This is a genomic window from Chryseobacterium sp. OV279, assembly GCF_900128945.1.
In the GTDB taxonomy this organism is placed as follows: Bacteria; Bacteroidota; Bacteroidia; order Flavobacteriales; family Weeksellaceae; genus Chryseobacterium.
The window spans coordinates 519043-576713 of the sequence record NZ_FQUD01000001.1 but is presented as its reverse complement, the minus strand read 5'-3'; the positions used below and the strand labels follow the sequence as shown (position 1 = coordinate 576713).

Sequence of the window (57671 nt, the reverse complement as noted above, 5' to 3'; positions counted from 1 at the left end):
TATCTTTAAGATAATCCCTTGAATTTTTTTATACTTTTCATATGTTATTCTCTTCTGATCATAGTATTCTCCTTTTCTGAAGATTTTTAAGATGACAGGCCTATTTATATTTTTTTTTGTAGGAATTAATACAACCGTTAATCTATCACCTCCTATTACAACAGCATTCAAATGATCTAATTGAATAAATTCATCATTATTTTTTTGTGACGTACAAGAAATTAAACAAAAAAGAAATAATAATATTATATTTTTCATAATCTGTGTTAGATAATAAAACCTCCAAGCGTGGAGGTTTTACTTTTACTGCTTAGTTAATACTATATCTTTTGGAAAGTTAATGGGAAAATCATCATTTTGAGCTACATAACTATTATGAACACAATCTTCTTTATAAATACTTGGCATATACTCAAAGTGGAGCGTCATTTGATTTCCAGAGAAATTTGTAATATCTAAAGCTGCCGATTTTCCACACATATTTTGAGGATAAAAATAAAGTCTTTTCCAATTTCCATTTCGTAAACTACCAGAAATACCAGTAAACTCAGGATCTATATTGTTAAAATTTGTAATCTTATCAATTTCTATTATTCCGTTTGATGCAATTACTTTCCTTGCACCTAATATTCTATCTTTATAATAGGGATGTGTATCACCGGGAATAGAAGAAGAGGTTTTCACTTTGTTGAATTGAAGATAAAGTGTCTTTCCGTCCCAACTACCTTTCCAAAGCCCAACATATTTATCCAATTCATTATTCGTATCTTTCAAATAAGCATTGTTTGGTATCTCACTCGGATCAGTATTAAGAGGATACTCTTGTGCTTTACATAAAAATGAAAGCATTGTTACTATAATTAAAAATAGATTTTTCATATTTTTTTTGTTTTTATTATTAAGGACAATTAGTCTCTGTTAATTTTCCGTTTACAAGGCTTAGCTGAGTATTTCCACTTGAGGTATTTCTGAAAAGTTTTGCACCAGGTATATTCATTTTTTCGTTCATAAATTTAAGAAATCCTTTTTCTAATTTTTGTGAATCAAAACTTACATTACCACTAACATTGCCAACACTTTTTGCTGCGTCTAAAAGGTCAATATACCTATTATTAAAGTCTATCAATTCTTGTGTAGTAAAATTAGGAAAAGGGTTTGGTACAGAACCGTCAAAAGTGAAAGAATAATTCCCCCAACTGCTGACTATTGTAAACACGATTTGATCAAGAGGAATTTTAGGAAAGTTAGCTGGATTACTATTATAATTTTGAGCCCAGTTAACCCATTGATTAAAAAACAAGATATCACCAGGAGAAAATATAGGATACAGTTGATCATAGTGAGAGTGCATTATTACAACAGTATTAGGAAATACAGTTAAGTTTACCTCATTAGTTCCTGGCTTATTTTGTAATATTTGATTTTGAATACCCCCAGCAGAATTGCCTATTCTAAAGCCACTTTCAAAACCATCTCCCGTTTTCCCTTCTAAGTTTGTTATATTTCCTTTAAAAGTTGGAGTGTCAGTCATTGCCCTTAATCTTGAACAAGGATTTGCTGGAGGTGTACCGCCGCCGCCGCTACCTCCTGCATCAGGATTATGAACACAGTCTTCATAAGGTCCACATCCTCCAGAAGGCCCTCCTCCTCCTCCTGGAGGTGTTCCACCTCCAGTTCCGGGACCAGGTACGGTAATAATAATAACTTCTATATCACAGGGTGGCTGTCCTTCAAAACCGCACGGTCCTCCTGGTGATTTAGCAACAGATTTAATTTTCATGTTACTTTTTATATATTGAGTTCGAAATAATCCAAGTATTTCACTGTAATTTTCTACTTGAGCAGACATTTTATTAAACTCAACGATAGTTTCATCATCTTTCAGAATTGCAATAACAATGCCCTCCACCTGGTAGCTTTTAATCAGTGGAAAAAGAATATATTTTTCATTATTTTTTGTGGTAAAGTCTTGAGATCTGATATTAAATTCTATGTATTCATCTGCCATAGTAGATGAATCTTCAAATGCATTTTTAAGTGCCTTAGCAGTGTGCTGTACATTGTTAATTTCATCGTACCGTTCCAATAAAGTTTTGAAGCCATTTCCATAATTTACTGTTCCATTTTTCTGAGCAGACTGAGCAGAAAACACTATAAACTTAGAAGGGGGTGATTCTTCATTGCTGTTTAGAAGATCTTCTGAGCGACAAGAGGTTATGGAAATAGCCAGTGAATAAGCCATCATCAGACGAAGCGCTAATTTTTTCATCATAATTTGTTGTTTTTTTAGTTGATAAATATATAATAATTTTCCATATCACACCGAAGTGACATGTGATCTGATAAAAATATTCCCAATTCTCTATTATTAAATAAGCTTGCAAAAGAATCAGATATAAATATGAACGAACTTTTTGATGATATAGTTACAAATATTAATCAGATAGAAAAAATTGAAGGAATTGTTAATTTAGGAAACGGAACTATAAATATTCAGTCTCCCGAGCTTATAGAAAGTATCTTAAAAAATCAGGAACAAATTACAAAACTGATAGAGTTGCAACGCAAGCTTATAGGAAACTTACTTAAAAAGTAAATTAGAACAGGATGATGAAGATTTTATCAAAAAAGCCTTGTCGCAAGACGAAAGAATTTGAAAGTACTTTGTATTCCCATAAAAAAAGCGTTCAAAGTAATTTTTGAACGCTTTTTGTTTTTTCAGAATGGATGGCTACCAGCCACCGCCTCCACCACCTCCGCCTCCACCGCCGGAGAATCCACCGCCACCGGATCCGCTGCCGGAACTGGATGGTTTGGTAGATGCAGACTGTATGGACTGCGTAAGGCTAGAGTTCAGTGTATTCCCGAAAGCATAATGATTCATTACGCCTCCATAATACCATGAATTGTTATATTCGGTTGAAGTTCTTTTCAACAGGTCATCAAATTTCTGTCCCCAGATCTGGTCCACTCCCATCACCATGGCAAAAGGAAGCAGGGTTTCGAAAACCTGTGGGGTCATCTGAGGAGGATTATGGAATTTGAGCTGCTCGTTTTCTGCGGCACCCATATACATTTTGAAACCGTCTATCAGAGATTTCTTTCTGAGCTTTTCTTTTGAAGGCTGCTTGATCAGATACTGATACATCACCATGATAAAAAATGCCAGGACATAGAAAATATAGCACACATTGAAGTTGATATAATCCTCTCCGCCTCCTACTGAAGAAATAATTCCTCCGACTCCCAGAAGAATACATATGGGAAGCAGGATCAGAATTTTCCATGAAACATTCTTTAATAAAGATGTGATCAGAGCAAATGCAACAAAAAGAATAATATATAAAAGTATTCCGGCAAAAACTCTTTCGAATTCAGGAAGTAGGTTATAACTTATGAATAATCCGAGTGCATATATTACAGTGATAACAAGCCACGGAAGCACCAGTTTCTTTGTATTATTTCCTTCATTTAAAAAGTTGTCATGCTGGAAACTCAGAGTTCCTTTGAAATTATTAACAGCCTTTTCAATTTTCGAATCATATTTTCCATCAAACTTAATGGAATCTTCATCAGGTGAAAAGAGGCTGTTCATCAGATTGATCTCTTCTTTAGAAAGGGATTCATCAGCTGGTTTTAGTCTTTGCAGCGTAAATGTTTTGGTATTAAAAAATCCAAGCACACCTGAATTTTCGCCTTCCATAATTTTCACGTAGCCTTTTACAGCAAGATTGACGACCGCAGCGGTCAGGTATTTATTTTTAAAACTTTCAGAATTGATATAGCCCATAGAAGCCGGCGAAAGATTTTCAGGAACGTTGAACTGTGGATAAACCGTCGGGGATTCAGGATCTACCCCGTATTTTCTCCATGTTGAATAGAGATACAGCATTAATCCAAAGAATACGATACATGCGCCTATCAGAATTCCATACTTTTCATAGAAAGTTGGCGGCGGCGGCGGTACCATGATTCCTTTTTTAAAACCTACCGCTACAGTAAGTCCTTCATTCGCTTTAAGACCTGATGCGTTCCACTCTATGGACTGATCTGATAATACTTTAACCGTACAGTTCTGGCTGTTACTGCCATATTCTCCGGTATAACAGGAATTCTGAATGATTCCGGCGCCTTCCGGTAACGTCACTTTCGCAGAAATAGAATCTACGTCAAAGTCCCAATATGTTCCATTGACATTCCAGTAGAATTCATCGTACTTCGGGAAAAATCCAATCTGATTCTGTGCTTTATATTTTATTTCGTAGTCGTAAGTTCCGGGATCGAGGATGATATCTTTGTTTCCGGCGTATATTTTCAAATAGCCGTCTCCTGTCTCTTCATGGTAGTTTTCATCAATTCCGTTTTTTTTCACAGAAACGATATCATATTGTACCCTCTGTGTTTTATTGTTCAGATTTCTGGATAAAGGAAGAGCCCGGAAAATTCCTCTTTTGATGCTATTCCCAAGGCTGTATACTTTAATGTTTTCCGTAACGGTAATTCCCGAATTTTTATCCACCTCAATATCCGAATGGAAAGAAATAATTTTTTCCGGCCCGATAACAGACAGCTGATCTACCCTCGACAATTCATTTTGAGCAAAGGCGATGAGAAAGAACTGAAGAAAGAAAAGCAGTAACCACTTTTTCATTTCCTAGAATTTTACAGTTGGAACTTCTCTTTCTGCAATATTGTCCAGCTCGAAGAATGGCGATTTTTCAAATTTGTACATATTCGCGATGATATTGCTCGGGAAAGATTCTACCAACGTATTGTTTTCACGGACGGTTCCGTTGTAGTATCTTCTTGATTTTTCAATATCATTTTCTATAGAAGTAAGTTCGCTCTGCAGTTGTTGAAAATTGGTATTAGCCTTCAAATCGGGATACTGTTCAGCTACCGCAAATAAATTCATCATCGCCTGATTCAGGTTTTTCTCTGCAGCTTCTTTAGACTGAACAGAATCTGCACCTACAGCCTGAGTTCTTGCTCTGATTACACTGTCAAGGGTCTCACGCTCATGAGTAGCGTAGCCTTTCACCGTTTCCACAAGATTGGGAATAAGGTCATGACGCTTTTTAAGCATTACATCTATGCTACTCCACGCTTCGTGAACGAGATTTCTCAGTTTGACAAGACGGTTGTAGATGGATACTGCGTAAAGCGCAAACACAACAGCTAAAGCAATAATAATAACTATGGTCATAATTTTTTATTTTGTATGCTTTAAAAGTAGTGTTTTTTTAAATCTGAATCAGAAATTAAAAAGTTTGATAAAATATTTAGCAGATTTTCAATAAATTTTATTGTTTGAAACAAAAAAAGTACCCGGAAAACCGGATACTTTCTGTAATTAAAACTATATGAATCTCCCCTAAAAATACTTACGGCAGTGGTATTCCACCATGGTATTTAAAAGTTTATTTTTATTCAGATAAAACTCCAGCTTCTGATAGTCCTCTGAATTAACATTAATATATAACTGTACCGAACCAAAACTGTTTCCATTCACATATTCTACATTGGCAGACAACACCCTGTGGCATATCCCAAACTGATTATAAATGGTATTCATCAAATGCTCAAATTTCATTTTGCCATTCAATTCTATTTCCAGTATCAGTTCTTTTTTAGGCAGTCCAATGGTAGTATTGGGTATTATCTGCAGCGTAGGATTAGGTGTAATCATCACTAAACAATTTTTTGGTTAAACATTTTCTAGATCATGGTTGCTTTCTTGCGTTAAATCTTTGACAAAAATATAAAAAATTATTAGTCCACCAAATTAGTAGACTAATAATTTTAAATTTTAACATATTTATTTTTCAATCCGGGAAAAAATGAGAATATATACTGAACAATCTTTGTGCTTAATCTCACGCAGATTGAACAGATCATGCAGATTTTTTAAAACAAAAGATATTTCCCACGGATGACACAGATTTTCTTTTACTCATCATACATCAGCAAGTCCGCTTCATCGAATCAACGGAGTTGATTCTCTCTTTGCCATCTTAAAGTCTTCATGATTATTATAGAACTTTGCGTTTGAAAAATTTCACACAGATTCAAGCATCTTTTTTTTACACATCAAAAAAATACCCTCAAAGATTATTCAAATCTTTAAGGGTAATAGTATTGATGGGATTTTATTTACAACTCTCCTACTCTTTCCAGTTTATCGGAAGCTGCCAATCCATTGGGGTTGCATCCCGGTTTTCCTTCCGGTACTTCCAAATTTTTCTTTTTATAAAATTCAGTCCAGAATTCATTCATCTTTCCTGTCTTTGGATCGATGAATGTCATGGGTTCCAACTTGAAGATATTATGTTCACGAAACGCTCTCTCAATATAATCTGAGCAGTAGTAAGAATTTTCGTCTAGAATATAATTGAAGTTATAAGGTTTCCCAAGCATGGTTTCTGCATTTTTAAGCGCTGCCGGAACAGATTTCTGATATTCAGATTTCAGACGGTAGATTACGACTTTCTGCCCGTCATCGGACTGATCTTTAAGAAAAGAAGCTAGATCCTGTTTTTGAGAACCTCCTTTTGGAGCGGCATGAAGCACATACCAATGATTATTTTCTTTTTCTGCTATTCCGATATGATCAAAGGATGCTTCTTTTTGTGTTTGAGTGACATTATTGATTGCTCCGGAAAGTCCGGTTTCTTTCGCCGTTACAAAAAGCAGGTCTCCATTTTTCAAAGGCCCAGCTTTGGGATGTGGCGCACAATACTGTAGCAGAAGCGTTACAGCAAAGAAAAGAACATAGGTAAATATTTGTACCGTTTTCTTCTGCGGGGGTTTATTAACTTTAATCATAGTACATTATCATTGAGCGCTCAAATTTACAAATTGTATTCATAACAGGTATGTGAAAATACTTAATTACCTTTGCAGGACAGCAATAAAACCAGATTTCTATGCCTCATATCCTACTCGTTGAAGATGACAAAAGACTTTCGCAGCTGATTGCGAGAGGACTGATGGAACATGATACGGAAGTCAATACCGCTGCTGACGGTGAAACAGCCTTAAAGCTTACTGAGTTGCTGAACTTTGACCTCATCATTACAGATATTATTCTTCCTGTGAAAAACGGTCTGGAATTTTGCAAAGAAATCAAGGCTTTGAAACCTGAAATCCCCGTTATTATGCTAACCGCGCTGGGAACTACGGATGACAAACTGGAAGGTTTTGATTCAGGGGCAGATGATTATCTGACCAAGCCTTTTGAAATGCGTGAACTTATAGCCAGAATCAAGGTTTTACTTAAAAGATATTCCACTTACCGTCCGGAAACCTCAACCTTACTGCAATATGAAGATATTGTAATGGATCTGAAACTGAAAACCGTTACCCGTTCCGGAAACCTGATCAAACTGACTCCCAAAGAATTTAATCTGATGAAATTTCTGCTTGAAAATCCTGAAAGGGTGCTTTCCCGCCATGAGATCGCAGAGAATGTTTGGGATACGCATTTTGATACAGGCACGAATTTCATTGATGTCTACATTAATTATATCAGAAAAAAAATAGACCGTAGCTTTGAAACCAAACTTATCCATACCAAGGCGGGCATGGGATTTATTTTAAAAAAGGGCTACGAAGACAGTTCCAATATTTAAAAATTACGGAATGAAAGTTAGAACCAGGCTTACTTTACTGTTTACACTAGTGACTGCAATGCTCATCAGCTTTTATGGGGTTGCCATTTACTATTCGTCAAAGGAAGCCAGGGAAACTTCGTTTTATACAGAACTTAAAAGTGAAGCTGTAGCCAAAGCCAATCTTTTTTTCCAGGGTGATTTGAGTGAAAAGGAAATGCATCAGCTGTATAAAAATAATACGCAGACTTTAAGCGAGGTTCAGGTAGCCATTTATGATTCCGGGTTCAATCTTGTGTATCATGATGATTCGAAAGTGGATTATGTGAAGGAAAATGCTGAAATGCTTTCCAAAATTTTCAAAAGTAAGCAGCTTTTCTTTTTTCTGGATGATTTTCAGGTGGCGGGAATTGTTTATTCTCACAAAGGAAAACAGTATGCCATCACTGCGGCGGCTTATGATCAGTACGGTTATAATTCTATTAATCATTTGCTGACGATCAGTATTATTTCATTCATTATTATTCTCGTGCTTATTTATCTGGCGGGTCTTTTTCTCTCGAAAAAAGCACTCAGTCCGGCGGTGAAAATGGTGGAACAGATCAAAAGGATCAATGCCGGAAAACTACAGCTGAGGCTGGATGAATCTGAAGAGAAAGGAGAATTTCACGAGCTTGAAAAAAGTTTCAATCAAATGCTGGAAAGACTGGATCATTCCTTCAGTACACAAAAACATTTTGTTTCCAATATTTCCCACGAACTGAATACTCCGCTTGCTACTATGACCGCCGAGCTGGAACTGGCTCTACAAAAAAATTATACTCAGGAAGAATATCAGAAAATTATTCTGAATGCCTTAACGGATGTAAAAAATATGAGCAAACTTTCAGGAAGCTTAATGGATCTTGCCAAAGCGAGCTATGATCCTGCAGAAATAAGTTTTTCCGAAATTAGGATTGATGAAATCCTGATGGATTCTTATGCTAAAATCAGAAAAGAAAATCCGCAGTATACCATCCATCTGACTATTGATCCCGAGATAGACGAGCAGAAACTGATTCACAGAGGAAATCCTTATCTTCTGCTGGTGGCCTTCAACAATCTTATTGATAATGCCTGTAAATATGCTTCAGATGACACTTGTCTCATTGATGTTGCATTGGCCGCCGATCATCTTTCCATTAAATTTACAAATAACGGACTGCCCATTTCTGAAAAAGATCAGCAGAACATCTTCAAACCGTTCTACAGAGCCGAAAATTCCTTCGATAAAAAAGGATACGGAATCGGTCTCTACCTTACCCAAAAGATCATCGATCTTCATCATGCCCGGATTCAGGTTTCTTCGGAGGAAAATACGACTGGTTTTCAGATTGTTTTTTGAGATATCAGATGCCAGACATCAGATTTCAGACAGAATCGTGGTAAACTAGAAATTCAGATTAACTTATAAAGGTTTCGGGATGCGGGATACGAGTTCCGAACCACCAACTAAATTCCGCACTCATATACTCTAAAACTCTCCCAGCTCAAAACTCTCCAACTTCTAACACCTGAAGGAATTCTTTTGAGACATCAGATGCCAGATTTCAGATATCAGATTTCAGACAGAATTGTGGGAAACCAGAAATTTAGATTTATTTTAACCGTTAATAAAGTTTCGAGATACGCGTTCCGGGTTTCCGAAGTTTGAACCAGCAACTTGTCAACTCGCAACCACCAACTAAATTCCGCACTCATATACTCTCCGACTCTCAAACTCTCAAACACTCCAACTCTAAAACCCTCAAACCCTAATACTCTCTAACTTCTAACTTCTCTAATAGAATTCTAATAACATTCTAAAACATCTCTAACGGCCTGCCACAGCCGCTATATCTACTTTTGCAGCAAAATAATTCAAACTATGGACACAGATCCTGCCAGTTATTATCAACCTTAAGGCTTTTCTGAGCATACTTTTTCCGTGTGCCTGAAAAAAGGCCTGCAAAAAAGAAAAAGTTATGAATACATTAGAATTTGGTACACGCTTACTGACCGCTCTTATTTTGGGTGCTTCCATTGGTTTTGAAAGACAGTGGCATCAGAAAAGTGCGGGTCTCAGAACCAATACACTGGTTTGTCTGGGATCAGCGGCATTTGTTTTACTATCCCTCAGAATCGGGGGTGATGCTACGGGAAGAATCGCTTCCTATATTGTGAGCGGCATTGGCTTTCTCGGTGGTGGTGTCATCATGAAGGACGGACTTACCGTACGCGGATTGAATACCGCTGCTACCATCTGGTGTTCCGCCTCTGTAGGCTCACTGGCTGCTTTGGGATTTGTTACCGAAGCAGGAATGACAGCCGGACTTATTATTTTAACGCATACTATATTACGTCCGCTGGGGAAAACATTAGGTTCCAAAACCATTCGCACCAGCACTTCCGAATACCTTATCACGATTAAATGCAGAACGGAAATTGAAAACCATGCTAGAGTTTTACTGATGCAGTCATTCAATTCCACCGATCAGATCTTACTCAAATCCCTTACCAGCGACGATACAGACACCCCTGAAAACATTATTATTTCCGCCGAAGTATATTCCGCTTCCCCACAGGATAATATTATAGAAAAGGCAGTGAGCAGACTCACCTTAGAAGATAAAATCACAAGGGTAAGCTGGGAAATCATCGGAACCGAAAGCGATTTATAAACCTAAAAAATCAATGTAAAATGATCTATCTAAACAAAGAACAACGACCTCTAAATATAGGCTCTATGAAAATACTGATCTTCACTCCTGTTCTTGCTCTTATCATTTCCTGCAGTGGTAAAAAAGAAGAACCTCAACCAAAAGAAGCGTTCCACATTCAGGGAAACCGTGTTACCATAATGAACAACGATCCTGTCTTGAAGAAAATTACTACAGAAACGGTGACTGAACAGGAATCCGGCAACAGCATTACCTCAGCCGGAACCATAGAAACCATTCCTAATAATTATGCGGAAATAGCGAGTCCGTTTTCGGGAAGGGTCATTAGATCCTTTGTCAGTATCGGACAACACGTCAATGCAGGAAGTCCGGTTTTTGAAATCCTTGCGCCCGGATATTCTTCGGTTCAGAAAGATTATTCCGATGCGTTGAATGATCTGAGACTGGCAGAAAAAAATTACAAACGTCAACAGGATCTTGTTAAGCACGGTGTTGGTATCCAAAAAGAGCTGGAAGAGGCAGAAACCGAATATAAAAATAAAAAAACCTCACTATCCAACGCTTCATCAACATTGAATGCATACAACAGCAAGGGTTCGGGAGGAACCTACATTATCAAAGCCCCGATTAGTGGAGAAATTATTTCCAATAAGATCGTCACCGGACAGTATTTAAAAGAAGACTCGGAACCGGTGGTGATTATCGCTGAACTTTCAAAAGTATGGATTAGCGGTGCTGTGAAAGAGAAAGACATCCGTTTTATCAGTCCGGGAGATCCTGTATCCGTGAAAGTCAATACCTATCCGGATATGGAAATTACCGGAAAAGTGTATCATATCAGTGAACTGGTAGATGAAGATACCCGAAGTATTAAGGTCCTGATTCAATGTGACAATCCACAGAGAAAATTAAAACCCGGAATGTACGCAGCCGTTACCTATTCTGCAGGAACAGAAAAAGCGGTGGTGATTCCTTCCGGTGCTCTGATGCAGCAGGGAGATCGTCAGTATGTCTGGATACAATCCGGCAAGCAGGAATTTATAAAACGTATCGTTATTCCCGGTAATACTTCTGAAAAAACAGTAAGAATTAATTCAGGACTTAAACCGGGAGATATCATTATGACTCAGGGTGGAATTTATATGCCGGATACCCAATAATAACCTTTAAAAGTCAGAAAACTCTCGCATAGCAAACGGTTTCCTGACATTCAATTATTCTTATGAAAAAATTACTCACACTCTCCATACAGAAGAGATGGCTGATGCTTGCCCTTTTCTTACTATTAGGAATTTTCGGATATTATTCATGGACTAAACTCTCCGTGGAAGCCTATCCGGATATTGCAGACACCACATCACAGGTAGTAACCCAGGTTCCTGGATTGGCTGCGGAAGAAATTGAACAACAAATCACCATTCCGCTGGAAAGATCTCTGAATGGTCTTCCGGGAATGCACATTATGAGAAGCAAAAGCACCTTCGGCCTTTCAATCATCACGATGGTTTTTGATGATGGTGTAGATGATTACTGGGCAAGACAGCGTATTCAGGAAAGATTATCCGAAGCAGAACTTCCTTACAATGCTCAGCCAGGTTTGGATCCATTAACCTCTCCTGTGGGCGAAATTTACCGCTACATCATTGAAGGTAATGGACAAAGCCTGAGAGAGTTGACCGATCTGCAGAATTTTGTCATTATCCCAAGAATCAAACAGGTGACGGGGATTGCGGATGTGACGAATTTTGGCGGAATTACCACCCAGTTTCAGATCGAATTGAATCCTCAAAAACTGGATCAGTATGGATTATCCCTATCTGAAGTCACAGAAACCATAACGAAAAACAACAGCAACGCCGGAGGAAGTATGCTTCCGAGAGGTGACCTGGCTTATGTCGTACGTGGAATCGGGCTCATCAAAGATTTAGATGATCTTGGAAAAATTGTCATTAAAACGGAAAAAGGTGTCCCTGTATTTCTGAATGATGTCGGAACTCTGAAATATGGCAATCTTGAACGAAAAGGAATTCTAGGGTATACAGACAGAAACCGTAATTATAACGAAAGTACGGGAGGAATTGTATTGCTGTTAAAAGGGCAGAATCCTTCTGTAGTTTTAAAGGATGTTCATCAGGCTATTGAAGAACTGAATACCCATACTCTTCCGGCAGGCGTTAAAATTCATGCTTATCTGGACCGAACCGATCTCGTGAATACAACGCTGACTACAGTTACCCATACTTTAACGGAGGGAATTGTTCTGGTCATTATTATCCTGATTGTATTTCTGGGAAGCTGGAGAGGCGCATTGCTTGTGGCTATTACGATTCCGCTGTCGTTACTGATTGCATTTATTCTGATGTATTTTACTCATATTCCGGCTAATCTTTTGTCATTAGGTGCGATAGATTTCGGAATTATTGTAGACGGATCCATTGTGATGCTGGAAGTGATTTTAAAAAAGAGAGAAGACCATCCCGAACAGGAACTGGAAGAAAAAACCATCATCCAGAGAGCTACAGAAATTGCAAAACCTATTTTCTTTTCGACTGTTATTATCATCACCGCTTATCTTCCGCTGTTTGCTTTTGAACGCGTCGAGAAGAAACTCTTCACTCCTATGGCTTTTACCATCGGGTACGCATTGCTGGGAGCATTGACGGCGGCTTTAATCTTAATTCCCGGGCTGGCTTACGTCATTTATAAAAAGCCACAGAAAATTTTTCATAACCGATGGCTTGAAAAAATAAGCAGTCTGTATGGTCAAAGAATCGAAAGAATCATCAAAGCTCCTAAAAAAATGCTGATTCCCGCAGGTTTCATATTGTTTTCCGCAGGTCTCCTTTCTTTTATGGTGGGTAAAGATTTCCTGCCAGAGCTGGATGAAGGATCTATCTGGCTTCAGGTGCAGCTTCCACCCGGAATTTCATTAGACAAAGCGAAAGAAATGAGTGATTCTTTACGCACTCAGACCATGAAACATTCCGAAGTGACTTATGTGATGGTACAGGCCGGAAGAAATGATGACGGAACTGACCCTTGGACCGCTTCCCATTTTGAAGTTTCTGTCGGAATAAAGCCTTACAAAGAATGGGCATCAGGAAAAACCAAAGCAGATCTTATCAAAGAACTGGCGGATGATTATAAAAATATGCCGGGATTTTCCGTTGGATTTTCCCAGCCTATGATCGACGGAGTGATGGATAAAATTTCCGGTGCACACAGTGAACTGGTCGTGAAAGTATACGGTGATGATTTTGGCGGAACCAGAAAAATTGCCGAACAGATCCTTGCGACTTTAAAAAAGATTCCGGGTTCTGCTGATCTTGCTATCGATCAGGAACCACCGCTTCCTCAGCTGCAAATCATTGCAGACCGGGATAAAATTGCACAATATGGTCTGAATGTTTCCGATGTAGCCGACCTCATCGAAACCGCTCTGGGCGGAAAAGCCATTTCACAAATATTTATCGGCAATAAAGTCTATGATATTTCATGCCGGTATGCAGAAGACAGCCGGAATACTCCGGATAAGGTCGGAAATCTTATGCTGACTTCAGCTTCAGGAGCCAAAATACCGCTTTCCCAAGTGGCTGAAATCAAACTGAGCACCGGGGAAAGTACGATCACCAGAGAAATGAATAAGAGACATCTTACCGTTAAACTGAATTTAAGAGACCGTGATTTATCTTCTTTTTTGAAGGAAGCACAGGATACCATTGAAAAAGACATCCGTTATGATCATCAGAAGTACCAGATCAAATGGGGCGGACAGTTTGAAAATAAAAACAGAGCCTACTCCCGTCTGGCCTTCATCGTTCCGCTGGCATTGGCTGTCATGTTTTTACTGCTTTACGGAGCATTCGGAAGTTTCAGACAGGCACTTGTTCTGATGAGTATTATTCCACTGGCACTATTCGGAGGTATGCTGGCATTGAATGTACGCGGAATGACTTTAAATGTTTCTTCGGCGGTAGGTTTTATTGCATTGTTTGGTGTGGCGGTACAGAATGGAGTGATCATGGTCTCGCATATCAATACGCTCAGAAAACAGGGATTGAAGTTAAAAACATCCGTAATCAAAGGAGCAGAAGACCGTTTCAGACCTGTACTAATAACTGCTTCTGTGGCTGTTATAGGATTATTCCCGGCTTCAATAGCTACCGGAATTGGCTCCGATGTGCAGAGACCTTTAGCCACAGTGATCGTGTACGGTCTTATGTTCTCAACACTTCTTACTTTATTTATCCTGCCGGCGATCTATTATCTCGCAGAATACCGTTTTGACCAACCTAAATTAACATCAGATGAAAGCTAAAATCACTTTAATTATATCAATAGGGCTATTATTTCCAATTGCACTGAAAGCTCAGGAAAAGGAAACTTTAAATTTCTCCACTTATCTGAATGAAGTCAGGGAAAAAAATTTAAGCTACGCCGCTCAGAAATACAATGTGAGCATGGCTGAAGCTTCCATCCTGACAGCAAGCATTTTTCCTGATCCTCAGCTTGAAATGGAAACCTCGGATAACGGGGTTTCCAAAAAGATGGGCTACACCATCGGAACTTCATTAAGTTGGACGCTCGAACTTGGCAGAAAAAGAAAAGCCAGGATAGAAACGGCAAAAAATCAGGCTGAATACACCAAGCTCCTGCTTCAGGACTTTTTGAGAAACCTCGTAGCCGATGCTTCTCTCGGATATATTGAGGCTTTAAAAACAAAAGCTTTGGTGGACGTTCAGAAAGATTCTTATCTCAGTATGCAGCAGCTTGCCCAATCCGACAGTATCCGGTACAAACTGGGAGCTATTTCTCAAGTCACATCCAAACAAAGCAGACTGGAAGCTTCTTCTTTACTTAATGATCTCTATATGGCGGAAAGTGCCAGAAGACAGGCTTTCTCTGCACTTTCCGTATTTTTAGGAACGGGTTTGGAAGAAAAGAATATCCGTGGAGATTTCAAAGCTTTTAGCAGAGATTTCAATCCTGATGATCTGATTCTCGAGGCGGTTAATAACAGAACTGATCTTCTGGCTTCCAAACAGAACATCAATACGGCGGCGAGTCTCGTTCAGCTTGAAAAATCTAAACGGGTCATAGACCTCGGACTTAGTGTAGATGCAGAGCATAATACGTGGGCAACGAATGAAATTGCTCCTTCACCTGCTGTGAATGCTGTAAAACTGGGAGCGAGTATTCCTCTGAAATTTTCGAACCGTAGAAATGCGGATCTGAAAATAGCGGAAATGGGACGTATGCAGGCGGAAACAGAATACAAACAGATTGAAAACAGTGTCCGAACAGAGGTTATGCAGGCTTATCAGCAGTATCTTGCAACACAGAAGCAGCTGAAACAGTTTGATAATGGAATGCTTTCAGAGGCGAAAAATATTCTGGATGGCATCAGTTACAGCTATCAGCGAGGTGAAAGTTCTATTCTGGAAGTTCTGAATGCGCAGAGAACCTATAATGATATCAGGCTGCGTTATATTGAAACGTTAGCTGAGAACGCGGTTGCGCTTATAGAACTGGAAAGGAAAACTGGAATTTGGGATATTGATTTTTGAGGTTAACCTTTTTGCTCACGCAGATTTTCCGGATGACGCGGATGATTATGTTTCTAAGTGGATTATTTATGTTTTTCAAGATTACTGCTTAACCACCCTGTCAAAAATTCTTTGAATTTTTGTAAACTTATGTGATCTTCCTATTCGAAAAGTATATAAACTTCAAACAACTTAAGTGTTTAAAAACTTTTGTGCCTTTTGTGGTCAATTAAATATTCTTTTTTTAACCACAGATTTCGCAGATTTACACAGATGATTGTGGATATTTGTGTAGGAAAAATTTAAGGGAAAGGGGGCTTCGAGAGCCTCAGCCCCCAGAAATATTTGTCTTCAGAAATGATAGTCGTCATGAAGTAAGTGAAGGGTCTGTTTCTTTTGTGAAACGGACTCTTTTACTTTTTAAGCTGGCTTTCATAAATACTGATCCAGTCTTCCACTGTCATTTTTTTGCTTACCTCAGCGATGAGCTCAAAAGGAATATCTTCCGGTTTTTTGAAACGGACACATGACTTCCCCATATCCAGTTTTCGTTTGGAATGTTTGGGATATTCTGCAACAAACCAGTCCAGCAGTTCAGGATGGGCGTACATTCCCATATGATAAAAGGCGATGAAATTCTTTTGTGAAGCTAACCCCATAAAAGGCAGTGCTGAGCCCGGCGTACAGTGATAACCCGCAGGATACGTTTCCAGAGGAACATTCCATCCTATCATGCCATAACTGACACCTTCCTGAAAGCCTTTTGGCAGATTGTCATTTACAGTATCAAACAATTTTTTGAACACTTCCTGTCTTTCTTCAGGAATTTTTGAGATATAATCGGCTACGGAGTCGGCTGGAATTTGCATGTTCGGTTAAGTTTTTATGATCTTCCAAATTAATAAAATTTATCAATATCCTGATTGAAATTGAATCAAAAAAAGCGGCAGTACATAAATGCACTGCCGCTCAATTTTATTGACATTAAAAATTTATTTTTTGATCGCTTTCACAGTAGACTGCGAACCGTCTTTGAAGTAAATCGTTACGAAATATAAGCCTGTATTCAGCGTGCTCAGATCAAGCTCTTTCACAGCGCCTGTAAAGCTTTTCACTGTTCTGCCGGAAGCGTCTCCTACGGTTACAGATTTCACTTCTCTGGTATCTGAAATGTGCAGAATATCTTTGAACGGATTCGGGTGAACCGATGCTTTCTTTACGCCATCTTTTACTTCTGAAGTACTCAACTGAGCATTTTCAACCGTAAAGTTGTCAACATAAAAATTGTAATCCGGATTATCATTTACAGTTCCAGCTGTTGCGTAAAAAGCAAATACAGTATTCGCACTGTTGTATCCAGTTAAGGTATAAGAATATGGCGTTGATGTATTGGTAGGTGCATTGGCTGCATTCCATGTCTGCAAGACTGTCCAGGTAGATCCACCGTCATTCGATACCACAAACTGAACCACATCATCAGATCCCATTGGCGAAGAAGCAGTACTTAGATACGCTGCTACACCGTAATCAAATTTAACTTTATAAGAACCTGCAGAGAGATTAAATGGCAGTGTTTTCAGCCAGCCTACCCTGTTGGTAGAATACAAATTGATTGTTGCTGATCCGCCTGATCCAGTTCCTAAGAATCCACCTGACGCCCAAAGACTGCTTGTCCCTGTAGGGCCCGTAGCAGGAGTACCTCCGGAAAGATTACTGGTCCAGCATGTTCCCGGGAAGGTGCTGAAGTCATTCGTATACGATGGAACCACAGTACCGCATAAAGTAGTAAATGTTCCTGACTGCGACCATACGCTCTGAGCCGTTGCTGTACTACAATTAGTTCTTACCCAATAATAGTAAACCGTACTTGATGATAAAGATGGAATAGTAAAGGAAGTTCCTGTAACTCCAGGATGATTAGGCACCGTTCCAGCGGTAGGTGCTGTATTGGTTGTACTGTAATATACATCATAGCTTACTGCCTGAACAGTGGCCGGTACCGTCCATGAAACCTGAGCAGAGCTTGAAGTAAGCGTACCTACAGGCTGAAGTGTAGGAGCTACACAGTCTGTATAAGCATCTGCTGAAAAAGCAAAAACATTGGCAATTCCTGTACCGCTGACTTTAGTCACCGTGATACTTTGAATAGGCTTAGTCTGATTGGCTGCATCAAGTGTCAATAAAGACTGATACAATCTCGGGTTTGTAGAACTCGATTCTAAAACATTATTCGCTCTGTTGATTCTTCCAATCCCACGGATGGCATAGTTTGTTCCGTCATACCAGTCGGAGATCGATACTCCTGAAAACGTCTGAGTGGTGTTATCCGTAAAGTTGACCGTTACATTCACGGTACATTGCCCGCTTCCTCCGGTAGCAAGCATATATACTTTAAAAGCAGGAATAGGTGTGATAAATGATAATGTTCCGCTTGTCCCACTGGTGGAAATTTTAAGAGAATTATTCCCATAAAGATCTCCCAGTTTGTAGCTCAATCCGGGTGTAGAAGCCACGACAGAATTTACGATCCCGTTTACAGGGAGTCCGTAGGTAAGTGCCGAACTTGTAGGGGTGAGTTTAAAATCCCTTGCCACAAAGGCAAAAGACACACCGTCAACGTCTTCTGTGGTACTTGATAAGGCAGAACCTACATCATTGGCAATAACATCTGCCGTGTATCCGGACTGGACTGGCATGGTCTGATAGTTTTGAGCATTCATAGCTGATGCCGCAAAAAGAGTCACAATAGAAAGGACCCTCATTGGTAAATGTATTTTCATAATTATTTTTTATTAGCGCTGAAATTTAATAAAAAATACAATACAAAACGGATATTTTTATTAAATAATTAAATATCACTTAATAATGTTACGATATCGATATATTTCACTATATAGAAATTTTACTTTCTAACCAAATATTTTATTCACATTTTCATGTATTATTTTAACAATTTTAATCATTTTGACCTATAATTAATCTCCAACACTTATTATTTTCAACAAATTGATAACCAGTATTAAGCACAAATAAAAAGAATTCCATTTGTCATCAAAAGAACAGGCAACCATCAATTTTAATTTGCTGATTTCCAAAACAATTAAAAAGCACTCAAAATGAACAACAGGTTATTTTATTATTGAGAAATTAAATCTTATTTTTGCCATACAAATTTTTTGAACAATGCCGAATATTTCAAACAGAGCACAGCATATGCCGCCATCGCCGGTAAGAAAACTGGTTCCTTACGCTTTAAAAGCGAAACAACAGGGAATAAAAGTATATCACCTTAATATCGGGCAGCCTGATATTGAAACACCGGAAACGGCTTTAAATGCTTTAAAGAATATTGATCTTAAAGTATTGGAGTATGCACTTTCTGAAGGTAATATAGAATACAGAAAAGCCCTTACGGAGTATTATCACACTTTAGGTTTTCCAGACCTTACCCCTGATAATTTCATCGTTACCAATGGGGGTTCTGAAGCCCTGAACTTTGCGATTTCGACTTTATGTGATGACGGCGACGAGGTGATTATTCCTGAGCCTTACTATGCCAACTATAACGGTTTTACCAGCACATTCAATGTACATGTGGTAGCGGTACCGTCTACGATTGACACAGGTTTTGCGCTTCCTCCGATCGAAGAATTTGAGAAAAAAATTACAGAAAAAACAAGAGCCATCGTTATCTGCAACCCGGGTAACCCTACCGGATATCTTTACACCCGTGAAGAACTTCAGAAGCTGGCAGAAATTGCTTTAAAATATGATATCGTTGTGATCTCAGACGAAGTATACAGAGAATATGTGTATGACGGAAAGCAGCAGATTTCTATGCTGGATTTCCCGGAACTGAGCGAAAACTGTATCATCATCGATTCAGAATCCAAGCGTTATTCTATGTGTGGCGTAAGAATCGGATGTATGCTAACCCGTTCAAAAAAGATCCACGATGCGGCTATGCTTTTTGCACAGGCGAGACTGAGCCCGGTTCTTTTGGGACAGATCGCAGCTACAGCAGCACACCAGAATGACGGAGCCTACATCAGAGCGGTAAGAGAAGAATATACGCACAGAAGAAATATTTTGGTAGACCTTCTGAATGCTATTCCAGGGGTTATCTGCCCTAAACCAAGAGGAGCATTTTACTGTGTCGCGGAACTTCCGGTAGATGATACTGAGAAATTTGCACAATGGCTTTTAGAAAAGTATTCCCTAAATAAAGAAACGATCATGGTAGCTCCTGCAGGAGGTTTCTACAGTGATCCTGAACTGGGAAAAAAACAGGTAAGAATTGCTTACGTACTGAAAGAGGAAGATCTTAAGAAAAGTGCTGAAATCCTGAAACAAGCGCTGAAGACTTACAGAGAAGAATTCAGCTTATAAAAATACAATCTATGATGCCGGCAATAAAAAATAATCATCTGAAACTCCTGTTTTCACTATTTTTGCTGCCGGCATTTTTTTCCTGTGACAAGGAGAAAAAACAGATCTCTGCTTCTCCTCAGAATCCGAATGAGATCACCTTCATCAGTTTATCCCATATCGGAGGCGAGCGGGGAGATTATAAAATCATTAAAGTCACAAAAGATTCCATCCACGCAGAACAGGGCGTTGCAGACCTCCAGACTCACAAAGAATGGAATTCAGCGATCACTCCACAGAACTGGAAAAATATGACCTCTTCCATCAAGGTTAAAGATCTTGATGAAATTCAAAGCTCACCCAGCAAACAGTCTATAGACGGCATCGACGAAACTTTTCAGATCAAAACTCCGAAAAAGTCACACATCTACGTTAATTCTTATGCAGACACGATTCATTACAAACAGCTGAAACAGTTTAAAGAACAACTCAACCTCCTTCTTCCCACAGAATATCAATAACCCTATGCAAGAAAATTTTTCCCTAAAGCCCTACAATACATTCGGCGTTGATGTCAATGCAAAATACTTTATTGAAGTACAAACCCTTGAAGAGTTAAGGGATGCCATCAATTATTCTAAAAACCACCATCTATCTATTTTATTTTTGGGTGGAGGAAGTAACATTCTTTTGACTAAAGATTTTGACGGTCTTGCCATTAAGCTCAGCTTAATAGGAATTGACGAAAAAGACCTGAATGACAATGAGGTTCTGGTAACGGCAAAAGCAGGAGAAAACTGGCATGAATTGGTGATGTACAGCCTTGAAAAAAACTATGGCGGACTGGAAAACCTTTCTTTGATCCCGGGAAATGTGGGCACTTCACCGATGCAGAATATCGGAGCTTACGGTACGGAAATAAAAGATATATTTGTCAGCTGTAGTGTTTTAGACCTTGAAAATCTTGCACTTAGAACATTCAATCTTGAGGAGTGCCGTTTTGGTTACAGGGATTCAATTTTCAAGCAGGAAGGAAAAGGAAAGTATGTTATTTTAGAGGTTACTTTCAAATTAACAAAAAAGGATCATCATATTAAAACGGAATACGGAGCGATAAAAACTGAGCTGGAAAATCTAGGAATTACTCATCCTACCATTCAGGATGTTTCTAAAGCCGTGATCCATATCAGACAGAGCAAACTGCCGGATCCTAAAGAAACGGGAAATGCGGGAAGCTTTTTTAAAAACCCTACCATTCCTTTGGCACAATTCGAAGATCTGAAACAGAAATTTGAAAATATTCCAGGTTATCCTAATGGGGATGTAGTAAAAGTCCCTGCCGGGTGGCTCATCGAGCAATGCGGATGGAAAGGCAAACAAATTGGAAACGCCGCTTCACACAAACTTCAGGCTCTGGTTATCGTAAACGCTACTGGAAATGCTACGGGAAAAGAAATTTTTGATTTTTCTACAGAGATCATTCATTCCGTACAGGAGAAGTTCGGGATAGAACTTGAACGGGAAGTGAATATTCTATAATAGATAAAAGACAGTTATTTTCAGTGACTGTCTTTTTTTTGTCATCAAACTCAAAAATTATTCATCAATTTTCCAACATACCTGCTTTATGATTTATTTTAGTACATCATAAATTTCGAATATGCATTACACTATAAAATATAATTATTCTAAATAAAAATAATTACATCTTCATTACCTTTAAAAAAAACTTTATATAGAAATACTGTAACGGCTTTAGGGTGCATTATTGCGACTTTTGCATGACTAATTTTTACATTGTATGAAGCAATTTCTTATGCTTCATTTATTTTAATAATCATCAAAATTCAAACGGAATGAAACTCAAATCTCTAAAATTACTATTTACAGTAATTTCACTATTTCAATTGGCTTTTTATAAAGCTCAGGACAAAATCACCATACAGAAAGTTGAGGTGAACGGAACAGTTTTTACATCTACAGCCTATATCCCTAAAAATACCCCTATTAATCTAAAGGTTTATTTTAATATCAAAAAAAATTCTTCTCCCAATGAAATGGGAAACAATGTAAAATTAATTGCAAAAAAGCTTGGTTCAAATCATCAGGTTTTTGTGCGCACACTCGGTAATTTCCCAACAAGTACAGGCCAAAGTGTAGATTATGTATTAACTGAAAACATCAATAACCCAAATGTTTTGATTGATTGGCAGGACAGTGGAAATCTTTTTATGACCTATACTTATGGAGGCAGTTTTACAATAGTCGCATCCAATTTATTTCCCTTGGCATTTGTAACAGCTCCTGTTATAACAATCCCAACTACCCCTATTTACAACAATACGATATCCGGAACTGTGGTCACTGAATATTTAACGACGGGATCAGTGATTACCGGAACTGATGCTAAAGTGCCCAACAATGCACAGTTTAAGTATTACTGGCAAAGAAAGAACCCTGGAGGCGACTGGTACAACATCGTTAATGGAACTATAAACACTCAAAATTATGCTCCACTTGCTTCTGAGAACAGATACCATTATAAATTAAGAAGGGCTGTGAGACCTATCAATTCAGATTTAGATACAGGCTACAGTAACGAAGTAGACGTACAGGTAAGAATAGGAGAAAATAAGATCACCGAAAGTGTAAGTCATAATGGTACAGCAACCATCAGAACCCTTATAGGCAGCACACCTAAAGGCGGAGGTAACGTATTTACCTATCAATGGCAGGAATACACAAGCAGCGGATGGAAAAATATTCCCAATGCAACAGTCATTAATTACATCACTCCATCCAATTCCACAGGAAAGTCATTCAGACGTATCGCAAGAACTACCGCCGCATTAGAAAGCTTAAGTAATGAACTCACATTAGGTGATTTGAAAACATTAGGTAATCTAATAACCGTGGAAACTTTTGACAGCAACAAAGGAATTCTCGATGATCAAAAAGTTATGGCCGGGCAAAAACCTGTATTCAACAGACTGAGAACACACACTGAAGGTTATCTGAAAAGCGGAAGCAGACACCCTCTTTCCATTCAGTGGCAAAGCAGAACTGAAGGCGGTACATGGGCAGATATTCCGGGAGCTACCAATGAAATCTATACCATAAATGCACCTTTGACCCAAACACTGCAATACAGAAGAAATGTAGCATCTTTATATGTTCCGGACAGTGAAAGCAATATTATCACCGTTCAGGTATCAGCAGAGCCTGTCATCGAATACAATATCATATCATTTGACCCATCCAACTCAGATCATATAATGGGATCAGCTCCAATAGGAGGTGACGGAAACTACAAATATGTGTGGGCAGTTGATGTGCATCCGGATGACTCGATAGGAGAAATTATCTATTGGGGAGTATCTTCGGGAACTGAAACAACCATGTCTGAATACATAGATACACTTCCTATTTCCAGCGATGAATATCATCTTACAAGATATGCTATTTCGGATGGAGTATGGAACAGGTCCAACACGCTTATTTACTCTGTCTCAGGAGGAATTATCCAGGGCAAAAAAGCAAAAACTAATCCTCTTGCAGCTCCTATAGCACAAAAAACAATAACCGCAACTGTTAATAACAACGAACTGCTTTTCAACTTTAAAAATTATAACGGAGCACAGGCAGAGGTTTATCTTGTTAACTACTCAACTGGAAGATCAGAGAAGATCATGAAACCTACTATTTCATCTGATAATTCAATACAGGTCTGGGCTTTTCCTCCGCATTATCTGCAGGGCGTTTATGCTTATAATATTGTGTTTAATGATGGAACCGTACAATCCGGAAAAGTCATTAAAAAATAATCTGACAATCAGGCCCATTTAAAATAAGCAGCTGTACTACACAGCTGCTTTATTTTTGTATCAAAATCACTATTTTAGCTAAAAAAAAAGTACAAACATGAAAATAGCTATTCTCGGAGCCGGCAATATGGGCCTTTCCTTTTCAAAATCATTTTTAAAATATGAGCTGATCAAGCCGCAGGATCTTCATCTGATCACTCGAAGTCAGTCTAAGATCTCTAAAATAGCCGAAGAGTTTCCAAAATCCCAGATTTCTACTTTTGAAGAAACGAAGGAATTGGATGCTGATCTTATTATCATCGCCGTAAAACCTCAGGATTTCCAGCATGTAACCCAGAATTTCCAGTTTACATTAAAAGAAAATCAAATGGTTCTTTCTATTATGGCCGGAATCAAAATTGAAAAAATCCAGAAATTACTCAATCATCCCCTTGTCGTAAGAGCCATGCCGAACTCTCCTACCCTTCTGGGAATGGGGATCACGGGCTATACCGCTGCAGGAGGTATTTCTTTCAGCCAGCTGATCAATATTGAAAGGCTATTAAACAGTACCGGCAGATCGGTATATCTCGAAAATGAAGATCTTCTGGACGGCGTTACGGCGCTTTCAGGAAGTGGGCCTGCTTACTTTTACTATATCGTAGATGCTATGATTAAAGCCGGCGTAGAGATGGGTATCGATGAAAATCTGTCCAAACTGTTTGTCCAGCAAACGATGCTTGGGGCTTATCACCTGATCAACAATTCCGAGAAGAGCCTTGAAGAACTGATCAAAGACGTAGCTTCCAAGGGTGGAACTACTGAAGCGGCTTTGAAAACCTTTGAAGACAACAGTTTTAAAGAGATTTTAAAAAGCGGAATTTTAAATGCTGAAAAAAGAGCTAAAGAACTAAACGGCTAAATTTCTTTTCAATACATCTACAAAGCAGCCATCCGAGATAAACGCCCAAGGTATTCAGAAGAATATCATCTACTTCAAATATGCCCATTCTTGTAAAGTACTGAAGCGCTTCAACGATGACAATGGAAGCCATAAAAGTGTACATCAGTATTTTCAAATCTCTAAGCTGAGGAAAGATCCAGCCCAGAAACCCGAAAGGAATAAACATAACAATATTCCCCAAAACAATGATCACAATATCTTTCCAACTAATGGTATTGTGGATAAATTCTATGGTAGAGAAAACAGGTTCTACCGTGATCAGATTATCATCATACTGGAATCTGCCCATGCCCAAAAACATGAGATAAAGTAAAAACAGCGTATACGGAACAATAATAATTTTGTAAAATTTCTTTAACATCAAGTGCAAATTTATTCATTTCAAAAACATTAAATTTGTATGTTAAATCAATTTAATGAAATACGTTTTACTTACGCTCATTTCAGCAATGTTGCTGTCTGTTTCGTGGCCTACTTACGGAGTTCCGTTTTTTATATTTATTGCCCTCGTTCCGCTTCTGATGATGGAACACGGCATATCAAAATTTTCAGCTTACAAACGAAAAAGCTGGGTGGTCTTCGGACTCTCCTATCTTTGTTTTGTAGTCTGGAATATCGTAACGACCGGCTGGCTGTATGGTTCCAAAAACCCTGATGGAAGCCACTCTATGATGGCAGTAGTATTTCCTGTCCTTGTTAATTCTTTTCTGTATTCGCTTGTTTTCCAGTGCTATCACTGGTACAAAAATGCACAGGGAACTTACTGGGGATTAGGATTTCTGATTGCCATATGGATGAGTTTCGAAAAATTCCATCTGAACTGGGAACTGACCTGGCCCTGGCTAAACTTAGGAAATGTATTTTCGGATTATCCTAAATTAATACAGTGGTATGACACGTTGGGAGCTACAGGAGGAAGCTTCTGGATCCTGCTCATTAATGTTTTAATTTTCTATACCATAAGAACCTGGGAAGCCGGAAGAAAAAGAAAAGACCTGATTAGAAATGTATCTATTGTAAGTGCATTGATCATTCTTCCCATGATTATTTCACTGGTCAAATACAATAACTTCAACGAAAAACCTTCCGGACAGGTGAATGTCCTGATGCTGCAGCCCGATCTTGATCCGTATGCCGAAAAGTATTCAAAGGACAGCCTCACTATTGAAAATGATCTTTTAAGCCTGGCAGAAATCAATTCAAAAGGAAAAATAGATTATTATATCGCTCCTGAAACAGCCCTTCCCGGAAGAGGTTCAATTTCTGAAACTGCTTTTGAAAAGAGTTTACTTTTAAATAACATCAAAGGATTTTTAACGAAACATCCCGGAGCCGTTTTCGCAACCGGAATTTCATCACACCGTTTTTACAAAAATCAGGAAAACATCCCGAAAGAAGCTTACCAGCTCAATCCTGATCTTTGGGTAGAAAGCTATAATACCGCTATTCAGATTGCACCACAGGAAAAAGTTCAGGTTTATCACAAAGGGAAATTGGTTCCCGGCGTTGAGATATTCCCTTATATGAGTGTTTTAAAACCTCTTCTGGGTGATGCCATGATTAACCTGGGCGGAACTGTTGCTTCTTTAGGAATAGACAAGGAAAGAAAGGCATTTGCCAATCCTTACAACAAAGGCAGAATGGCACCCATCATCTGCTACGAAAGTATCTATGGCGAATTCACAACGGATTATGTTAAAAAAGGAGCCAATTTTATGGGTATCATGACCAATGACTCATGGTGGGGCGTAACAGAAGGCCACAAACAGCTTCTTTCTTACGCAAAACTGAGAGCCATTGAAACCAGAAGAGAAATTGCCCGCGCCGCCAACAGCGGTATTTCAGCGCATATCAATGCCAAAGGAGAAATAGTAGCCGATACCTTCTACGGTGATAAAACCACTCTATTCGCCAAAGTAAATCTGTATGAAACCATGACTTTCTATACAAGAGCCGGAGACCTTCTATCAAGGTTTTCCATTTTTGCATTAGGATTTTTATTGTTTTACTTTTTGATTGAGAAATTCAGAAGTAAGATGAAGAAGGCGTGATTTTTTTAATACGAATATTTCGCCCACAAAATCCACACAAGATAAGCACTTAAGTTTTTTGAATTTAAATGTTTTGTGAACAAGAAAATCACAAGGGGGCTTCGAGAGCCTCAGCCCCCAGAAATATTTGTTATCAGTAATACTTTGTCATCAAAATTATGGTCATAAATGATGTAAGTACCCTATAAAGGGGGCTGAGGCACTCGAAGCCCCATTCATGACAACAAAAAATTCAACACTAAATTAAAAAAGCACTTTATCCGGCTGGATAAAGTGCTTTTTTTAAGATAACTAATAAATAAAATAGAAAAGCCAGCTGGACGTCTGGCTTTTCTTACTAATAGAACTTTTCAGTTTTATTGAATGATTAATTTTTGAGTGGTTACCTCGTTTTTAATTTTCAGTTTTAATAGATAAACTCCTTTCGTAAGATGTGAAACATTGATAGACTGATCGTTATTCAAAATAACATTCTGTTTTCTTCCATCCATAGAGTACATTTCAACATCAGAAACTTTATCTCCTTTAATGAATACTTTCTCAGACGCCGGATTCGGATAAATGGAAACCAGGTTGTTTACCGTTACATCACGTGTTCCCAGTGTACCTTGTATAGAAGCATCAGAAAATACTTTTGACGCATCAATAGACCTTACAGTCCAGTATACATTCTGAACAGACGGGTCAAGATCCAGGAACCATGACGGTGTTGTCACTACATATTTGGCGAGATTGGCGGCTCCGGGTGTAGACCCTACTTTAATTTCATATCGAAGGGCATTCACAGGGGTCTTATCATCAGACGCACCACTCCAGGAGAATTTAAAACGGTTTCCTGTTTTTACTACATTAAGGACTGCGGGAGGTACAGGTTTCAGATTAACTTCAGTAGAAGTATTTTTGAAGAATTTAGTAAGTGAAGGCATGCCCGGATCTGCCCAATCAAATCCGGCCAATAAAACATCCAGACGGTGGTCATTGTCAAAGTCAAGTAGATTCACAAAACCTGGCCCTCCTAACATATGCAGCCCTGTAGGTATATTTTCAGTAAAGTTTTGATTTGAAGGATTATATAAAAAAGTTTTTACAACGGCATCATTATTACTATCATTTCCGGAAACGATAAAATCATAGTACCCGTCATTATCTACATCACCCGTAGTGACAGACGAATCTGCTATCTCGGGAACGTTTATTTTCTGTAAGTTGAAGTGTCCGGTTCCGTCATTCATAAGAACAGCAAGAAACCCTTCATAGCTGGTATCCTGTCCTGTAATCACAATATCCTGGAAACCGTCTGCATTGAAATCTGCATACTCCATTTTTCCGCTCGTAAGGGCTTCAAAATCCTGTGAAAGCGTCAGTGTTCCCGACTGATTCAGAAAGACTTTGCAAATAGGATTATCACCATCAGCTACCCCAAGAATAACAAGGTCGAGAAAGTTGTCATTATTAAGATCTACAAACTTGAAGCTTCCATTCTGTGTTCCCGGTTGCCAACCTTTAGTCAGTTCAAAATCGGTTGCTGTATTTCTGTAGAAGTCAAGATTATTCACAAAACCGGTTCCTTCTATATATTGGGTTCCGTTGATGGCATAATCTACTTTTCCATCATTATCAAAGTCAAAAGCTTCGAGAGATCCGTAGACCTTTCCCGCAAGATCGACCTCTTTTACAAAACCAGTTCCGGTATTTTTAAATCGGTAATGCTTATAATTTACAATATCATTATAACTCAGCCCCGTAGAAATAATATCCATCAAACCATCATTATCAAAGTCCATGAATTTGATATCTCCCAGGTGGTTTGCATTCGCTCCCAAATTGGCATAAGGCACCAGTGAAGTCCCGTTGTTTCTGTATACTTCGTTAAAAGATGTATCTACATTTCCATCACCATCACTGTCAATAGCTCCATTGATCACCACATCCTGCTTTCCGTCATTATCCATATCAGCCACATCAGCTGATCCATAGTAGAAATTCTTCATACCGGTCTGGATTTCAGTGTAGTTCTGAGCCATGAGCCCCACAGGAAGCATAGATAAAAGAATACAGATCCTCTTCATATTATTTTTATTTAGATTAATTAAAAACAAAGGTAAAACATTCGGATTTGCTTTTTACATAAAGCTTACATGAAATATATCAGTCACTTGGCTCAGCGTGTCTCGGGATTTATTTTATTTTAAAATTCATGATTATTAATCAGTCAGTTATTTGTAAATATTTTCCAAAAGATTTGTCTATATAAAAAATTCTTCGTTATTTTGCACTCTCAAATATTATACAAATAAGAACATCGAGATATGTCAAGAATTTGCCAAATAACAGGAAAGCGTGCAATGGTTGGTAACAACGTTTCTCACGCTAATAACAAAACGAAGCGTCGTTTTGAAATTAACTTATTAGAGAAGAAATTTTACCTTCCGGAGCAGGATAAGCACGTAACACTGAAAGTATCAGCTCATGGATTGAGAGTGATTAACAAGATTGGAATCGAAGAAGCTATTGAAAGAGCTACTAGAAACGGATTGATTAAAAAGAATTAATAAATCATGGCAAAAAAAGGAAATAGAGTTCAAGTAATCCTTGAATGTACAGAGCACAAAGAGAGCGGTATGCCAGGAATGTCAAGATACATTTCTACTAAGAATAAAAAGAACACTACAGAGAGATTAGAGCTTAAGAAGTACAATCCTGTTCTTAAAAGATCTACCCTTCACAAAGAAATCAAGTAATTTATAAATATAATTTACCATGGCAAAGAAAGTAGTAGCAACCCTACAAAGCGGACAGTCAAAAAAAATGACTAAAGTTGTGAAAATGGTTAAGTCATCTAAGTCAGGTGCTTACGTTTTCGAAGAAAAAGTAATGAATGCAGACGAAGTAGACGGTTATTTGAAGAAATAATCTCCACTTTATTTACAATATAAAAAACTACTCATATTTTGGGTAGTTTTTTTGTTATCTTTGTTCACCAGATTATTAATCAATTCAATATACACCAATATGAAAAAGGTTCTTATTCTGGTTTTCACAGAAATTTTTCTATTTTCATTCGGTCAGAAAAAGATGAACAGTGTAGAATACAAAAACTCCGCGGAAGTTTTTACCATTAAAGGATTGTCACAATCAACAAGCATTGACTGTGGAAATTCCAAAATGATTTTACTGTCCGGACAGGTGCCATTGGATGCTGCAGGAAATCTCGTAGGAAACGACGTCGAAAAGCAGACCCAACAGGTTTTTAAAAACATTGAAAGCATCCTGAAAGAATATGGAGCAACAGGAAAGGATATTGTAAAACTGGGAATATTCATCACCGATATTTCCAAAACACCAGACTTTAGAAAAATCCGTGACTTATATATCAACCTTCAAAATCCTCCCGTGAGCAGCCTTGTGGAAGTAAGCCGTCTTTTCAGAGACGATGTACTTATAGAAGTGGAAGCCACGGCAGTTATAAAAAACAAATAAGAATGAACTATGAGTTGGTTTAAAAATATTTTCAAAAAAGAAGAAAAAGAAACTTTAGATAAAGGTCTGGAAAAATCCAGCCAGGGTTTCTTTGAAAAAATGACGAAGGCCGTAGTCGGTAAAAGCAAAGTAGATGATGAAGTACTGGATAACCTGGAAGAAATACTGATTGCATCTGACGTAGGCGCATCCACAACCATCAAGATCATAGAAAGAATTGAAGAGCGTGTTGCCCGTGATAAATATGTTGGTGTAAGTGAACTGGATGATATTCTTCGCGAAGAGATCTCAGGCTTGCTTCTTGAAAACCCTCATGCAGGAACAGGAAATATAGACCGTTCGAAAAAGCCCTACGTTATTATGGTAGTCGGAGTAAATGGTGTAGGAAAAACAACGACGATCGGAAAGCTGGCTCACCAATTTAAATCAGAAGGCAGAAAGGTTGTTCTGGGAGCGGCAGATACCTTCAGAGCGGCAGCTGTGGATCAGTTGGTCATCTGGAGCGAAAGAGTCGGTGTTCCTATCGTTAAACAGGACATGGGTTCAGATCCTGCTTCCGTAGCGTTTGACACTGTACAGAGTGCTGTAGCACAAGATGCAGACGTAGTGATTATAGATACCGCAGGAAGACTACATAACAAGATCAACCTGATGAACGAACTTTCTAAGATTAAAAGAGTAATGCAGAAGGTGATTCCTGATGCTCCGCATGAGATCCTACTCGTTCTTGACGGTTCTACAGGTCAGAATGCATTTGAGCAGGCCAAACAGTTTACAGCAGCCACAGAAGTGAATGCATTAGCCGTAACAAAACTCGACGGAACTGCCAAAGGTGGTGTGGTCATAGGCATATCAGATCAGTTCCAGATTCCGGTAAAATATATCGGGGTGGGCGAAAAGATGACGGACCTCCAACTTTTCAATGGTACGGAATTTGTTGACTCATTCTTCAAGAAAAGATGATTTAGATCATGTTTTCCCTTAACTTAGCAAACAAATCAATAAATATTAACACTTAAAAAATTTGCAACTATGGGAATTTTAACATGGATTATATTCGGGCTACTGGCTGGAGCCATCGCAAAAATGATTATGCCGGGTAACCAGGGAGGCGGCTGGCTGATCACCATTATACTAGGGATCATTGGAGCTTTCGTGGGCGGTGCGATAGGCGTTTACTTATTACACTGGGGAGACGTTACCTCATTCTGGAATCCCAGAAGCTGGATTCTGGCTATAGGAGGCGCTTTAATCGTTCTCTGGATCTACGGAATGGCTACCAAGAAAAGCTAATACAGCAGATAAAAAATAAAATCCCGGAACTGAAATTCAGTTCCGGGATTTTTTGTACAATATAATTTAGTTTAGTTGATCTTGATCTGGTAAGGCATTTCCATTTTCACCTCAGACTTCAGTTTCTCATCTGTGATCTGCTGAAGAATTTCATAGTTGGCTTTACCAATTTTATTTTTGATAATTCTTGCTGAGATATCCTCTTCATTCAGGTCTTTAAAGATCTGCTCAAAAGGAGTCATTCTTTTCGGATAAGAAGAAACATGGTAAGATTTTAATCCTGCTTTCTGAGCGGCAAATTTCACAGCATCATTCAATGTTCCCAATTCATCCACAAGGCCGATCTGTTTTGCACGAACACCACTCCACACTCTTCCTCCACCCACACTGTCGATCTGCTCGAAAGTCTGTTTTCTATTTTGAGTCACAAAATGTACAAATCTTTTATACGTTCCTTCAACACTTCTCGTGATCAGGTTTACTCCGTAAGGCGTAACCCCGTTCAATGCAGAATAATATTGAGAATTGGCGTTGGTAGCGACAATATCTGAGCGGATACCGTTTTTGTTCGCAAGATCTTTATAATAAGGAATCACTCCGAAAACTCCGATAGATCCTGTCAGTGTATTAGGTTCAGAATAAATTTTATCCGCTGCCATTGCAATATAATATCCTCCGGACGCTGCGTAGTCACCGAAAGATACCACTAAAGGCTTTTTCTTTTTCAGCTGCTGAAGTTCAAATAAAATTTCATCTGAAGCATTAGCACTTCCTCCAGGCGAGTTGATTCTGAAAACAACCGCTTTCACTTTTTCATCATCCTGAAGTTCTTTGATATATTTCACATATCTTTCTGAAAAGATGTCGTTATAGCCATCCCCATTGTTAATTCCACCTGAAGCATACAGCACAGCTACTTTCTCTCCAGACTTATCTTCGTCTGCATAAGAACTGATGTAGCCGGCTAATGACACCTTATTCAGCTTCTCTTTTTCTTTAAGACTAAGCTTTGATTTAATCATCTGGTCATATTCTGTTTTCTGGATCAGTTTGTCAGCCAATTTATATTTTAATCCCAATTCAGGAATCATCCCATATAAACTGTCAACAACAGTTTTGAACTGAGCGGTATCCATTTTTCTTGAAACGGCCATTTTAGTTGAAGTACTGCTCCAGATATCATTTAAAAGAGTACTTAACTGCTCTTTATTTTCCGGAGAAATATCATTTCTTAAGAATGGCTCTACCGCAGACTTGAATTTTCCATGTCTGATCACTTCGATACCAATCCCATATTTATCCGCAAAATCTTTAAAAAATGCAACTTCAGTAGCCAATCCTTTTAATTCTATCATTCCTGATGGATTAAGGTAGTACTGATCTGCCACAGATCCTAAATAATAAGCAGACTGCGAAACAGCATTTCCGTAAGCGTACACAAATTTCCCACTCTTTTTAAAATCTTCAATAGCATTTCTGATATCATCGATTTGGGTCATTCCTGCATGCAGGTCGTCAGCTTCAATACTTATCCCTTTAATATTATCATCGGTTTTAGCCTTTCTGATAGCTTCCAGGACGTCATACAAAAGAACGCTTTTGCTTTTATCGCTGATATTGAACAGTCCCACTTCTTCTTCTGTTGGACTGTCTATTATATTAGTCTTTAAATTAATCGTCAGAACAGAATTGTTTTTCACAGACACAGCTTTGTCATTCCCCATAGAACTGAACACAAGCATCATAATGAAAAAGACGAAAAATACGGCACATAATAGGACAATTGCCACTATATTTGCCAATACATTTTTAAAGAAACTTCTCATAAATCAATCAATTTTCCAATATGTCGCAGCATAAGGTGGTTTTGTTACTAGGAAGTAACCTTGGAGACCAAAAAAAAAATTTAGAGCTTGCCTTAGAAAAGATCAGGGAAGGCGGAAATGAAATATCACAAACCAGCGAATTTTTAATAACAGAACCGGTAGAATTTGTCAGTTCTAATATTTTTTGTAATATTGCATCAATAATATTCACGCATCTTTCACCTATCCAACTGCTTGATTTTATTAAAGGTATTGAAGTTGAGATGGGAAGAATTAATGATTCAAAATCATCTGGAAGCTATAGCGATAGAATAATAGATATTGACATCATTAAATATAACGATTTGAATTTCAGATCAGAAAGATTGGAAATACCTCATCAAAAACATTTATTTGAAAGAGATTTTTCTAAAGTATTATTGAAAGATTTTATCTGAATAAAACATAAAACATATATGAAATTAGGTTTATTATTATTAGCCATACTGCCTATCGCAGCTTATGCCCAGGATAGTACTGCAGTAAACTCTTCAGGTGAGTATCCTAATACCTTCTCTTCAGGTTCCGCAAATGTACAACGCTTTGACAACAAAGCCAGACGTTTCAACGACTGGTCGATCTCCGTGGGTGGGGGTGCTGCTTTTATGGCGCATTCAGACCTTACCTCTTTTTATGACAAAAAGGTAAACTGGGGATATAATGCTTATGTAAGTATTGACAAGCAGATTACACATGTTTTCGGACTAAGCCTTATCTATCAGAGAGGAGAAACGAAACAAAAAGCAATGTTAGGAGGAGCAGCGGGAGCTGCAGCAGGTGTTGGAACAGCCACTACCAAATATAACCAGCTTGCTTTAATGGGAGATGTAAACTTTTCAAATTTATTGAGAAGAGTTGACAACCACTCCCCTTACAGATGGGCTTTCCATGGTTATGCAGGACTTGGATTTATGGGTTACGATACGTCTCTTCATGATGGTAATGAATTCAGATGGAGTGATTCCCCAAAAAGAGTTCCTTTGTTCATCAAACAGGATTTTGACATTAATTCCCTATTCTATCAGTTCGGTGTAGGATTGAAATACAATGTTTCAAAACTTATCGATATTGAAGCTAGAACGATGTATATCATAAGCGGTGATGATGAATTTGACGGAGGCGGATGGGCTGAGGCCAATGACTACGATCCTGCGACAGCTGGTTCAAAGTATAATATGATCTCAGATTCTAGATCTGACAATGCATGGACAGTGAACTTAGGGATTACTTTCAAACTGGGAAAAAATCCTTCACATTTAGCATGGCACGACCCGCTTCAGGAAGCATACTACAGAACAAGCGTTCTGGAAAATGCATCTCAGGATCTTGTAGTATGTGAAAAAGGTGATGCAGATAATGATGGTGTATGCGATGACTGGGACAGACAACTTGATACTCCTGCAGGCGCAAGAGTAGATGGTGCCGGTGTAGCTTTGGATATGGATCTTGACGGTGTTATAGATCTATATGACAAATGTGTAACCGTTCCGGGACCAGTTGAAAACAACGGATGCCCTACTAAATAATACAATGAAAAAAGCAGTTGAAAGACTGCTTTCTTCAGTTTTTGAAAAAAAATTTTAATACATAAATACATGATGAAATTAAATTTAGCTGTTGCTGCATTAGCACTAGCAATTCCCTTTGTTAGCTATGCACAGGACTCAACAGCAGTTTCTACAGGAGAATATCCAAATACTTTCTCCTCTGGCTCTGCCAATGTTTCCCCATTTACCAATCAATCAAAAAGATTTAACGACTGGTCCATTTCTGCAGGTGCAGGTGTACCGCTAATACAGTCAGCCGATCTTACGTCTATTAAGAATGGTAATGGTAAAAATCTTTTCGGCTACTCTGCTTATGTAAGTATTGACAAAGCAATCACGCATGCTTTCGGTTTAAAATTACAATATGACAGAGGTGAGACAAGACAGGGATGGTTCAATACTAAAGATGCTGCACCTGATGCAAAAGCCGTAGGAGCAAGAACTCAGTATGATGCGATCTCTTTATTGGGAGATATTAACTTCTCTAACTTATTAAGAAGAGTTGATAATCATTCTCCTTACAGATGGGCACTTCACGGTTATGCAGGTATTGGTACGATTGCTTACAAAGCATATCAGAAAGACATCAACGGACAAAGACTTGCCACTGAAGTTAAGCCTTTTAAACTTGGATCAATGTTCATGCAGGCTGGGGCCGGTTTAAAATACAAAATTAATAGAAGACTTGATCTTGAAGGAAGATTGATGTATGTAGTTACCGGTGATGATGAATTCGACGGAGGTGGTGACAAATACAGCACAATCAACAAACGTGAAGAGCAGGTATCTGACAACTTCTTCAATGCGACTCTTGGTATTTCTCTAAAACTGGGAAAACACGAATCCCACTTGATGTGGCACGATCCGCTTCAGGAAATCTATTACAAACTTGATGTTCTGGCTAATAAAAAACAGGATATTGAGGTATGTAAGAAAGGTGATAATGATAACGATGGAGTTTGTGACGATTGGGACAGACAGCTTGATACTCCTGCAGGGGCAAGAGTGGATGGTGCCGGTGTAGCTTTAGACATTGACCTTGATGGTGTAATCGATCTTAATGATAAGTGTGTAACGGTTCCCGGACCTGTAGAAAATAACGGATGTCCAATCGTAAAAAAGGTAGATAATAATCAGACTGCTGTTGAAATAGAACAAAATCTTAAGGATATATACTTCAATTTCAACAAGGCAACCATCAGACCGGAATCTAATGATAAATTAGATCTGGCTGCAAGAATCATTAAAGATAAAGGTGGTAATTATCTATTAACAGGACATACGGATATTAAAGGAAATGCTGTATACAACCTTAAATTATCAAGAGAAAGAGCAGCTGCCGTAGTAGCAGCTTTGGAAAACAGAGGTGTTAGCCAGAATGTACTGAAATCTAAAGGAGTAGGTTCAGCTGATGCTACATTTCCTGCAACTGCATCCGATGCTGAAAGATTAGCAGACAGAAAAGTAACGGTTCGTTTTGTAGAAAGCTCGGATTGGGATTCTATTAAAAAGAAAGATTACGAAGATGCCCCCGTAAAAAAACAGACTAAAAAGAAGAAAAAATAATCCTTCCATAATAACCGAAAAGAACATTTCTTTTCGGTTATTTTTTTTACTACGAAATATTTTACCTACCTTTATATTATTTTTCAGACATTTCGGTATGTAGTGAATTATACATATCAGAACTATTGAGAAGAGATCATAAGAATAAATTAATTAAGAAATAAAATCATTTAAATTAACTTAAAAAAATAACACTATGAAATTAAGTTTAGCAATTGTTGCATTAGCCATGGCAATTCCTGCCGTAAGCTTTGCGCAAGACTCAACGGCAGTTTCAAATGGAGAATATCCGAATACCTTTTCTTCCGGTTCTGCCAATGTTTCCCCGTTTACCAATCAGTCAAAAAGATTTAACGACTGGTCTATTTCAGCCGGTGCTGGTGTACCACTAATCCAGTCAGCTGACATGACTTCTATCAAGAATGGTAATGGTAAAAACCTTTTCGGATACTCTGCTTATGTAAGTATTGACAAAGCGATCACTCACGCTTTTGGTTTAAAACTACAGTATGACAGAGGTGAAACAAGACAGGGATTTTTCAACACTAAAGATGCTGCACCCGATGCAACTTCTATAGCTGGAAGAACTCAGTATGACGCAATCTCTTTATTGGGAGACATCAATTTCTCCAATCTTTTAAGAAGAGTTGACAACCACTCTCCTTACAGATGGGCACTTCACGGTTATGCAGGTATCGGTACGATTGCTTACAAAGCATATCAGAAAGATATTAACGGACAGAGACTGGCTACTGAAATCAAGCCATTCAAATTAGGATCTCTGTTTATGCAGGCTGGTGCCGGTTTAAAATATAAAATCAACAGAAGAATCGATCTTGAAGGAAGATTGATGTATGTAGTTACCGGTGATGATGAATTCGACGGAGGTGGTGACAAATACAGTACCATCAACAAACGTGAAGAGCAGGTATCTGATAACTTCTTTAATGCTACTTTAGGTATTTCATTGAAGTTAGGAAAACACGAGTCTCACTTAATGTGGCATGACCCGCTTCAGGAAATCTATTACAAACTTGATGTTTTGGCTAATAAAAACCAGGATATCGAAGTATGTAAAAAAGGAGATGCTGATAACGACGGAGTTTGTGACGATTGGGACAGACAACTTGATACTCCTGCAGGCGCAAGAGTGGATGGTGCCGGTGTAGCTCTTGACACTGACCTTGACGGTGTAATTGACCTTTACGACAAATGTGTAACTGTTCCTGGACCTGTTGAAAACAACGGATGTCCTACAACGCCTACAGGACCTGTAGTAGAAACAGAAACTAAACTTGAAGGAATTGAGTTTGATTTAAATTCTGACAGAATTTTACCTTCAAACACTCCAATCTTAAATAACGCAGTAAACTATATTAACTCTTCAACAGGTTCTTACAGTGTAATCGGTGCTACTGATACAAGAGGTACTGATGCTTACAACCAGAAACTTTCTGAAAGAAGAGCAAATAACGTTAAGAATTATTTGATCAAAAACGGAGTTCAGAATGGAAAAATCAACGCAGTAGGAAAAGGTGAAAAAGACCTTAAATATCCTGAGTGCGAACCAGCTACTAAATGCCCTGAATGGAAAAACAGAGCAAACAGAAGAGTATACTTCGAAGCTAAATAATAAACTTATCAGCTAATATATCAAAGCCGTGCCTTGCACGGCTTTTTTTGTTGTAATACTTTTATTACTTTTACCCTATGATTTCTCAGCAGGATTTCCAAAAATTAAAACTTGATACCCTAAAATATTTTTGGGGCTATGACAGTTTCAGAGATTCTCAGGAAGAAATCATCGACGCAGTCATTAATGAAAAAGACAGCCTTGTCCTGTTGCCTACCGGTGCCGGAAAATCGCTCTGTTACCAGCTTCCGGCTTTGCTGAAAGAAGGAACCTGCTTGGTGATTTCACCGCTTCTTGCCCTGATGAAAGATCAGGTAAGCCAACTGAAGCACCGTGGTATCGAAGCAGACTATCTATCTTCCGAACTGGATGAATACGATGCAGAAGCAGTCTATAACCGTTGTAAAGATGGCCTTACGAAACTTCTATACGTATCTCCGGAAAGACTTACTAACAATCAATTTCTACAGAATATTGAAGAAATCCAACTGTCATTTATTGCTGTAGATGAAGCGCACTGTATTTCAGAATGGGGCCAGGATTTCAGACCGAGCTATCAGAATATTAAAGAATTCAGAAAAAATAATCCAAAGATTCCATGTCTGGCTTTAACAGCTACAGCAACTCCGAAAGTTCTGGAAGAAATCAAAAATAAGCTGGAACTAAAAAAGCCGTTTGTTTTTCAGAAAAGTTTCAGGAGAGAGAATATCAGGATTTTCATAGATGAAGTTTCCGATAAATTCCAACGTGTTTTTGATATTTTAAAACATAATAATGACTCCGGAATTGTCTATGTAAGAACAAGAAAAGATGCAGAAATGCTGGCCGAATTTCTCAAAAAAAATCAGGTGAAAAATGTAGATTATTTTCACGCCGGTTTAACGACGAAAGAAAAAAATGCCAAACAGAACCTCTGGAATACCAGCGACAATCATGTTCTGATTTCCACCAATGCCTTTGGTATGGGAATAGACAAGGATAATGTCCGGTTTGTAATCCACTACTCTCCCGCTCCTTCATTAGAAAATTTTTATCAGGAAATTGGACGAGCAGGAAGAGACGGAAAAGACAGTTTTGCATTTCTTCTCTGGAACAAACAGGAACTTCTTAACTTTGATGAAATTTTGAAAAACCAGATTCCCAACAAAGCGGAATTTTTAAAAATCATCACCTACCTCTACTCTATTTTCCAGGTAGCAGAATACGAGTTGCCGGAAAAAGTTTTCCAGTTGAATATCCAGGGAATACAAAACTTTACAAGACTGTCAAGAGCTAAGATCAGTAATGTTCTCAATTTCCTGCACAATCAGGAGATCATTTATCATAACGACAACAAAAGCCTATCTTCACTGGAGCTTCTGTTCAATGCTGAAGACATAGACCAGCTGCCACAGAAAGATGCTTATTTCATAGAGCTTCTGCTCCGTACCGTGTCAGGAATCACGACGCATAAGGTAATGTTCAGCGAGCAGCAGGTCAGCAATAAGATCGGGGTAAGTCTGCCTTTGATCAAAGAACGTTTGAAAGAACTTCAGCAAAAAAATTATCTGGAATATGTAGACGGAGCTTTATCGAGCATCAAATTTCTAAAACCCCGTGATGAAAGAGCCATCAATGCAGCGTACTGGAAACTTTTTGAACACATCCAAAAGAATAAAATCCAAAAGTGGGAAGAGATCAAGTTCTTCATAGAAAACAATGATTATTGTAAAATGAAACTTATTCTCGCTTACTTTGGTGAAAAAAATACGAAGAACTGTGGCCAGTGTTCAGTCTGTGAAAAGAACAAGCAATCCATTTTCGGAAAAAATATTTCCCAGCAAATCATTAATCTATTGGCCAAAAAACCGTCAACAATCGAAGATTTGTCCGTCCAGCTTAACTATCACTCTAAAAACAACATCCTGGAAAACCTGATTTTCCTCTTAGATTCAGGAAAAGTAAAGATGCTGAACTTCAGAACGTATGCGTTGAATCATGAGGAATAAATAATGTGAATGGTGAATTTTGCTTCGCAGGTGAATGGTGAAATTTAGACAGCAGATGTCAGACATTAGATTTCAGACAAATTGTGGCAAACTAGAAGTTTAGATTAGCTTATGCTAATCAAGATCGAGATACAAGGTCCGCGTTTCGCGGTTTGAACCAGCAACTCGCAACCAGCAACTAAAAAACTCTAAAACTCTCCGACCCTAAAACACTCCAACTCTAATACCCTCCTACTCCAAAACTCTCCCAAAAACCCTTATCTTTGCACCATGAAATCATTGAAAGTCGTTTTTTTAGGAACCCCGGAGTTTGCAAAGACTTCTTTGGAGGCTATCCATCAGTCCAGTCATGAAGTGGTAGGTGTTGTAACTGTTGCCGACAAAGCCAGTGGCCGCGGACAGAAGATCAATCAGTCTCCGGTAAAAGTATATGCCGCCGAAAATAATATTCCTGTTTTCCAGCCTGAAAAATTGAGAAACCCTGAATTTTTGGAAGAACTGAGAAAACTGGATGCTGATGTTTTCATCGTGGTTGCTTTCAGAATGATGCCAAAGGTTCTTTTCGAAATGCCTAAAATGGGAACGTTCAATCTTCATGCTTCATTGCTTCCGGATTACAGAGGAGCAGCTCCTATCAATTATGCAGTGATCAACGGTGAAGAAAAAACCGGTGCCACTACGTTTTTCATCAATGAAAAAATAGACGAAGGGAATATTCTTCTTCAACAGGAACTGGAAATTATACCGGATGAAAATGCGGGAAGTCTTCACGACAGATTAATGGAGATGGGTTCATCACTGGTTGTAAAAACGCTTGACGGTTTAGCTGAAAATTCTATTACCGAAAGACCTCAACCTCATGTTGAACATCCTAAAAATGCGTATAAAATATTTAAGGAAGACACCAGAATCAACTGGAAAGCTCCATCAAAAATAGTTCATCAGTTCATCCTTGGAATGTCACCTTATCCGGCTGCCTTCACCACTATTAAAATCGGAGAAGAGGAAAAAGGATTAAAAATATTTGCCGGAAAATTCGAAATCATGGATCACGGAAAGCCTTCCGGAACTTTGGATATTTCTAAAAATGAGTTCAAAATCTATACGGAAGACGGTGCTTATTTCCCACAAGAACTTCAATTAGAAGGTAAAAAAAGAATGACAGTGAAGGATTTCCTGAATGGATTTAGAAATTTTGAGGAGATAAGTTTGTAAGAGTTTTGGAGTTGGAGAGTCGGGTGTTTTAGAGTTTTTTAGTTGCTGGTTCGAACTACGTATCTCGTTTCCCGAAACCTTTCATATCCATCATTTCACTTGCGAAGCAAAATTCACAATTGACCATTCACCTTAAAAGTCTTAGTTTCTACTTACAATTTTTCTCCGAATTCTACTGATAAACTCAGGCGTTACTCCTAAATAAGCAGCGATCTGGATATTGGTAAGCCGGTGGGCTGTTTTGGGATATTTATTCAAAAAGTCCTGATAACGTTCATCGGAAGGTTTGCTTAAATTATCAATAATTCTACGTTGTAGAGCAATAATGGACATTTGAAATTTAAGTCTCATCAGTTTCTCAATTTCAGGAATTTCAAGATAGAGTCTTTCTTTGTCTTCCTTTGAAATGAGAAGAATTTCGCTGTCTTCAATAGCCTGGATATTCAGCTGCGACGGAATCTGATTAATAAAACTGTCAATATCAGAAATCCACCAGTCTTCCACGGCAAAATACAGGATCTGATCATCTGCATTGCTGTCTGTACGGAAAACTTTAAAACAGCCACTCAATACAAATCCTTCGGCTTCACAGATATCGCCTTCTTTTAAAAGGAAATCTTTTTTCTTAATTTTCTGAATGGTAAAAGCACTGCAGTACTTTTCAAGCTTCTCGTCTGAAATTTCAATATACTCCCTGATGTGTTTCTTTAAAGACTCTGTCATGGTTTAAAAATAAAAAAAGGTTTAGAAAAATCCTAAACCTTTTTTTTGATTTTATTTCTATAAATAATCCGTAGCATTCATTCACTACAGACTATTCACAATTTATTTTTACAGCTGTACCAGCTCTGTCACCTCTACATCATATCCACCAACCTGTGGCTTGATATTAGGGTTCTGAGTGATCACTTTAAATTTATTGATTCCCAGATTTTTCAGAATTTGTGTTCCGATCCCGTAATCTCTGTAGTTATAAGCCAATGTAGGATGCTGCTCCTGCCCGTCCTGGTAATTCAGGAACTGCTGAAGCTTTCTCAGTGTATTTTCAGAATTTGAAACGTTATTGATGAAAATAACAGCTCCTTTTCCTGCTTCATTCACCATATTGGTTACTTTTTCCAATAATGGCTTTTCACCATTGTTCAGTCTTGTCAATACATCAAAATAAGAATCTGAAGACTGAACTCTTACCAAAACAGGTTCATCAACCGTCCATGCTCCTTTCGTCAGGGCAAAATGGATCTGGTCATTCGATGTTTCTCTGAAAGCAAAAAAATCAAACTCACCATAAGCGGTTTGTACTTTTCTTTCTTCCAGTCTTTCGATAAGGTTTCCTTTTTTAAGCTGATAATGAATCAGGTCTTCGATGGAAACAATCTTCATATCATGTTTCTGAGCGAAAGCGTGAAGTTCCGGCAAACGGGACATCGTACCATCGTCATTCATGATCTCACAGATCACACCACCTTCTTTTAAACCTGCCAACTGAGTCAGGTCAATGGCTGCTTCAGTATGTCCTGCTCTTTTTAAAACCCCTCCTTTTCTTGCACGAAGCGGGAAAATGTGTCCAGGTCTCATGAAATCCGTCGGCTTGGATTTTTCATCCATCAAAGCTAAAATGGTTTTGGCTCTGTCTCCGGCAGAAATACCTGTGGAAGTTCCGTTTCCAAGAAGGTCAACAGATACGGTAAAAGCGGTTTCCTTAGGATCACTGCTTCTGCTTACCATCACTTCAAGACCTAGCTCGTCACATCTTTTTTCAGGAAGCGGCATACATATAAGTCCTCTTCCGTGAAGTGCCATAAAATTGATAATTTCCGGCGTTGTCAATTCTGCAGCGCAAAGAAAATCTCCTTCGTTTTCTCTGTCTTCATCATCTACTACTATGATTATTTTACCATTTTTAAGGTCTTCAATAGCCTCTGGAATAGTATTTAATTTAATATCAGACATGTTTACTTTTTATTTGTGCAAAGATACTTATAAAAATGAGCATCTGCCAATTAATATGGAGGGTTTGTTAGGCTTTGGATAAAGAGTTTGCTGCCTCTCTGAAAATCTCATAAGATCTCAGTCTTTTCTGATGATCGTAGATATGTGAGTTGATAATTAATTCATCCACATTGAATTTTTCCTGAAAATCTTTCAGTTGATCTTCAATTTCTGCCTGATTTCCGATCAACGTATATTTCAGTTTCTGAAGCACCATGGATTTTTCCATCGGCGACCAAAGATCATCCATATCATCTACTGGCGGAGCAAAAGGTTTACGGTCATTTCTGATGATGTTGATAAATGCCTGGAACAATGTTGTAGACATTTTGTGTGCCTCTTCAGAAGTTTCTGCCGCTACTCCATTGATACATGCCATCAGATAAGGTTGAGCCAATTGTTCGGAAGGCTGAAAATGTTCTCTGTAAATTTTAAAAGCCATTTCCATCTGCTCCGGAGCGAAATGTCCTGCAAAAGCATACGGAAGCCCAAGTTCCGCAGCGAGCCACGCACTGTCTGTACTGGATCCCAGAATGTAAAGCGGAATGTCCAGCCCTTCACCAGGAATGGCACGTACTAAAGCATCAGCATTGTCCTTCGAAAAATATGTCTGCAGTTCTAAGATCTGTCTCGGAAACTGCTTGTTGATAATCGCAGGATTTCTTCCTAACGCCTGAGCGGTAAGTCCGTCTGTTCCGGGAGCTCTTCCCAGACCAAGATCTATTCTTCCAGGGAAAAGAGATTCCAGGGTTCCAAACTGTTCAGCGATGATCAGGGAACTGTGGTTCGGAAGCATAATTCCTCCGGATCCGACTCTTATTGTTTTTGTTCCGTTGGCGATAAAACCGATCAGAACGGTGGTGGCTGAACTGGCAATACTTTCCATATTGTGGTGCTCGGCCAGCCAGAATCTTTTATAATGTAATTGTTCAGTATGGTTTGCTAAAGATAAACTGTCCTGAAACGTATCGTGAATGCTTTTTCCCTGCTTTACGGGAGCAAGATCAAGCACCGATATTTCAAAATTTTTCATATCAGATATTTATTTTTTTTAAAAGCGATATGGAATCACCCTCGGTGATTTCATAATTTTAAATTTTAGGTTTAAAACCAAACAAATTTAAACCAATAAAACTGCATTAGTTACTTTTTGTAATTGATAGGATTGATGGTGCAGTTCATGAAAAAACTATTATAAATGATTCTTCATTCTCATTCTTTTCATTATGTGGCTCAATGAACATTTCTTTATTTCTTATATTTGATTGTTGAGATCATTTGTAAATCCGTCTCAAAACTTTATTTATGGACATTTTCAAGTCAATTTTGAATAGCTTTAAAAAGGTAATTCCTGTTAATATAAAAGTTGCCCGTCAAATAAAAATGAGTGGTTTATACGAAGAGCTTATCTTATTGAGTCAGGATAAAACTGAGTTTGATTTTATAGGAATTACATCAAACAGTTATGATTGTCTTTATTTTAAAAAAGAGGGTAACAATTATAATATAGAATTTGAAGCGGTAGAAAAAACTCAAATTCCGTATTTTGAAAAGATTAAAAGTTTTGCGATAAGAAATAATTACACTTTTGTGGAGGAAGCTAATGACGGTATGCCTTATTTAATGATCAAAACAAATACGGATATTGAGCAAACAATACAGCTCGCAAGACATATTCAGAATGAGCTATTTGGAAATAATGAAAATACAGTGTATGATATTGTTCCGTAAATTATTTACAGTTAAAATTATAAATACTCCCCAATTAATATTAAATCATGAAATCTAAAATAATGTATCTAGAAAACAAATCCACAGGTCATCACGGGTCTGCCTGGATTGGTTTTGTAGAATTTTCAAAGTCCGGTCAAACGGTATATTTCAATAATAAAGCTTTGAAGAAACTTAAAATCCCCGGAATCAGTGGGAATTATTTTGATATCGAAACAGGAGAAGAATATTGGATCTCAGGTGTTAAAAAGAATGGACAGGACCGCCATAAATTGGGCAGCGGAAAAGTAATACTCGATAAAAATTCTATTGAAGAATATTTAAAGCTTGTAGATTTTAATACCATTGACGAAAATCATTTTATCATAATGGAACTTTCCAAAACTGATAAAAGTCGATTTAATGAAATCGAAAATATGGAAACATTGTCTAGAGATGAAAACCGTAGTGCTACATTTTACGATAATAACCGTAGGAAGCTAACGCTAGATATTACACTTTAAAATAAAATCTTTCAGATGCTTTATGTTGAGATTTTATATTTTTGATTGATCATGAAAATTGCAGTTTTTAATATTGATTGGGCAAGAAAAAAAGATTCATTGGAAATTGAAACATTTATCAATACCCTGAATTTCGACTTTCTCATTTTAACCGAAGCTGTACAGCTTCATCTTGACAATTTCAAATACACCTATTCATGTTCTCCAATTCCTGAAAATATAATCTATGAAAATCTGAATTATACGGAATACTTAAAGGGCAAACAGGCATTCAGAACAATATTGTATTCAAAATTGCCCTATTCAAAAAAATATCCGGTAACTGATGATAAAACCAATCTGGCTCTGGAATTCGAAACTGAATATGGAAATATCGTATTCTACTGCACAATTATCGGAACCTGGTTCAACAGAAAACCTTTTGTCGAAAATGAATTAAAAAATACAGTTCAGGACTGTACTGCTATTCATTCGATTAATAAAAACATTATCATCGTTGGGGATTTAAATACTTCTTTCAGACAGGAGGAAATGCGACTTTCAATTAACTCATCGACAACTGAAGCATTAAAAAAATTGATTGAGGATTTAGATTTAATAAATGTAACCGGAGAAATCACTCAAAATATTGACCATATCATCATTCCTAAAACGTTGAAAAAAAATATTTTGGAAGCTAAAACTTTCGTTGATAAGAACATTCTAAGTGATCACAAAGGAGTATATATTTCTTTGGTTTCAGATATTTAACCTTGTGTAGGTTAACCATTTTAACATTTAACTCCATTAAAAATATGGTCAATATTGAAAAGTTTCATAATAAATTCGTGGAAATTGAAAAATTTCAATCGACATACCTTATTCTAAAAGTTGAAAATAATTTATTCCGTTTTGACTTTAAAAATAAAAAGGAAGCTTTTTTAAAACAAAAAGAGTCAGGAAAATTATTTTTTTACGAACAACACCCTTTGTTAATTAACCATAACGAAAATAATCTTGAAGTTTTCATTAACTCAAAACCTGAAAATGCTGAAGCTTTTGTTCAAGATTTAAAAAACTCAATTGATGAAATCACAAAAGACTGGAGAAACTGGAACGACTATATCGAAATTAATACAGGAATTGATTATCTGATATTTCTCCAAAATATCCAAAAAGGTTCCGGCAAAATTCTGAAAGCACCTTTTTCCATTGTTGAAAATATTGAAAAAATGCGCAGTAAACATCATGTAAAAATCAAATACTTCGGAGAAAAAATCATTACTCCACACCAACTGATCATCATTAATAATCAGTTTATTATCGTTGAAAAATTTAATTCAGTTTAAATATTTCCAAAATTATCTTCCTTTTTCCCTTTTAAAGTATAATGATTAATCAAAATCCTGATCTCACTGAATTCTAAATCATCTGGAAATAAATCCTTTCATTCTATTAATGGTTCATAAGAATTTTTATAAAATTCTTCCAATTGCTTTACAGTGATAAGGCAAAGCTCAAGCATCTCAAAACCTTTCACCATCATAAATTTCAGGCTTGAAAAACTTCAAGTTGCTCTATAATTTCTGTAAGCGAAAGATGAATAATCATCAGATAAAATCATTTTAACATCAATAACTCACAAATAATAGAAATAAAATAATATATTCGTATTACCATCACCAAATTGAACACCACATTTAAAAATAGTATTATGAACAAAAAAATTAAAGATGTATTGTATCGGAAACTACAGGTTAAAAAGTCTGTAGTTACAGGTTTTGTTATTATGGTAGCCTTTGCTTCGTGTAGTAAAAACAATGAAGATATAATGGCAGAAGCCCAGGCGGATGGTCTTCAGACTAAGAATATCAAAGAGGGAAAACTGGGAGGCCAGACTATTACTTATGAAGAAAAGGACGGTTTGAATTTTTTCCAGGGAGATATTGTTCTTACAGACAAACAGCTGACAGAAGATCATTCTGCGAATAAAGGAGGCGCCAGTTTTTCGAGATGGCCGGGAGCTAAGATTTATTATACTGTCGCCGGTAATATGGGCTCTATCAATGCCAATAAAATCACTTCCGCTATTAATGAGTACAATACTAAAACCAATACCCAATGGATTCCCCGTACGAATCAGACGAACTATGTGGAATTTATTTTCGGAAGTTCATCCGGATCAGATGGTTGGGCACATATAGGATACCAAGGTGGAAAACAGACCATTTCTTTGGACCAGTATATTTCTGTAGGATCGGTCATTCACGAAATGGGACATACAGTTGGACTTTATCATGAACACGCCCGTAAAGACAGAGATCAATATCTAAGCATCCAGTGGAACAACATTCAGGATGGACAGGCGTATAATTTCAATATGTATAATTCAGGAACGGATATAGGTCCTTTCAATATTAATTCAGTGATGATGTATTGGCCAAATTCCTATTCTAAAAACGGACAGCCTACTATTAAGAGAGCGAACAATACTAACTTCACCTACAACAGAACGGGCTTTACCACAGGAGATATCAATACGATCAATACGATGTATCCTTAGAAGTCCATCATGATCTCTTAAACAAATAAAAAAAGACTGTCTTGCTTTGAGACAGTCTTATTTATTACATTGAATCATTCTTTTCCTTTTTAAAAGTATAATGATTGATTAAAATTCTGATCTCATTGAATTCAAAATCATTAGGTAGCGCATTCTTCCATTCCGTAAGGGTTTCATGAGGATTTTTGTAGAATTCATTTTCAAATGCTTTGATTTTATCTGAAGTAATGACTCTTGAAATATCCAGTAATCCCTGTTCTGCAAATTTTGCTAAATGTCCGATTACCGTTTCTTTTACCAAGCCTCTTTCCATAGCAATTTCACCAATGGTTTTCCCTTGCTCAAATAACTGGAAGGTAAGAACCTGTGAAGGAACTTTTGCTATTTTTAAATTGATTTCTTTATCATTTTTTTCATCTAAAAGCTTAGTTTCCAACAGATGAACTTCTTTCAGGCTGTTCAGATATTCTTCTGTATCTTCCAGCCAGTCCCTGAATTCCTCGTTGTACTGTTTTAACCCTTTTGTTCCTTTAATTTCCGCATAAAATTCTTTCAGCGGATTGAATACTTTATCCCTGATTTCTGTAAAGAAAAAATTAACGGCTCCTTTCGTTTTACCTTCAATTTCAGACCATTCTTCTTTATTTTCGATAAAATTATTAACCTTCTGGGAAATAACTCTTTCCAGCTTTTCGAAGATTTTTCCGAGGTTGACAATTTCATGTTTCAGCTGAAGATACAGCTGGTTGGTTTTTACATGATCAATACTTTTCGTGGTGATGGACAGTTTATTCCATTCTTCTACTTCATTCAGGAACCACAGGCAGTTGACGGCACGGAGTACTTTTTTGATGCTGTAGTCATATTTCTCACGGTTCAGGATCGCTTCCACATTATCATTGGCAAAAGTATTTCCCTGAAACTGCAGAATTCTGTTGTCCTTAAAAATAACTTCAGGAGTGATTTTGGATTTTAAAACAATTCCTTCCAAAGTACGGCATCTCGACAGGGCAACATACACCTGACCGGCTGTAAAACTTTTTCCGGCATCAATGATGACATTATCAAACGTCAGTCCCTGGCTCTTGTGAATGGTAACCGCCCACGCCAGCTTGATCGGGAACTGTTCGAAGCTTCCCAGAACTTCTTCTTTGATATTTTTTTCAGTGTCGAGGAAGTATTTTTTCTGTTCCCAGACTTCTCTTTTTACTACGATTTCTCTTTCGCTTCCATCGAGAACCACTTTGATTTCATTATCATCCAGTGACATAATTTCGCCCAACTTTCCGTTGAAATATTTCTTCTCTCCCGAGATATCGTTTCGGATGAACATCACTTGCGCTCCAACTTTTAATTCCAAAAACTGCTCGTTCGGAAACTGATTTTCCTTGAAATCTCCAAAAAGTTTGGCTTCATAGGTTTTCACGGTCAGATCAATTTCTTCCAGTTTTTGCTGGTTAATTTCATCCGCCATTTTATTGTGCGAGCACAGATAAACGTAGGAATCGGTTCCTGCCTTAAAATCAGGATCATATCTTTCATTAAGAACATTAAAATTGATATTAGCTACATCTCCGTCACGGATGGCGTTCAGAATATCCAGGAATTTTTCATCCGACTGTCTGTACACCTTCGTCAGTTCAATAGTCAGCAAAGGAATATCTTTCACGGCATGGCTGTCGAAAAAGAAGGGTGACTGGTAGCATATCTTTAAAATATGTTCATCTCTTACCACCGGTGGAAGCTGGTAAAGGTCACCAATGAACAACATCTGAACTCCACCGAAGCGTTGGTTATTTCTTCTGATAAATCTCAACGAAAAATCCATCATATCCAGAACGTCAGCTCTCAGCATGGAAACCTCATCAATGATAAGCACTTCGACTTCTCTCAAAAGCTTAAGTTTATCTTTTCTGTATTTGAAATGAGGCATCAGGTCGGCAATATTATTCGCCAAGCTTCCGTCGATACGGTCCGTAGTCGGTAAAAATGTTCTTAAAGGCAGTCCAAACATGGAATGGATGGTTACACCTCCTGCATTAATCGCAGCAATTCCCGTAGGCGCTACCACAATATATTTTTTCCTCGTCTTCTTTACAAAATCATTGAGGAAAGTTGTTTTTCCGGTTCCGGCTTTTCCCGTAAGAAAGACACTTCTGTTCGTATGCTCTATTAAGTCAAAAAAATGATTGTTCATCGCTCCAAAATTACGCAAAATGAATTTGAATTTGTTACCTTGGCACAACTTTTGAAAATTCTTTAACTGAAAAGAAATTTATAATGAAAAAATTTTTCATCAATATTCCATTACTGGCATTATGTACTACACTTACTCTGGTTTCATGTAATACAACAAAAAATGCCGACACCAATCTTCCTAAGGATATCTCAGAAAGACCAGCCGATGAAGACAGTCAAAAATATGAACAGGCTCAGCTGGATAAGCTAAAAGCATCCATTCAATCTGAAACCGCCAAAGAAAAATGTGACAATACATCAGACTGGACCTTTTCCCCGATGGGAGCCAAAGCCTGCGGAGGACCTCAGCAATACATCGCTTATCCTAAAAAAATAGAAACGATCATCCTTCCAAGAATTGAAGAATATACCCAGAAAGTAAAAGCCTTCAATGAAAAATATAATATCACGTCTGACTGTATGATGGTCACGCCACCAACATCTATCAAGTGTATCGCCGGAAAAGCCCTGCTTATAACACCGGAGCAATAAAAAAGAAAAAAATCAAAGCAAAGGTTATATATCCGTTGAATTATCAACAAAACTCACTCAGGAGTTTATACTAAGGATTTAAAAAAAGCTCTATCGGTAAGATGGAGCTTTTATTTATTTGTGGTTGGGTAGATTTCAGATAACAGACATCAGATATCAGACTATTAACGCCGATGGTTTAATACTATAGATACTGTCAATAGTGAATTTTGCTTCGCAAGTGAATGGTGAATCTGAGACGTCAGATGTAAGATTTCAGACATGAGATCAGAGATATGAAATTTTTCACAACGATCTTAGAAACGAGGAACTGTCAACCAGCAACTAAACTCATTTACTCTCAAACTCTCCAACCCTAATACTCTCCGACTCTAGAATTCTCCAACTCAAAACTAGTTCTCCAGATTCTCCTTATACCAAGAAGAATATTTCACATAATTATCTGCAATTCTGTTAACTTCTCCTTCCAGTAACTGGGCAGAAATATCTTTGATTTTTTTGGCTGGAACTCCGCCCCATACTTCTCCTGACTTGATATGTGTTCCTTGAGTCACTACAGAACCGGCTCCTACGATAGAATTTTCCTCTACCAGGCAGTCATCCATTACGATGGCTCCCATACCGATGAGTACATTGTCATGGATGGTACATCCGTGAACGATGGCATTGTGTCCGATGGAAACATTATTTCCGATATTCAAAGGATATTTCAGATAGGTACAGTGCAGCATGGCATTGTCCTGAACATTTACTTTATTGCCCATCTTGATGTAATGTACATCGCCTCTTATCACTGCATTATACCAGATACTGCAGTTCTCTCCCATGGTAACGTCACCGATAATGGTTGCCGTTTCTGCCAAAAATGTGCCCTCTCCTATCTGAGGTTTTTTTCCTAAAAGTTCTTTTACAATTGCCATAATTTTGATTTGAAAATTTGAAAATAAGTTAATTTGAAAATGTAAATTCTGATTACATGAAATAACTTTTAATTTTTTGTCGGAAAATGAATTGATTTGAAAATCACACGTCTACTTATACTAATTTCTAACTTCTCAACTCTAACTTCTAATTTCAAATGAGTGTGATAGCAAAAATCTAATTTCTAATCTCCAACTTCTAATTTCTAATTGCGTATTTTTGTATCTCAAATTTAACGAAAAAATGCGTACGATACTTATAGAACCAACCGAAAACCCGAAAGTGATGAAATTTGTCGCGGATTATAACCTGATCCCGGGCTCTTTAGAGTTGGACAGAAGTTCAGATATTTCAGAAATTCCTTTAGCTCAGGAACTTTTCAACTATCCTTTTGTGGAAAGAGTTTTCATCACTGCTAATTTTGTAGCGGTAGCAAAACAGGACACTATTGAATGGGAACATGTTGCTGAAAGCCTGAAAAATGTCATCGAAGATGAATTATTAGCCAATCCGAGAATTTACCTTCAGAAAAAGAAGGAAATGTATCAGATTTATGCTGAAATGACTCCTAACCCGAATGCCATGAAATTCGTTTCCAGCAAAATGCTTATTGATGGTTTTGTGGAAGTGAAATCAAGAGAGGCGGCAGAAGGAGTTCCTTTAGCACAAGCGATTTTTAAGGAATTTGATTTCGCTAAAGAAATTTTTATTTCTGATAATTTCGTGGCTGTAACCAGAGATGATTCTGTGGAATGGCACCAAGTGATGATGGCTGTAAGAGGTCTTATCGCTGAATATCTTCAAAACGGAGGTGAAATATCCAATCTTGAACCTCAGACTCATGAAAATCCTGTTGAAAAAATCATCAACAGAGATTATACAGACGACGAACAAAAAATTTCAGATATCCTGAATGAATACGTAGCTCCTGCTGTAGAAAACGATGGTGGAAAAATTTCCCTGATGGAATACGATCAGGAAAACAAAACCGCAAAAATGCTTCTACAGGGTGCATGTTCAGGATGTCCAAGCTCTACTGCCACTTTGAAAAACGGAATTGAAAATATTTTAAAACAATTCGTTCCTGATTTGGTGGAAAGAGTGGAAGCGGTGAATGGGTAATGGTTTTGAGTTGGAGCGTATATGAGTTCAGAGTTTAGTTGCTGGTTGACAGTTGCTGGTTTCTAAATTTTCGCTTTAAAATTTCATGTATAAAATCTTGACTCTTGGCTCTTGCATCCTAGTTCTCAAATCTTGAACCCCATCAATTGAAATTATAATTAAAAAAAGAAAGTTTTGCAGAAAGAATCCCTAAATTCAAAGAAAGGAATTTTATTAGTAAATCTTGGATCGCCAAGATCCACGGCGGTAAATGATGTAAAGGAATATCTTGACGAATTTTTAATGGATGAAAAGGTCATTGATTACCGCTGGATTTTCCGGGCAATGCTGGTTCAGGGAGTTATTCTTAAAACAAGACCTGCAAAATCTGCAGAAGCCTATAAAACAGTCTGGACAGATGAAGGCTCGCCTTTAGTTGTCATCACTGAAAAGATTCAGAAAAAACTGCAAAAAATAGTGGATGTTCCTGTGGAAATCGGGATGAGATATGCTCAGCCCAGTATTGAAGCCGGAATTCAAAAACTGGTGGATCAGGGAGTTTCAGAAATTGTTCTGTTTCCTCTGTATCCGCAATATGCGATGAGCACCACAGAAACAGTGATTGAAAAAGCAGAGGAAGTCCGTAAAAAGAAATTTCCTAAAGTAAAAATCAATTACATACAGCCTTTCTACAACAGGGACATTTATATCAACTGTCTGGCAGAAAGTATTAAGGAAAAACTACCTGAAAATTTTGATGCTTTACAGTTCTCCTATCATGGTGTTCCGGAAAGACATCTTTACAAAACAGATCCGTCAAAGACCTGTAAAATTGACGATGCCAACTGTATCAACAGCCAGGTGGATACTCACAATGCGTATTGCTACAGACATCAGTGCTATAAAACGACAGAAGCCGTAATTGCCAAGATGGGTCTTCCAAAAGAAAAAACCATTGTTTCTTTCCAGTCAAGATTGGGAAAAGACAAATGGATAGAACCTTACACGGATGAAACATTAGAAACGATTCCTAAAAAAGGAGTGAAAAATCTGGCCGTTGTGTGTCCTGCTTTCGTTTCAGACTGTCTGGAAACTTTGGAAGAAATTTCAGTAGAAGGTAAGGAACAGTTTCAGCATGGAGGCGGAGAAAACTTCCATTACATTCCCTGTCTGAATGATGAAGACCGCTGGATCGACGTAGTAAAGATCCTCTGCGAAGAGAAACTCAATGATTTTTATCTGGTTTAAAATATAAGGAGCTGTTTATACAGTTCCTTTTTTTTAATTAAACACAAATGTCACAAATGATTTGCACAAATAAACACAATCTTCTGTGATTAAAAAAAATTATTTAACCACAAAAGGCACAAAAGTTTCTGACACTTTAGTTTATTTGAAGTCTAAATATTTTGCGCATAAGAAGTTCACATAAATTCCAAAAAAATCAAATATTTTTATCCTGAATAAATATCCATAAACATCTGTGAAAATCTGTGTATTCTGTGGTTAAAATAGAAGTACACATAAGTTTAAAAAAATTCAAAGAATTTTGAACGGGTGATTAATTCTTAAACACAAATGTCACAAATGATTTGCACAAATAAACATAATCATCTGTGCACATCTGTGAAATCTGTGGTTAAAAAAGAACAAATAATCCGCAATCATCCATACAATAAAAAAGAGACATCCCAAATGAATGTCTCCTAATATTTTTTTAAAATTTAATATAAAATTATTTTCCGATCGGAGTTCTGAATTCGCCATATCCCATCAGTCCGTCATAATTACGTCCAAAAGGTGCATAATATAAAAATGCCTGATACAGGTTTTCTGTTTGCCAGAAATTACCATTCACCTCTCCGAAGTTTAATGATCCGTTGCTTTCTTTTGTGGCGAGGATATAGTTGTAGAAACCTTGTTTCAGAAATATTCTGGCTACATATTTTTTATTGGTTGCATCGTACTGCATCTGGTTTTCTTTGCTTGGCTTAAAATTATTAAAACCTCCCAATACATAGATTTCCTTATCCACAGGATCGGAATCAAGAGAAAAATATACCCAGGAATAATCTCCTTCTCTTTCTGCATTTCTTTCCAGCCCTAAATCATTTCTTCTGTAATACCATGCTCCGTTTACGTCAGGCTGATACTGATAGTTTAGAGGGAAAGCCCATACCGGATGCAGATACGTCTGATTGATCCCGTCTTTCAATTCCGTCGCTCTCACCATATCTGCGGCCATATTCATATTCTTGTTATCGAAATAATAGAATTCGTTATTGCCGGGAAATGTCAAATTCATTTGCTGAAAAAGCAGCTGGTTTCCTAAGGTTGCACTTGGTTTCAAACCATTAACGACCACATTCGGGTTGTTGTTCTGCATCACATTCAACGTCATTGAATTGACATTAGAAGAAAGGTCTCCTGCTTTCGAAGTAGCTTTTACTTCTACCCTTTGGTTCACATTGGGATTTTTAGCATCTGCAATTCTTGAGATATTCAAAGCCACAGTGGCGGCATCTTCCACCAGATAAAAACGTCTTTTGAAAAGAGGTTTGTCTGCTGAATCTTTATAAACAATCAACTCAAAATTTCCTGAGATCTTCGGCTGTATCTTATCATTCGGGAATGTAAGCTTATAATGGGTATAAGGCTGCAGCGTGTTGAAAGAATATTGGAACTGATCCAGAAGCCCGTTTAAACTTCCGTTGGCAATTTCTGTAAAAAACAGATTGTCATCATTCCAGTTTCTGTCGTAATGTTTGATCGTGTATCTGTAGATCTCGCTGGCATTGGTAAGGTCGTCAAAGCTTAAAACCAGTTGTTCACCGAACTTGATCACAGGGGTTTCGTCGTTCGTCTGCGGATTAAAAAGCTGGATGCTCTGGATATTCTGACCAAAAACCAGTCCGCCCAAAGAGAGTAAAAGTATGCGCAAAGTTTTCATTATGACGAAGATAACGAAAAATCGGGATTTTCTTAATAATATCGTATTTTTGAAATAAAAAAAATCAGTTATGCTTCAGATTCAGGGCTTCGTAGTCAATTTTGCCAGTGAAAACACGTATATCGTTTACAACGAAAATAAAAACGCCTGGCTAATAGATCCAGGAAATATGAATGAGCAGGAAACCAAAGCGATAGAAAGCTTTATTTCTGAAAACGGGCTGAAGATCGAGAAGATTCTTCTGACCCATGCTCATATCGATCATGTTTTAGGACTTCAATGGGCTTTTGACACCTTCAAAGTTCCTGTTCACATGCACCAGGAAGATCAGGATGTACTGGATATGCTTCAGGCAAGCGGAATGAGATTCGGATTTACTGTTGATCCCGTAAAAGCAGATATCACTTACATCAATGAAGGCGACGTGCTTGAACTGGATGGAGAACAATTTAAAATCTACCACGTTCCGGGACATTCTCCGGGAAGCGTAGTCTATCATAATGACAACCAGAAGTTCATGATCTCCGGCGATGTCCTTTTCGAAGGCAGCATCGGAAGAACCGACCTTTACAAAGGAAACTATGAACAGTTAATCGACGGTATTACCCATAAATTATTTATTCTGGACGACGAAACGCAAGTATTCTCAGGCCACGGAAATCCTACGACGATCGGGTTTGAGAAGCAGTATAATCCGTTTTTTAAGTAAATTCGAGTTGGAGAGTTGCTGGTTGCTAGTTGCTGGTTCGAGCCGCGAAATCCGCATCACGGAAATTTATGAGTTGCTAAAATTCACCATTCACTTGCGAAGCAAAATTCACCATTGACATAATACATGATAATCATGAATTTTGAATTTTGGATCGTGAATTTCTAAACATGCATCTAAGAATTGACCTTTCACTTGCGAAGCAAAATTCACCATTGACATTTTCTAATCTCAGTCTTATCTCTGACATTTAAAATCTTGATTCCTGGCTCTTGCCTCTTGGATCTTTCCCATAAAAAAATCAAAACCGCCAGAAAATATCCTGACGGTTTTTTTTATGAAGAAAATAAATATAAGTTTAAAAATCCAGTGTGATGGATGCTCTTGCAGCAGCGCCCATGATCGGTCTAGCCATTCTGATATTCGTTCCGGCTGCAGTCTGGGATCTTGGATCTCCTTCTGTGATTCCAATCGTGTTAAAGATATTCGTTCCGTCTACTGCAAAACGTATTTTCCCTAACTGATAAGACATTCCGGCACCCACTTCAGTGAATGAAGGCAGAACATTATCATCCGTATTTCCTTCGTTCTGGAAACGTTTTCCGTAATAGTTCATGCTTACGTAAGCTCTCCATTCTTTTGTGATGTTCACTGCAGGAGAGATATTGAAATAGAACTTAGGCATTCTTCTTACCGTGTTTCCATCGTAGTCAAAAGTAGTTCCGTCTGCATTTTTCCCTACGAAATCTTTGTATTTCGGATTTTGAATTGTACCGTTGAAAGTCACTTCAAGAATATTATTGAACAGTCTTGTGTATCCTTCGATTTCTACCCCGAAATTCGTAGTGTTGGCGAATTTATTTT

Annotated in this window: 53 protein-coding genes (2 of these 53 only partly in view); 34 read left to right on the top strand and 19 right to left on the bottom strand. The window is 37.8% G+C overall.

The window, feature by feature from the left end:
* The 3 genes in view from BUA72_RS02480 to BUA72_RS02470 are tightly spaced (at most 45 nt apart) and all read right to left on the bottom strand, a layout consistent with a single transcriptional unit that may run on beyond the window.
* Window positions 1-258, bottom strand: partial view of a hypothetical protein gene (locus tag BUA72_RS02480; protein WP_072921688.1) — the 5' portion only. Its footprint begins 207 nt before the window's first position; the window shows 258 of its 465 coding nt (coding positions 1-258); the start codon lies at window positions 256-258; its stop codon lies beyond the left edge, outside the window.
* Between the two features lie 45 nt (window positions 259-303).
* Window positions 304-879, bottom strand: coding sequence for a DUF6705 family protein (locus tag BUA72_RS02475; protein WP_072921687.1), 576 nt, complete (start codon window positions 877-879; stop codon window positions 304-306).
* 19 nt (window positions 880-898) lie between these two features.
* On the bottom strand, window positions 899-2272 hold the full coding sequence (locus tag BUA72_RS02470) for a hypothetical protein (RefSeq protein WP_072921686.1): 1374 nt from the start codon (window positions 2270-2272) through the stop codon (window positions 899-901).
* Between the two features lie 129 nt (window positions 2273-2401).
* Here BUA72_RS02470 and BUA72_RS24335 point away from each other — a divergent pair, with 129 nt between their 5' ends.
* Window positions 2402-2596, top strand: coding sequence for a hypothetical protein (locus BUA72_RS24335; protein WP_072921685.1), 195 nt, complete (start codon window positions 2402-2404; stop codon window positions 2594-2596).
* Between the two features lie 135 nt (window positions 2597-2731).
* Here BUA72_RS24335 and BUA72_RS02460 read toward each other — a convergent pair whose 3' ends face one another.
* The 4 genes from BUA72_RS02460 to BUA72_RS02445 form a co-directional block, all read right to left on the bottom strand.
* Window positions 2732-4651, bottom strand: coding sequence for a DUF2207 domain-containing protein (locus BUA72_RS02460; RefSeq protein ID WP_072921684.1), 1920 nt, complete (start codon window positions 4649-4651; stop codon window positions 2732-2734).
* A 3-nt stretch (window positions 4652-4654) separates the two neighbouring features.
* Window positions 4655-5206: a LemA family protein gene (locus BUA72_RS02455; RefSeq protein ID WP_072921683.1), complete on the bottom strand. Its 552-nt coding sequence runs from the start codon at window positions 5204-5206 to the stop codon at window positions 4655-4657.
* Window positions 5207-5374: 168 nt separating this feature from the next.
* A complete protein-coding gene (locus tag BUA72_RS02450; protein WP_034731359.1) occupies window positions 5375-5689 on the bottom strand; it encodes an NIL domain-containing protein in 315 nt (104 codons plus the stop codon).
* A gap of 464 nt (window positions 5690-6153) precedes the next feature.
* A complete protein-coding gene (locus BUA72_RS02445; protein ID WP_083544106.1) occupies window positions 6154-6825 on the bottom strand; it encodes a YiiX/YebB-like N1pC/P60 family cysteine hydrolase in 672 nt (223 codons plus the stop codon).
* A gap of 101 nt (window positions 6826-6926) precedes the next feature.
* On the opposite strand from BUA72_RS02445, the gene BUA72_RS02440 reads away from it, so the two are divergent.
* The 6 genes from BUA72_RS02440 (at window position 6927) to BUA72_RS02415 (ending at window position 15876) form a co-directional block, all read left to right on the top strand.
* Window positions 6927-7631: a response regulator transcription factor gene (locus BUA72_RS02440; RefSeq protein WP_072921682.1), complete on the top strand. Its 705-nt coding sequence runs from the start codon at window positions 6927-6929 to the stop codon at window positions 7629-7631.
* 10 nt (window positions 7632-7641) lie between these two features.
* Entirely contained in the window at window positions 7642-8994 is a 1353-nt protein-coding gene (locus tag BUA72_RS02435) for a HAMP domain-containing sensor histidine kinase (protein ID WP_072921681.1), read from the top strand.
* A gap of 619 nt (window positions 8995-9613) precedes the next feature.
* Window positions 9614-10309, top strand: coding sequence for an MgtC/SapB family protein (locus BUA72_RS02430; protein WP_034731350.1), 696 nt, complete (start codon window positions 9614-9616; stop codon window positions 10307-10309).
* Window positions 10310-10374: 65 nt separating this feature from the next.
* A complete protein-coding gene (locus BUA72_RS02425) occupies window positions 10375-11469 on the top strand; it encodes an efflux RND transporter periplasmic adaptor subunit (RefSeq protein ID WP_072921680.1) in 1095 nt (364 codons plus the stop codon).
* Window positions 11470-11531: 62 nt separating this feature from the next.
* Window positions 11532-14627 carry an efflux RND transporter permease subunit gene (locus BUA72_RS02420; protein ID WP_072921679.1) on the top strand — a complete coding sequence of 1032 codons (3096 nt, stop codon included), beginning with the start codon at window positions 11532-11534 and terminating at the stop codon, window positions 14625-14627.
* Window positions 14617-15876, top strand: coding sequence for a TolC family protein (locus tag BUA72_RS02415; RefSeq protein ID WP_072921678.1), 1260 nt, complete (start codon window positions 14617-14619; stop codon window positions 15874-15876). Before BUA72_RS02420 ends, BUA72_RS02415 begins: the two co-directional genes overlap by 11 nt.
* A gap of 392 nt (window positions 15877-16268) precedes the next feature.
* Here the strand turns inward: BUA72_RS02415 and BUA72_RS02410 are convergent, their stop codons facing one another.
* Both BUA72_RS02410 and BUA72_RS02405 read right to left on the bottom strand, forming a co-directional pair.
* Complete coding sequence (locus BUA72_RS02410; protein WP_072921677.1) at window positions 16269-16724, bottom strand: DUF1801 domain-containing protein; 456 nt, start codon at window positions 16722-16724, stop codon at window positions 16269-16271.
* A gap of 123 nt (window positions 16725-16847) precedes the next feature.
* On the bottom strand, window positions 16848-18635 hold the full coding sequence (locus BUA72_RS02405) for a T9SS type A sorting domain-containing protein (protein ID WP_083544105.1): 1788 nt from the start codon (window positions 18633-18635) through the stop codon (window positions 16848-16850).
* 403 nt (window positions 18636-19038) lie between these two features.
* Between BUA72_RS02405 and BUA72_RS02400 the strand changes: the two genes are divergently transcribed.
* The 5 genes from BUA72_RS02400 to proC all read left to right on the top strand — a co-directional run bounded on the left by BUA72_RS02400 (window position 19039) and on the right by proC (window position 24948).
* The gene (locus BUA72_RS02400; protein ID WP_047452047.1) at window positions 19039-20244 is read left to right on the top strand and encodes a pyridoxal phosphate-dependent aminotransferase; all 1206 of its coding nucleotides are present in this window, start codon (window positions 19039-19041) and stop codon (window positions 20242-20244) included.
* 11 nt (window positions 20245-20255) lie between these two features.
* A complete protein-coding gene (locus BUA72_RS02395) occupies window positions 20256-20744 on the top strand; it encodes a hypothetical protein (RefSeq protein WP_228407828.1) in 489 nt (162 codons plus the stop codon).
* A gap of 4 nt (window positions 20745-20748) precedes the next feature.
* Entirely contained in the window at window positions 20749-21762 is a 1014-nt protein-coding gene (gene murB, locus BUA72_RS02390) for a UDP-N-acetylmuramate dehydrogenase (RefSeq protein WP_072921674.1), read from the top strand.
* A gap of 317 nt (window positions 21763-22079) precedes the next feature.
* A complete protein-coding gene (locus BUA72_RS02385) occupies window positions 22080-24047 on the top strand; it encodes a hypothetical protein (RefSeq protein ID WP_139259485.1) in 1968 nt (655 codons plus the stop codon).
* Window positions 24048-24144: 97 nt separating this feature from the next.
* Complete coding sequence (proC, locus tag BUA72_RS02380) at window positions 24145-24948, top strand: pyrroline-5-carboxylate reductase (protein ID WP_047452053.1); 804 nt, start codon at window positions 24145-24147, stop codon at window positions 24946-24948.
* Here proC and BUA72_RS02375 read toward each other — a convergent pair.
* Window positions 24929-25351: a VanZ family protein gene (locus tag BUA72_RS02375; RefSeq protein WP_072921672.1), complete on the bottom strand. Its 423-nt coding sequence runs from the start codon at window positions 25349-25351 to the stop codon at window positions 24929-24931. The two genes, proC and BUA72_RS02375, sit on opposite strands and share 20 nt — an antisense overlap.
* A gap of 55 nt (window positions 25352-25406) precedes the next feature.
* Between BUA72_RS02375 and lnt the strand changes: the two genes are divergently transcribed.
* Window positions 25407-27041: an apolipoprotein N-acyltransferase gene (gene lnt, locus BUA72_RS02370; protein ID WP_072921671.1), complete on the top strand. Its 1635-nt coding sequence runs from the start codon at window positions 25407-25409 to the stop codon at window positions 27039-27041.
* A 356-nt stretch (window positions 27042-27397) separates the two neighbouring features.
* Here the strand turns inward: lnt and BUA72_RS02365 are convergent, their stop codons facing one another.
* Window positions 27398-29110 (bottom strand): T9SS type A sorting domain-containing protein, encoded by a 1713-nt coding sequence (locus BUA72_RS02365; protein WP_072921670.1) that lies wholly within the window; start codon window positions 29108-29110, stop codon window positions 27398-27400.
* Between the two features lie 240 nt (window positions 29111-29350).
* Here BUA72_RS02365 and rpmB point away from each other — a divergent pair, with 240 nt between their 5' ends.
* The 6 genes from rpmB (at window position 29351) to BUA72_RS02335 (ending at window position 31814) form a co-directional block, all read left to right on the top strand.
* Complete coding sequence (gene rpmB / locus BUA72_RS02360; RefSeq protein WP_002976757.1) at window positions 29351-29593, top strand: 50S ribosomal protein L28; 243 nt, start codon at window positions 29351-29353, stop codon at window positions 29591-29593.
* A 6-nt stretch (window positions 29594-29599) separates the two neighbouring features.
* Window positions 29600-29782: a 50S ribosomal protein L33 gene (rpmG, locus tag BUA72_RS02355; RefSeq protein ID WP_027373683.1), complete on the top strand. Its 183-nt coding sequence runs from the start codon at window positions 29600-29602 to the stop codon at window positions 29780-29782.
* 19 nt (window positions 29783-29801) lie between these two features.
* Entirely contained in the window at window positions 29802-29954 is a 153-nt protein-coding gene (locus tag BUA72_RS02350; RefSeq protein WP_002976755.1) for a DUF4295 domain-containing protein, read from the top strand.
* Between the two features lie 99 nt (window positions 29955-30053).
* A complete protein-coding gene (locus BUA72_RS02345) occupies window positions 30054-30521 on the top strand; it encodes a RidA family protein (protein WP_072921669.1) in 468 nt (155 codons plus the stop codon).
* Window positions 30522-30530: 9 nt separating this feature from the next.
* Complete coding sequence (ftsY, locus tag BUA72_RS02340; RefSeq protein ID WP_034723757.1) at window positions 30531-31484, top strand: signal recognition particle-docking protein FtsY; 954 nt, start codon at window positions 30531-30533, stop codon at window positions 31482-31484.
* Window positions 31485-31553: 69 nt separating this feature from the next.
* The gene (locus BUA72_RS02335; protein ID WP_047452062.1) at window positions 31554-31814 is read left to right on the top strand and encodes a GlsB/YeaQ/YmgE family stress response membrane protein; all 261 of its coding nucleotides are present in this window, start codon (window positions 31554-31556) and stop codon (window positions 31812-31814) included.
* A 71-nt stretch (window positions 31815-31885) separates the two neighbouring features.
* Here the strand turns inward: BUA72_RS02335 and sppA are convergent, their stop codons facing one another.
* Window positions 31886-33640, bottom strand: a complete 1755-nt coding sequence (sppA, locus tag BUA72_RS02330; protein WP_047452064.1) for a signal peptide peptidase SppA — start codon at window positions 33638-33640, stop codon at window positions 31886-31888.
* A 20-nt stretch (window positions 33641-33660) separates the two neighbouring features.
* Here sppA and folK point away from each other — a divergent pair, with 20 nt between their 5' ends.
* The 6 genes from folK (at window position 33661) to fmt (ending at window position 41628) form a co-directional block, all read left to right on the top strand.
* A complete protein-coding gene (folK, locus tag BUA72_RS02325) occupies window positions 33661-34077 on the top strand; it encodes a 2-amino-4-hydroxy-6-hydroxymethyldihydropteridine diphosphokinase (RefSeq protein WP_047452066.1) in 417 nt (138 codons plus the stop codon).
* A gap of 18 nt (window positions 34078-34095) precedes the next feature.
* Window positions 34096-35205: an outer membrane beta-barrel protein gene (locus BUA72_RS02320; protein ID WP_072921668.1), complete on the top strand. Its 1110-nt coding sequence runs from the start codon at window positions 34096-34098 to the stop codon at window positions 35203-35205.
* Window positions 35206-35277: 72 nt separating this feature from the next.
* Window positions 35278-36792, top strand: coding sequence for an OmpA family protein (locus tag BUA72_RS02315; protein WP_072922471.1), 1515 nt, complete (start codon window positions 35278-35280; stop codon window positions 36790-36792).
* A 196-nt stretch (window positions 36793-36988) separates the two neighbouring features.
* The gene (locus tag BUA72_RS02310) at window positions 36989-38425 is read left to right on the top strand and encodes an OmpA family protein (protein WP_047452069.1); all 1437 of its coding nucleotides are present in this window, start codon (window positions 36989-36991) and stop codon (window positions 38423-38425) included.
* Between the two features lie 77 nt (window positions 38426-38502).
* Window positions 38503-40413: a RecQ family ATP-dependent DNA helicase gene (locus tag BUA72_RS02305; protein WP_072921667.1), complete on the top strand. Its 1911-nt coding sequence runs from the start codon at window positions 38503-38505 to the stop codon at window positions 40411-40413.
* 270 nt (window positions 40414-40683) lie between these two features.
* Complete coding sequence (fmt, locus tag BUA72_RS02300; RefSeq protein WP_047452074.1) at window positions 40684-41628, top strand: methionyl-tRNA formyltransferase; 945 nt, start codon at window positions 40684-40686, stop codon at window positions 41626-41628.
* A 141-nt stretch (window positions 41629-41769) separates the two neighbouring features.
* Here the strand turns inward: fmt and BUA72_RS02295 are convergent, their stop codons facing one another.
* From BUA72_RS02295 to BUA72_RS02285, 3 genes are all read right to left on the bottom strand, one after another.
* Complete coding sequence (locus BUA72_RS02295; RefSeq protein WP_072921666.1) at window positions 41770-42351, bottom strand: Crp/Fnr family transcriptional regulator; 582 nt, start codon at window positions 42349-42351, stop codon at window positions 41770-41772.
* 108 nt (window positions 42352-42459) lie between these two features.
* The gene (ribB, locus tag BUA72_RS02290) at window positions 42460-43581 is read right to left on the bottom strand and encodes a 3,4-dihydroxy-2-butanone-4-phosphate synthase (protein ID WP_047452078.1); all 1122 of its coding nucleotides are present in this window, start codon (window positions 43579-43581) and stop codon (window positions 42460-42462) included.
* Window positions 43582-43648: 67 nt separating this feature from the next.
* The gene (locus BUA72_RS02285; RefSeq protein WP_072921665.1) at window positions 43649-44653 is read right to left on the bottom strand and encodes an LLM class flavin-dependent oxidoreductase; all 1005 of its coding nucleotides are present in this window, start codon (window positions 44651-44653) and stop codon (window positions 43649-43651) included.
* Between the two features lie 272 nt (window positions 44654-44925).
* Between BUA72_RS02285 and BUA72_RS02280 the strand changes: the two genes are divergently transcribed.
* The 5 genes from BUA72_RS02280 to BUA72_RS02260 all read left to right on the top strand — a co-directional run bounded on the left by BUA72_RS02280 (window position 44926) and on the right by BUA72_RS02260 (window position 48396).
* A complete protein-coding gene (locus BUA72_RS02280; protein WP_072921664.1) occupies window positions 44926-45351 on the top strand; it encodes a hypothetical protein in 426 nt (141 codons plus the stop codon).
* A gap of 47 nt (window positions 45352-45398) precedes the next feature.
* Window positions 45399-45854 carry a hypothetical protein gene (locus BUA72_RS02275; RefSeq protein WP_175548846.1) on the top strand — a complete coding sequence of 152 codons (456 nt, stop codon included), beginning with the start codon at window positions 45399-45401 and terminating at the stop codon, window positions 45852-45854.
* 51 nt (window positions 45855-45905) lie between these two features.
* The gene (locus BUA72_RS02270; protein WP_072921662.1) at window positions 45906-46604 is read left to right on the top strand and encodes an endonuclease/exonuclease/phosphatase family protein; all 699 of its coding nucleotides are present in this window, start codon (window positions 45906-45908) and stop codon (window positions 46602-46604) included.
* A gap of 77 nt (window positions 46605-46681) precedes the next feature.
* Complete coding sequence (locus BUA72_RS02265) at window positions 46682-47182, top strand: hypothetical protein (RefSeq protein ID WP_139259483.1); 501 nt, start codon at window positions 46682-46684, stop codon at window positions 47180-47182.
* A 365-nt stretch (window positions 47183-47547) separates the two neighbouring features.
* Window positions 47548-48396, top strand: a complete 849-nt coding sequence (locus BUA72_RS02260; RefSeq protein WP_072921660.1) for a M12 family metallopeptidase — start codon at window positions 47548-47550, stop codon at window positions 48394-48396.
* Window positions 48397-48460: 64 nt separating this feature from the next.
* Here the strand turns inward: BUA72_RS02260 and BUA72_RS02255 are convergent, their stop codons facing one another.
* On the bottom strand, window positions 48461-50593 hold the full coding sequence (locus BUA72_RS02255; RefSeq protein WP_072921659.1) for a helix-turn-helix domain-containing protein: 2133 nt from the start codon (window positions 50591-50593) through the stop codon (window positions 48461-48463).
* A gap of 83 nt (window positions 50594-50676) precedes the next feature.
* Here BUA72_RS02255 and BUA72_RS02250 point away from each other — a divergent pair, with 83 nt between their 5' ends.
* On the top strand, window positions 50677-51126 hold the full coding sequence (locus tag BUA72_RS02250; RefSeq protein WP_072921658.1) for a hypothetical protein: 450 nt from the start codon (window positions 50677-50679) through the stop codon (window positions 51124-51126).
* 392 nt (window positions 51127-51518) lie between these two features.
* Here BUA72_RS02250 and BUA72_RS02245 read toward each other — a convergent pair whose 3' ends face one another.
* The gene (locus BUA72_RS02245; protein ID WP_072921657.1) at window positions 51519-52046 is read right to left on the bottom strand and encodes a gamma carbonic anhydrase family protein; all 528 of its coding nucleotides are present in this window, start codon (window positions 52044-52046) and stop codon (window positions 51519-51521) included.
* Window positions 52047-52290: 244 nt separating this feature from the next.
* On the opposite strand from BUA72_RS02245, the gene BUA72_RS02240 reads away from it, so the two are divergent.
* Together BUA72_RS02240 and hemH are read left to right on the top strand one after the other, a co-directional pair.
* On the top strand, window positions 52291-53169 hold the full coding sequence (locus BUA72_RS02240) for a NifU family protein (RefSeq protein ID WP_034723732.1): 879 nt from the start codon (window positions 52291-52293) through the stop codon (window positions 53167-53169).
* Between the two features lie 174 nt (window positions 53170-53343).
* Window positions 53344-54396 (top strand): ferrochelatase, encoded by a 1053-nt coding sequence (hemH, locus tag BUA72_RS02235; RefSeq protein WP_047452098.1) that lies wholly within the window; start codon window positions 53344-53346, stop codon window positions 54394-54396.
* Window positions 54397-54883: 487 nt separating this feature from the next.
* On the opposite strand, the gene BUA72_RS02230 is transcribed toward hemH, so the two are convergent.
* Complete coding sequence (locus BUA72_RS02230) at window positions 54884-56098, bottom strand: type IX secretion system plug protein (RefSeq protein WP_072921656.1); 1215 nt, start codon at window positions 56096-56098, stop codon at window positions 54884-54886.
* 70 nt (window positions 56099-56168) lie between these two features.
* On the opposite strand from BUA72_RS02230, the gene BUA72_RS02225 reads away from it, so the two are divergent.
* On the top strand, window positions 56169-56807 hold the full coding sequence (locus BUA72_RS02225; protein ID WP_072921655.1) for an MBL fold metallo-hydrolase: 639 nt from the start codon (window positions 56169-56171) through the stop codon (window positions 56805-56807).
* Window positions 56808-57165: 358 nt separating this feature from the next.
* Here BUA72_RS02225 and BUA72_RS02220 read toward each other — a convergent pair whose 3' ends face one another.
* Window positions 57166-57671 carry the 3' end of a TonB-dependent receptor gene (locus BUA72_RS02220; RefSeq protein ID WP_072921654.1) on the bottom strand. Its footprint extends 1951 nt past the window's final position, so the window shows 506 of its 2457 coding nt (coding positions 1952-2457); its start codon lies beyond the right edge, outside the window — the gene reads right to left on this strand; its stop codon occupies window positions 57166-57168.

Excerpts from the sequence above, each read along its gene's own strand:
- BUA72_RS02275 (WP_175548846.1), top strand. The coding sequence starts at position 45,399 with ATGAAATCTAAAATAATGTATCTAGAAAACAAATCCACAGGTCATCAC.
- BUA72_RS02280 (WP_072921664.1), top strand. The coding sequence starts at position 44,926 with ATGGACATTTTCAAGTCAATTTTGAATAGCTTTAAAAAGGTAATTCCT.
- BUA72_RS02440 (WP_072921682.1), top strand. The coding sequence starts at position 6,927 with ATGCCTCATATCCTACTCGTTGAAGATGACAAAAGACTTTCGCAGCTG.
- BUA72_RS02285 (WP_072921665.1), bottom strand. The coding sequence starts at position 44,653 with ATGAAAAATTTTGAAATATCGGTGCTTGATCTTGCTCCCGTAAAGCAG.
- BUA72_RS02225 (WP_072921655.1), top strand. The coding sequence starts at position 56,169 with ATGCTTCAGATTCAGGGCTTCGTAGTCAATTTTGCCAGTGAAAACACG.
- BUA72_RS02400 (WP_047452047.1), top strand. The coding sequence starts at position 19,039 with ATGCCGAATATTTCAAACAGAGCACAGCATATGCCGCCATCGCCGGTA.
- BUA72_RS24335 (WP_072921685.1), top strand. The coding sequence starts at position 2,402 with ATGAACGAACTTTTTGATGATATAGTTACAAATATTAATCAGATAGAA.
- BUA72_RS02240 (WP_034723732.1), top strand. The coding sequence starts at position 52,291 with ATGCGTACGATACTTATAGAACCAACCGAAAACCCGAAAGTGATGAAA.
- BUA72_RS02415 (WP_072921678.1), top strand. The coding sequence starts at position 14,617 with ATGAAAGCTAAAATCACTTTAATTATATCAATAGGGCTATTATTTCCA.
- BUA72_RS02230 (WP_072921656.1), bottom strand. The coding sequence starts at position 56,098 with ATGAAAACTTTGCGCATACTTTTACTCTCTTTGGGCGGACTGGTTTTT.
- BUA72_RS02450 (WP_034731359.1), bottom strand. The coding sequence starts at position 5,689 with ATGATTACACCTAATCCTACGCTGCAGATAATACCCAATACTACCATT.
- BUA72_RS02395 (WP_228407828.1), top strand. The coding sequence starts at position 20,256 with ATGATGCCGGCAATAAAAAATAATCATCTGAAACTCCTGTTTTCACTA.
- BUA72_RS02375 (WP_072921672.1), bottom strand. The coding sequence starts at position 25,351 with ATGTTAAAGAAATTTTACAAAATTATTATTGTTCCGTATACGCTGTTT.
- rpmB (WP_002976757.1), top strand. The coding sequence starts at position 29,351 with ATGTCAAGAATTTGCCAAATAACAGGAAAGCGTGCAATGGTTGGTAAC.
- BUA72_RS02320 (WP_072921668.1), top strand. The coding sequence starts at position 34,096 with ATGAAATTAGGTTTATTATTATTAGCCATACTGCCTATCGCAGCTTAT.
- BUA72_RS02430 (WP_034731350.1), top strand. The coding sequence starts at position 9,614 with ATGAATACATTAGAATTTGGTACACGCTTACTGACCGCTCTTATTTTG.
- BUA72_RS02420 (WP_072921679.1), top strand. The coding sequence starts at position 11,532 with ATGAAAAAATTACTCACACTCTCCATACAGAAGAGATGGCTGATGCTT.
- BUA72_RS02345 (WP_072921669.1), top strand. The coding sequence starts at position 30,054 with ATGAAAAAGGTTCTTATTCTGGTTTTCACAGAAATTTTTCTATTTTCA.
- BUA72_RS02270 (WP_072921662.1), top strand. The coding sequence starts at position 45,906 with ATGAAAATTGCAGTTTTTAATATTGATTGGGCAAGAAAAAAAGATTCA.
- BUA72_RS02425 (WP_072921680.1), top strand. The coding sequence starts at position 10,375 with ATGAAAATACTGATCTTCACTCCTGTTCTTGCTCTTATCATTTCCTGC.
- BUA72_RS02315 (WP_072922471.1), top strand. The coding sequence starts at position 35,278 with ATGAAATTAAATTTAGCTGTTGCTGCATTAGCACTAGCAATTCCCTTT.
- BUA72_RS02365 (WP_072921670.1), bottom strand. The coding sequence starts at position 29,110 with ATGAAGAGGATCTGTATTCTTTTATCTATGCTTCCTGTGGGGCTCATG.
- BUA72_RS02460 (WP_072921684.1), bottom strand. The coding sequence starts at position 4,651 with ATGAAAAAGTGGTTACTGCTTTTCTTTCTTCAGTTCTTTCTCATCGCC.
- BUA72_RS02250 (WP_072921658.1), top strand. The coding sequence starts at position 50,677 with ATGAAAAAATTTTTCATCAATATTCCATTACTGGCATTATGTACTACA.
- BUA72_RS02470 (WP_072921686.1), bottom strand. The coding sequence starts at position 2,272 with ATGATGAAAAAATTAGCGCTTCGTCTGATGATGGCTTATTCACTGGCT.
- BUA72_RS02335 (WP_047452062.1), top strand. The coding sequence starts at position 31,554 with ATGGGAATTTTAACATGGATTATATTCGGGCTACTGGCTGGAGCCATC.
- fmt (WP_047452074.1), top strand. The coding sequence starts at position 40,684 with ATGAAATCATTGAAAGTCGTTTTTTTAGGAACCCCGGAGTTTGCAAAG.
- BUA72_RS02445 (WP_083544106.1), bottom strand. The coding sequence starts at position 6,825 with ATGATTAAAGTTAATAAACCCCCGCAGAAGAAAACGGTACAAATATTT.
- BUA72_RS02295 (WP_072921666.1), bottom strand. The coding sequence starts at position 42,351 with ATGACAGAGTCTTTAAAGAAACACATCAGGGAGTATATTGAAATTTCA.
- BUA72_RS02405 (WP_083544105.1), bottom strand. The coding sequence starts at position 18,635 with ATGAAAATACATTTACCAATGAGGGTCCTTTCTATTGTGACTCTTTTT.
- ftsY (WP_034723757.1), top strand. The coding sequence starts at position 30,531 with ATGAGTTGGTTTAAAAATATTTTCAAAAAAGAAGAAAAAGAAACTTTA.
- BUA72_RS02435 (WP_072921681.1), top strand. The coding sequence starts at position 7,642 with ATGAAAGTTAGAACCAGGCTTACTTTACTGTTTACACTAGTGACTGCA.
- BUA72_RS02475 (WP_072921687.1), bottom strand. The coding sequence starts at position 879 with ATGAAAAATCTATTTTTAATTATAGTAACAATGCTTTCATTTTTATGT.
- BUA72_RS02410 (WP_072921677.1), bottom strand. The coding sequence starts at position 16,724 with ATGCAAATTCCAGCCGACTCCGTAGCCGATTATATCTCAAAAATTCCT.
- sppA (WP_047452064.1), bottom strand. The coding sequence starts at position 33,640 with ATGAGAAGTTTCTTTAAAAATGTATTGGCAAATATAGTGGCAATTGTC.
- ribB (WP_047452078.1), bottom strand. The coding sequence starts at position 43,581 with ATGTCTGATATTAAATTAAATACTATTCCAGAGGCTATTGAAGACCTT.
- BUA72_RS02310 (WP_047452069.1), top strand. The coding sequence starts at position 36,989 with ATGAAATTAAGTTTAGCAATTGTTGCATTAGCCATGGCAATTCCTGCC.
- BUA72_RS02385 (WP_139259485.1), top strand. The coding sequence starts at position 22,080 with ATGAAACTCAAATCTCTAAAATTACTATTTACAGTAATTTCACTATTT.
- BUA72_RS02350 (WP_002976755.1), top strand. The coding sequence starts at position 29,802 with ATGGCAAAGAAAGTAGTAGCAACCCTACAAAGCGGACAGTCAAAAAAA.
- proC (WP_047452053.1), top strand. The coding sequence starts at position 24,145 with ATGAAAATAGCTATTCTCGGAGCCGGCAATATGGGCCTTTCCTTTTCA.
- BUA72_RS02245 (WP_072921657.1), bottom strand. The coding sequence starts at position 52,046 with ATGGCAATTGTAAAAGAACTTTTAGGAAAAAAACCTCAGATAGGAGAG.
- BUA72_RS02260 (WP_072921660.1), top strand. The coding sequence starts at position 47,548 with ATGAACAAAAAAATTAAAGATGTATTGTATCGGAAACTACAGGTTAAA.
- lnt (WP_072921671.1), top strand. The coding sequence starts at position 25,407 with ATGAAATACGTTTTACTTACGCTCATTTCAGCAATGTTGCTGTCTGTT.
- BUA72_RS02305 (WP_072921667.1), top strand. The coding sequence starts at position 38,503 with ATGATTTCTCAGCAGGATTTCCAAAAATTAAAACTTGATACCCTAAAA.
- BUA72_RS02255 (WP_072921659.1), bottom strand. The coding sequence starts at position 50,593 with ATGAACAATCATTTTTTTGACTTAATAGAGCATACGAACAGAAGTGTC.
- folK (WP_047452066.1), top strand. The coding sequence starts at position 33,661 with ATGTCGCAGCATAAGGTGGTTTTGTTACTAGGAAGTAACCTTGGAGAC.
- rpmG (WP_027373683.1), top strand. The coding sequence starts at position 29,600 with ATGGCAAAAAAAGGAAATAGAGTTCAAGTAATCCTTGAATGTACAGAG.
- murB (WP_072921674.1), top strand. The coding sequence starts at position 20,749 with ATGCAAGAAAATTTTTCCCTAAAGCCCTACAATACATTCGGCGTTGAT.
- BUA72_RS02455 (WP_072921683.1), bottom strand. The coding sequence starts at position 5,206 with ATGACCATAGTTATTATTATTGCTTTAGCTGTTGTGTTTGCGCTTTAC.